The sequence below is a fragment of the Vibrio sp. 10N.261.46.E11 genome (genome assembly GCF_041472735.1).
Taxonomy (GTDB): domain Bacteria; phylum Pseudomonadota; class Gammaproteobacteria; order Enterobacterales; family Vibrionaceae; genus Vibrio.
Window position 1 is genome coordinate 30,199 of sequence record NZ_JBFRQW010000040.1, and the last position, 57,671, is coordinate 87,869.

54 protein-coding genes and 4 pseudogenes (1 of these 58 running past the window's edge) are annotated in these 57,671 nt (G+C 42.9%); 50 read left to right on the forward strand and 8 right to left on the reverse strand.

Annotated features, from left to right (window positions below):
* Positions 1-309: 309 nt before the first annotated feature.
* The 5 genes from AB4407_RS13155 to AB4407_RS13175 all read left to right on the forward strand — a co-directional run bounded on the left by AB4407_RS13155 (position 310) and on the right by AB4407_RS13175 (position 7,036).
* On the forward strand, positions 310-600 hold the full coding sequence (locus AB4407_RS13155) for a helix-turn-helix domain-containing protein (protein ID WP_372120865.1): 291 nt from the start codon (positions 310-312) through the stop codon (positions 598-600).
* The gene (locus tag AB4407_RS13160) at positions 590-1,915 is read left to right on the forward strand and encodes a type II toxin-antitoxin system HipA family toxin (protein WP_372120866.1); all 1,326 of its coding nucleotides are present in this window, start codon (positions 590-592) and stop codon (positions 1,913-1,915) included. The genes AB4407_RS13155 and AB4407_RS13160 overlap by 11 nt, the downstream gene beginning before the upstream one ends.
* Positions 1,916-1,971: 56 nt before the next feature.
* Entirely contained in the window at positions 1,972-2,970 is a 999-nt protein-coding gene (locus AB4407_RS13165; protein ID WP_372120867.1) for a YecA family protein, read from the forward strand.
* A 329-nt stretch (positions 2,971-3,299) separates the two neighbouring features.
* Positions 3,300-5,030 carry a DEAD/DEAH box helicase gene (locus tag AB4407_RS13170; RefSeq protein ID WP_372120868.1) on the forward strand — a complete coding sequence of 577 codons (1,731 nt, stop codon included), beginning with the start codon at positions 3,300-3,302 and terminating at the stop codon, positions 5,028-5,030.
* The gene (locus AB4407_RS13175) at positions 5,030-7,036 is read left to right on the forward strand and encodes a UvrD-helicase domain-containing protein (RefSeq protein WP_372120869.1); all 2,007 of its coding nucleotides are present in this window, start codon (positions 5,030-5,032) and stop codon (positions 7,034-7,036) included. The genes AB4407_RS13170 and AB4407_RS13175 overlap by 1 nt, the downstream gene beginning before the upstream one ends.
* 170 nt (positions 7,037-7,206) lie before the next feature.
* On the opposite strand, the gene AB4407_RS13180 is transcribed toward AB4407_RS13175, so the two are convergent.
* Positions 7,207-8,466 (reverse strand): adenylosuccinate synthase, encoded by a 1,260-nt coding sequence (locus AB4407_RS13180; protein ID WP_017099849.1) that lies wholly within the window; start codon positions 8,464-8,466, stop codon positions 7,207-7,209.
* A 212-nt stretch (positions 8,467-8,678) separates the two neighbouring features.
* Here AB4407_RS13180 and AB4407_RS13185 point away from each other — a divergent pair, with 212 nt between their 5' ends.
* The 7 genes from AB4407_RS13185 (at position 8,679) to AB4407_RS13215 (ending at position 18,242) form a co-directional block, all read left to right on the forward strand.
* Positions 8,679-9,590: a LysR family transcriptional regulator gene (locus tag AB4407_RS13185; RefSeq protein ID WP_372120924.1), complete on the forward strand. Its 912-nt coding sequence runs from the start codon at positions 8,679-8,681 to the stop codon at positions 9,588-9,590.
* A gap of 276 nt (positions 9,591-9,866) precedes the next feature.
* A complete protein-coding gene (gene dmeF, locus AB4407_RS13190) occupies positions 9,867-10,865 on the forward strand; it encodes a CDF family Co(II)/Ni(II) efflux transporter DmeF (RefSeq protein WP_372120870.1) in 999 nt (332 codons plus the stop codon).
* Entirely contained in the window at positions 10,843-11,259 is a 417-nt protein-coding gene (locus tag AB4407_RS13195; RefSeq protein WP_009846872.1) for a MarR family winged helix-turn-helix transcriptional regulator, read from the forward strand. The genes dmeF and AB4407_RS13195 overlap by 23 nt, the downstream gene beginning before the upstream one ends.
* Before the next feature lie 612 nt (positions 11,260-11,871).
* Positions 11,872-13,596 carry a methyl-accepting chemotaxis protein gene (locus AB4407_RS13200; RefSeq protein ID WP_372120925.1) on the forward strand — a complete coding sequence of 575 codons (1,725 nt, stop codon included), beginning with the start codon at positions 11,872-11,874 and terminating at the stop codon, positions 13,594-13,596.
* Between the two features lie 257 nt (positions 13,597-13,853).
* Complete coding sequence (locus tag AB4407_RS13205) at positions 13,854-14,852, forward strand: DHH family phosphoesterase (protein ID WP_372120872.1); 999 nt, start codon at positions 13,854-13,856, stop codon at positions 14,850-14,852.
* A gap of 221 nt (positions 14,853-15,073) precedes the next feature.
* The gene (locus tag AB4407_RS13210; RefSeq protein WP_372120873.1) at positions 15,074-15,994 is read left to right on the forward strand and encodes a LysR family transcriptional regulator; all 921 of its coding nucleotides are present in this window, start codon (positions 15,074-15,076) and stop codon (positions 15,992-15,994) included.
* A gap of 253 nt (positions 15,995-16,247) precedes the next feature.
* The gene (locus AB4407_RS13215) at positions 16,248-18,242 is read left to right on the forward strand and encodes a TonB-dependent receptor domain-containing protein (RefSeq protein ID WP_372120874.1); all 1,995 of its coding nucleotides are present in this window, start codon (positions 16,248-16,250) and stop codon (positions 18,240-18,242) included.
* A gap of 140 nt (positions 18,243-18,382) precedes the next feature.
* On the opposite strand, the gene AB4407_RS13220 is transcribed toward AB4407_RS13215, so the two are convergent.
* Positions 18,383-19,126, reverse strand: a complete 744-nt coding sequence (locus AB4407_RS13220) for a class I SAM-dependent methyltransferase (protein ID WP_012604065.1) — start codon at positions 19,124-19,126, stop codon at positions 18,383-18,385.
* A gap of 289 nt (positions 19,127-19,415) precedes the next feature.
* On the opposite strand from AB4407_RS13220, the gene AB4407_RS13225 reads away from it, so the two are divergent.
* The 5 genes from AB4407_RS13225 (at position 19,416) to AB4407_RS13245 (ending at position 26,550) form a co-directional block, all read left to right on the forward strand.
* The gene (locus tag AB4407_RS13225) at positions 19,416-19,874 is read left to right on the forward strand and encodes a GNAT family N-acetyltransferase (protein WP_372120875.1); all 459 of its coding nucleotides are present in this window, start codon (positions 19,416-19,418) and stop codon (positions 19,872-19,874) included.
* A 254-nt stretch (positions 19,875-20,128) separates the two neighbouring features.
* Entirely contained in the window at positions 20,129-21,382 is a 1,254-nt protein-coding gene (gene sbcD / locus AB4407_RS13230; protein ID WP_372120876.1) for an exonuclease subunit SbcD, read from the forward strand.
* Between the two features lie 5 nt (positions 21,383-21,387).
* Positions 21,388-25,104, forward strand: a complete 3,717-nt coding sequence (locus tag AB4407_RS13235) for an AAA family ATPase (RefSeq protein ID WP_372120877.1) — start codon at positions 21,388-21,390, stop codon at positions 25,102-25,104.
* Between the two features lie 328 nt (positions 25,105-25,432).
* The gene (locus AB4407_RS13240) at positions 25,433-25,576 is read left to right on the forward strand and encodes a DUF2256 domain-containing protein (protein ID WP_372120878.1); all 144 of its coding nucleotides are present in this window, start codon (positions 25,433-25,435) and stop codon (positions 25,574-25,576) included.
* 89 nt (positions 25,577-25,665) lie between these two features.
* Complete coding sequence (locus tag AB4407_RS13245) at positions 25,666-26,550, forward strand: PA4780 family RIO1-like protein kinase (protein ID WP_372120926.1); 885 nt, start codon at positions 25,666-25,668, stop codon at positions 26,548-26,550.
* 143 nt (positions 26,551-26,693) lie between these two features.
* Here the strand turns inward: AB4407_RS13245 and AB4407_RS13250 are convergent, their stop codons facing one another.
* From AB4407_RS13250 to AB4407_RS13260, 3 genes are all read right to left on the reverse strand, one after another.
* A complete protein-coding gene (locus tag AB4407_RS13250) occupies positions 26,694-27,434 on the reverse strand; it encodes an SDR family oxidoreductase (protein WP_372120879.1) in 741 nt (246 codons plus the stop codon).
* Positions 27,434-28,993, reverse strand: a complete 1,560-nt coding sequence (locus AB4407_RS13255; protein WP_372120880.1) for a cryptochrome/photolyase family protein — start codon at positions 28,991-28,993, stop codon at positions 27,434-27,436. Before AB4407_RS13255 ends, AB4407_RS13250 begins: the two co-directional genes overlap by 1 nt.
* A 306-nt stretch (positions 28,994-29,299) precedes the next feature.
* Positions 29,300-29,722: a universal stress protein gene (locus tag AB4407_RS13260; RefSeq protein ID WP_372120881.1), complete on the reverse strand. Its 423-nt coding sequence runs from the start codon at positions 29,720-29,722 to the stop codon at positions 29,300-29,302.
* 260 nt (positions 29,723-29,982) lie between these two features.
* Here AB4407_RS13260 and AB4407_RS13265 point away from each other — a divergent pair, with 260 nt between their 5' ends.
* The 9 genes and pseudogenes from AB4407_RS13265 (at position 29,983) to AB4407_RS13305 (ending at position 34,762) form a co-directional block, all read left to right on the forward strand.
* Positions 29,983-31,113: a PcfJ domain-containing protein gene (locus AB4407_RS13265; RefSeq protein ID WP_372120882.1), complete on the forward strand. Its 1,131-nt coding sequence runs from the start codon at positions 29,983-29,985 to the stop codon at positions 31,111-31,113.
* 23 nt (positions 31,114-31,136) lie between these two features.
* Positions 31,137-31,298, forward strand: a complete 162-nt coding sequence (locus AB4407_RS13270; protein WP_372120883.1) for a hypothetical protein — start codon at positions 31,137-31,139, stop codon at positions 31,296-31,298.
* A 156-nt stretch (positions 31,299-31,454) separates the two neighbouring features.
* On the forward strand, positions 31,455-31,709 hold the full coding sequence (locus tag AB4407_RS13275) for a DUF3297 family protein (RefSeq protein WP_029223190.1): 255 nt from the start codon (positions 31,455-31,457) through the stop codon (positions 31,707-31,709).
* A gap of 260 nt (positions 31,710-31,969) precedes the next feature.
* Entirely contained in the window at positions 31,970-32,434 is a 465-nt protein-coding gene (locus tag AB4407_RS13280) for an ASCH domain-containing protein (protein ID WP_372120884.1), read from the forward strand.
* A 75-nt stretch (positions 32,435-32,509) separates the two neighbouring features.
* Positions 32,510-32,644 (forward strand): annotated as a pseudogene (locus AB4407_RS13285) (D-2-hydroxyacid dehydrogenase family protein); the annotation flags it as partial.
* A 39-nt stretch (positions 32,645-32,683) separates the two neighbouring features.
* Entirely contained in the window at positions 32,684-33,184 is a 501-nt protein-coding gene (locus AB4407_RS13290; protein ID WP_210445100.1) for a GNAT family N-acetyltransferase, read from the forward strand.
* A gap of 43 nt (positions 33,185-33,227) precedes the next feature.
* Entirely contained in the window at positions 33,228-33,734 is a 507-nt protein-coding gene (locus tag AB4407_RS13295) for an HAD family hydrolase (protein ID WP_372120885.1), read from the forward strand.
* The gene (locus AB4407_RS13300; RefSeq protein WP_372120886.1) at positions 33,727-34,323 is read left to right on the forward strand and encodes a trans-aconitate 2-methyltransferase; all 597 of its coding nucleotides are present in this window, start codon (positions 33,727-33,729) and stop codon (positions 34,321-34,323) included. Before AB4407_RS13295 ends, AB4407_RS13300 begins: the two co-directional genes overlap by 8 nt.
* A 37-nt stretch (positions 34,324-34,360) precedes the next feature.
* Positions 34,361-34,762: an NUDIX domain-containing protein gene (locus AB4407_RS13305; protein ID WP_372120887.1), complete on the forward strand. Its 402-nt coding sequence runs from the start codon at positions 34,361-34,363 to the stop codon at positions 34,760-34,762.
* A gap of 53 nt (positions 34,763-34,815) precedes the next feature.
* Here the strand turns inward: AB4407_RS13305 and AB4407_RS13310 are convergent, their stop codons facing one another.
* Positions 34,816-35,217 carry a YkgJ family cysteine cluster protein gene (locus AB4407_RS13310; protein ID WP_372120888.1) on the reverse strand — a complete coding sequence of 134 codons (402 nt, stop codon included), beginning with the start codon at positions 35,215-35,217 and terminating at the stop codon, positions 34,816-34,818.
* Positions 35,218-35,426: 209 nt separating this feature from the next.
* Between AB4407_RS13310 and AB4407_RS13315 the strand changes: the two genes are divergently transcribed.
* The 4 genes and pseudogenes from AB4407_RS13315 to AB4407_RS13330 all read left to right on the forward strand — a co-directional run.
* A complete protein-coding gene (locus AB4407_RS13315; RefSeq protein WP_048664948.1) occupies positions 35,427-35,588 on the forward strand; it encodes a hypothetical protein in 162 nt (53 codons plus the stop codon).
* Complete coding sequence (locus tag AB4407_RS13320; RefSeq protein WP_372120889.1) at positions 35,588-36,286, forward strand: pseudouridine synthase; 699 nt, start codon at positions 35,588-35,590, stop codon at positions 36,284-36,286. Before AB4407_RS13315 ends, AB4407_RS13320 begins: the two co-directional genes overlap by 1 nt.
* A gap of 78 nt (positions 36,287-36,364) precedes the next feature.
* Positions 36,365-36,490, forward strand: a pseudogene (locus AB4407_RS13325) (glyoxalase); the annotation flags it as partial.
* A pseudogene (locus AB4407_RS13330) lies at positions 36,469-36,828 on the forward strand (GNAT family N-acetyltransferase); the annotation flags it as partial. The pseudogenes AB4407_RS13325 and AB4407_RS13330, both read left to right, overlap by 22 nt.
* Positions 36,829-37,030: 202 nt before the next feature.
* On the opposite strand, the gene AB4407_RS13335 reads toward AB4407_RS13330, so the two are convergent.
* On the reverse strand, positions 37,031-37,729 hold the full coding sequence (locus AB4407_RS13335; RefSeq protein WP_372120890.1) for an autoinducer binding domain-containing protein: 699 nt from the start codon (positions 37,727-37,729) through the stop codon (positions 37,031-37,033).
* Positions 37,730-37,996: 267 nt separating this feature from the next.
* On the opposite strand from AB4407_RS13335, the gene ribB reads away from it, so the two are divergent.
* From ribB to AB4407_RS13405, 14 genes and pseudogenes are all read left to right on the forward strand, one after another.
* On the forward strand, positions 37,997-38,656 hold the full coding sequence (ribB, locus tag AB4407_RS13340; RefSeq protein WP_372120891.1) for a 3,4-dihydroxy-2-butanone-4-phosphate synthase: 660 nt from the start codon (positions 37,997-37,999) through the stop codon (positions 38,654-38,656).
* A gap of 17 nt (positions 38,657-38,673) precedes the next feature.
* Entirely contained in the window at positions 38,674-41,394 is a 2,721-nt protein-coding gene (locus AB4407_RS13345) for a 1-acyl-sn-glycerol-3-phosphate acyltransferase (protein ID WP_372120892.1), read from the forward strand.
* Positions 41,395-42,906: a class I adenylate-forming enzyme family protein gene (locus AB4407_RS13350; RefSeq protein WP_372120893.1), complete on the forward strand. Its 1,512-nt coding sequence runs from the start codon at positions 41,395-41,397 to the stop codon at positions 42,904-42,906.
* Positions 42,907-42,922: 16 nt separating this feature from the next.
* Positions 42,923-45,295, forward strand: a complete 2,373-nt coding sequence (locus AB4407_RS13355) for an RND family transporter (protein ID WP_372120894.1) — start codon at positions 42,923-42,925, stop codon at positions 45,293-45,295.
* A 15-nt stretch (positions 45,296-45,310) separates the two neighbouring features.
* Entirely contained in the window at positions 45,311-46,120 is an 810-nt protein-coding gene (locus AB4407_RS13360; protein ID WP_372120895.1) for an outer membrane lipoprotein-sorting protein, read from the forward strand.
* 2 nt (positions 46,121-46,122) lie between these two features.
* A complete protein-coding gene (locus AB4407_RS13365) occupies positions 46,123-47,298 on the forward strand; it encodes a hypothetical protein (protein WP_372120896.1) in 1,176 nt (391 codons plus the stop codon).
* A gap of 56 nt (positions 47,299-47,354) precedes the next feature.
* Positions 47,355-48,887 carry an HAD family hydrolase gene (locus tag AB4407_RS13370; RefSeq protein WP_372120897.1) on the forward strand — a complete coding sequence of 511 codons (1,533 nt, stop codon included), beginning with the start codon at positions 47,355-47,357 and terminating at the stop codon, positions 48,885-48,887.
* A gap of 59 nt (positions 48,888-48,946) precedes the next feature.
* Complete coding sequence (locus AB4407_RS13375; protein ID WP_372120898.1) at positions 48,947-50,380, forward strand: aminotransferase class I/II-fold pyridoxal phosphate-dependent enzyme; 1,434 nt, start codon at positions 48,947-48,949, stop codon at positions 50,378-50,380.
* A 308-nt stretch (positions 50,381-50,688) separates the two neighbouring features.
* A pseudogene (locus AB4407_RS13380) lies at positions 50,689-51,176 on the forward strand (N-acetyltransferase family protein).
* A gap of 141 nt (positions 51,177-51,317) precedes the next feature.
* Positions 51,318-52,139, forward strand: coding sequence for an NAD(P)-dependent oxidoreductase (locus tag AB4407_RS13385; RefSeq protein WP_132761873.1), 822 nt, complete (start codon positions 51,318-51,320; stop codon positions 52,137-52,139).
* 437 nt (positions 52,140-52,576) lie between these two features.
* A complete protein-coding gene (locus AB4407_RS13390) occupies positions 52,577-53,011 on the forward strand; it encodes a GNAT family N-acetyltransferase (RefSeq protein ID WP_372120899.1) in 435 nt (144 codons plus the stop codon).
* An 89-nt stretch (positions 53,012-53,100) separates the two neighbouring features.
* Positions 53,101-53,457: a hypothetical protein gene (locus tag AB4407_RS13395; RefSeq protein ID WP_132761876.1), complete on the forward strand. Its 357-nt coding sequence runs from the start codon at positions 53,101-53,103 to the stop codon at positions 53,455-53,457.
* A gap of 36 nt (positions 53,458-53,493) precedes the next feature.
* The gene (locus tag AB4407_RS13400; RefSeq protein ID WP_372120900.1) at positions 53,494-53,964 is read left to right on the forward strand and encodes a GNAT family N-acetyltransferase; all 471 of its coding nucleotides are present in this window, start codon (positions 53,494-53,496) and stop codon (positions 53,962-53,964) included.
* 50 nt (positions 53,965-54,014) lie between these two features.
* A complete protein-coding gene (locus AB4407_RS13405) occupies positions 54,015-54,188 on the forward strand; it encodes a hypothetical protein (RefSeq protein WP_017074953.1) in 174 nt (57 codons plus the stop codon).
* Positions 54,189-54,285: 97 nt separating this feature from the next.
* Here the strand turns inward: AB4407_RS13405 and AB4407_RS13410 are convergent, their stop codons facing one another.
* Positions 54,286-54,618 (reverse strand): PBPRA1643 family SWIM/SEC-C metal-binding motif protein, encoded by a 333-nt coding sequence (locus AB4407_RS13410; protein ID WP_372120901.1) that lies wholly within the window; start codon positions 54,616-54,618, stop codon positions 54,286-54,288.
* Positions 54,619-54,802: 184 nt separating this feature from the next.
* Between AB4407_RS13410 and AB4407_RS13415 the strand changes: the two genes are divergently transcribed.
* The 6 genes from AB4407_RS13415 to AB4407_RS13440 all read left to right on the forward strand — a co-directional run.
* Positions 54,803-55,186, forward strand: coding sequence for a nuclear transport factor 2 family protein (locus tag AB4407_RS13415; RefSeq protein WP_372120902.1), 384 nt, complete (start codon positions 54,803-54,805; stop codon positions 55,184-55,186).
* 70 nt (positions 55,187-55,256) lie between these two features.
* Positions 55,257-55,988 (forward strand): glucose 1-dehydrogenase, encoded by a 732-nt coding sequence (locus tag AB4407_RS13420; protein ID WP_372120903.1) that lies wholly within the window; start codon positions 55,257-55,259, stop codon positions 55,986-55,988.
* A gap of 93 nt (positions 55,989-56,081) precedes the next feature.
* A complete protein-coding gene (gene catB / locus AB4407_RS13425; RefSeq protein ID WP_372120904.1) occupies positions 56,082-56,714 on the forward strand; it encodes a type B chloramphenicol O-acetyltransferase in 633 nt (210 codons plus the stop codon).
* Between the two features lie 170 nt (positions 56,715-56,884).
* A complete protein-coding gene (locus AB4407_RS13430) occupies positions 56,885-57,136 on the forward strand; it encodes a Rho-binding antiterminator (protein ID WP_004733849.1) in 252 nt (83 codons plus the stop codon).
* Positions 57,137-57,144: 8 nt separating this feature from the next.
* Entirely contained in the window at positions 57,145-57,378 is a 234-nt protein-coding gene (locus tag AB4407_RS13435; protein ID WP_004733848.1) for a hypothetical protein, read from the forward strand.
* Between the two features lie 48 nt (positions 57,379-57,426).
* Positions 57,427-57,671: the 5' portion of a GyrI-like domain-containing protein gene (locus tag AB4407_RS13440; protein WP_372120905.1), read on the forward strand. Its footprint extends 205 nt past the window's final position; the window shows 245 of its 450 coding nt (coding positions 1-245); it begins with the start codon at positions 57,427-57,429; the stop codon falls past the right edge of the window.

Consider the following 57,671-nt stretch of genomic DNA (forward strand, 5'->3'; position numbering starts at 1 on the left):
TAGTAAATAACTGGTCACCCTAGCTGGTTAAAACGCTCGATAACTGTGTTAGAATTTTTGATTGTAGAATAACTTCTTATCGAGAAGAGCGGCCTTGTTCTCAAGCCTTTTTCCTGCGCTATTTTTGATCACTTACTTACTGTGATTGGTATTACCTTAACTCAACCTCTTGTCTGACGTAACGCATCAGCTTTTAGTTTTCTTCTCCAGTTACGTGATAGCTATTCATATCAATATGGACCTTATAGTATCCACAAGTTACAAAATAACGCTATAATAGACATTATTGTATCCATTGGGGGTTGCGCCATGAACTTTTCACTTTTAGATGATACTGATGTAAGCCAAGCTTTTGCTACTCATCTGCGTGGCTTGCGTAAACAAGAGAAGCTATCGCGAGAGGTACTGGCCCAGCGTAGTTGTGTACCTGCTTCGACCATAAAAAAGTTTGAACTCACCGGGCAAATTTCATTTCGTCAATTGCTGCTTTTGTGGCAGTCGCTGGATTCACTCGATAGGCTTTATCAACTGACACAAACAACGACTGACCGCAGTACATTACCGACCAGTATAGAAGAGGTGCTTAAAGATGGGCTTTAAATCCATTCAAAAGTTGAATGTGGAGCGCACTCTCACAACGGGCGAAACTGTATCGGTGGGTGTATTAGCGCAAAACCGGCAAGGTGTTTTCTTTCAGTACGATGAAAACTATATAAGCAGGTTTGGCAATTTATCCCCTTTTACGCTTCAAGGTGATGCGCGATTGCAGCAAGCACCGAAACAGCCTCACCAAGGCATTCACGGCGTTTTTGGCGATAGTCTTCCTGATGGGTGGGGTTTGTTGTTGCAAGATCGTGTGTTCCGTCAACAAGGTATAATACCCGCACAAGTAACAGCAATGGATAGATTGGCGTTTGTTGGCCTGCAAGGAATGGGGGCATTGTCTTTTACCCCTGTATCTGAGTTCTCATTCGATCAGCGATCAGATATTGATTTGGAAACACTTGGGCTTGAAGCCCAAACCTTGTTCGACCAGTCCGTGCTTGATTATAAAGAGACGGATGAGTTAGACGGTAGCACTCAACAAGTGTTAGCAACCTTGGTAGCCGTAGGTAGCTCCGGCGGTGCCCGCCCTAAAGCGCAAATTTATATGCCTGCTGGCGACCCGACGCAATGCCGCACCTATGCACAGCCTGGCGATGAAGCATGGTTAGTTAAGTTTACGTCGAAGAACCTAGCATTGGGCCACGAAGAAGGTTTATGTGAAGCGGTCTATTTAGAAATGGCTGAGTTCGCAAAATGTCAGCCACCGATGTGGCAGTTAATTGAAGCACCTACAAGTAGCGGTGCTAAAGCCTGGCTTGCGTTAAAGCGTTTTGATTATTTACCCGCGCAGGAGAAGGCAGGGCGCTTACATATGCACAGTGCTTGCGGCTTGTTGGATGCAGATTTTCGAAGCCCGAGCTTAGATTACAGTGATCTGATTAAGGCCAGTCGTCAGCTCTGTAAGTCACCCGCTGCTGGGCAACTTCAATTTCGTCGCGCAATGTTTAACTTATTTGCCGCGAACCAAGACGATCACAGTAAAAACTGGGCCTTTTTACAAGCCGATGATGGTAGTTGGCAACTCGCACCATTTTACGATGTCACCTTTAGTCCTCAACCTTTTAACGAGCATGCGACTGCCTTTGCCGGATACGGAAAAGTGCCACCACTCAAAGTGATGCAAAAGCTGGCTGCTAGCGCAGGCTTTGCAAATTGGAAGGAAGCACAGCAATGCATTCAAGAGGTAGTTGATGCCATTAGTCAGTTTAGGCCGCTGGCTGAGCAACGCAGGGTTAGTAAAACCACTATTTTAGCGATAGAAAAAACACTCGCAGAACGTAAGCAAGAAAATGAGGCATTGCTGGTTTGAGGTGACGTTTTTTCAGATGACGTAGCATTAAGATAAATAAGACGAGTAGATAAAACATGAAACCAGGTCGAAATGAATCTTGCCCTTGTGGCAGCAGTAAAAAGTATAAACGTTGCTGCATGAATAGCATATCTAAGCAACACGCATCAATGTTGGATGATATCGAGCAAGTTGCTGCAATGAACCCTAACTTGTCTATAGAAGAACTTAATATTGTTGCAGAGCAAAAAGTGAAGGCAGCTAATGAACGGCCTCATCCTGATTTCTGCGGCCTTTCGCCAACACAAATGAGCAATTGGTTATATGCGCCTTTTAAAGAATTGGATGGGGTAACAGTTCACACGCCAGACGACCTTAAGGCTAGCCCGGTGATGCGTTATTTACAATTGATAGTAGATGAAGCGATGCAAAACGATGGCTCATTTAAAGCCACTAGCAAAGGTAATTTGCCGACCAAAATCGTTAAACCGGCCAGTGAATTACTGCCAGAGTTTGCAGTATCTCAGTTTGAACGGAATATCAGCATCAGTGAATATGCAGGCAACAACGAAGATAAATTTAATGCTCTACATTACAGCCGAGTGCTGGCAGAGATAGCGGGTATCATCTATCGTCGAAGCGGCCGCTATCATGTTAAAAAAACAGCTCAAAAGCAGTACCTAGCACACGGCATCCAAGCGTTCTTTATCCCTATACTCGAAGCTGCAACCTCTCAGTTCAATTGGGGATACCTAGATGGATGGGAGCACGATGTTGATTTAAGAACCTTCTGGTTATTTATGCTGTGGCGCTTGCAAAGTCATGGCAATACAAAGCAGTTAATCGAAGAAGTAATTACCGCATTCCCTGATTTACTGTTGAGGTGCCCAGAGGATGAGTATCGGTCTTCGAGTCAGTTACTAGGCACAATGATTGACTCGCGATTTCTTAAACGATTCCTAGAGTTTTGGGGCTTTGTGGCGGTTGTGCCAATGAGGCATATTGATGATTTTCGGACGCCAGATAAAGTAGAATTACAGCCATTGATGAAGCAAGTTTTTGAATTTAATGTTTAGCGTTAGTTAAAAGAGCAGGGTTGCATTTCCATCAACTTAAAGATTGAATCGATAAAGCCTTGTTGAGCCTGAAAATGAAGGGAAAAAGATACCCGTTATCAAACTCTTAGCTATTCTTGATCTCAAAAGCGCCTAATAATGGTTATAAAATCCACCAATCCCCACTGAAATACCGTAAACCTAAGGGCGATCTACGTCCGGTAAGAGATGTAATTAACAGTTTCGTGAATGTGTAGTTGACGTGATGACCGTTCAAAAAATAAGGTTGGATTATTCGTATTGATGAATATTCTCATTTTTGAGTACAAATTCACGTTGGTAAGCTAGGTATGGAACTCACTTCGGTATTAAAAGAACTACAAGCTTTTGTGTATGCAGAACATGAAGCTAGCATGGAAAAACTTCTAGAAACTTGGAAGAAACCTTTAGAAGAAAAACTATTAAAAGGCGAAACTCAACGAATAGAATCAGTAAGATATTCCGGGTCTAATCATCTGGAAGTCGTATTAGGTGATAACGAATCACGCTTTAGAGAAGGCGACATGATTTGTTTGCATCTTGGTGACCCAAGTAACCATAAAGTGTTTGGTCAAGTAGCTATTGAAGCTGAAAACGATGGAGAGTGGTTGCTCAAAGTCAAAGTCGATCAAAGCTTACTTCCACAACTAAGTGAAGGCTGTTATGCCGACCCTGCAGGCATGGATTTAAAACCGTTTTATGACAAAGCTTTGGCTGATGTAGCAACATCGAAAGTCGGCAGAGACGTATTGCTCCCCATGCTTTCCGGACATTTGAATACGGAAACGATTTATGACGAAGACTTTGATGACGCTGCGGATTATGCCGAATCTCGAGGATTAAATGAAAAACAGAGTGAAGCTGTTGGTATTGGTGTCGCATCTAAATACTTAGCGTGTATTCAAGGTCCTCCCGGAACGGGTAAAACAAAAGTTATTAGTATTATCGCCAAGCTTCTTGTAGAGGCAGGGCAGAGAGTTTTCATGACTTCTCATACCCACATGGCGATCAATAATGCGCTCAACAAAATTGTAGAGGAAGGGGTTCCTGTTGCAAAAATTTGCGCGAGTGGCGGTAAGAAATCACTGAGTGACAAGGTTCAGCATTTTGAATACGCATCAAAATGGCAAGATATACCGGACACTGGGTATGTGATTGGTGCGACACCTTTTGCTACCTGTAGTGAGCGACTTGAAAGCTTTACATTCGACACCATTATTTTTGACGAAGCCAGCCAAATTACCGTTCCATTGGCGTTAATGGCAATGAGAAAAGGGTGTCGATTTGTATTCGTTGGGGATCATAAGCAGCTTCCTCCTGTGATACTTTCTCAATCCGTTCTTGAGGACAGTTCGGCTTTCTCTAAGATGATTCTTGGCAATGAAAAGGTTTCGGTATTGTTAAGCCAAACTTATCGCATGTCTCCAGCCTTAACCCAATGGCCTAGTAACTGTTATTACAAGGGCGAATTAGAATCGAAAAGACCACCAACGCTGTCATCATTTTCTCTGCCTAAAAAACCTCACAAGTATTCCGACGTCCTCTCTAGCGATCGACCTTCTGTATTTATCAAAACTTCAGGGGTCAATGCCCGAAGTGTCAATAGAAAAGAAGCGGCGTTAGTGGCCGATTTGATAACCGCGGCTGTTGAAGCGGGTTTATCTGCTGAAGAGATCGGTGTTGTTACACCGTTCCGGGGTCATGCCAAAGCTTTAAAGTCTAGCCTTCAGGATAAGTTGGGGATATTTGGTTCAAAATTAGTCGTAACGGATACTGTGGAAAGGATGCAAGGCCAAGAGAGGGAAATGATTATAGTTTCATTCTGCTCCTCAGATCCGCAATACATTAGCGCTATCGCTGAATTCTTTTTCCAAGCGGAACGTCTCAATGTCGCCATTACTAGACCCCAGACTAAGTTGGTGATTGTAGGTCCCGAAATCCCAGAAGGCATGCTGCAACAGGTGGATGATCCTAAGGTGCGACAAAACATTGAAGATTATAAATCTCTGGTTCGTCACTGTTATAAAGTGGAAGTAGATTAATGGCACATATAGATACGATTACAGGCTTAGACCGCAAGCATCGACGTCATTTCAAAAAGGTATTCAATAAACTCAATGACGAATTTTTTATTCGTGAGTCATTATTAGAGTCTTTACAAGTTGCTCCTTGTATTATTGAGGGGCCTTGCAATAGTTGGGTGTTTGTTGGAGTTCATTCAGAGAAACCAGATAGTATTAGTCTTTCTAAATTGTTGAAGTTTAATGACTCGATGTTGACGTTAGGTTTAAAGCCTATTCAGTATCTAGCTGTCGTCGATAATATGATTGTGGAAGAAGAAAGTACTTTCCAAATTGACGGTTCTCTCCAAGTTAATAGTTATCTCCAAGTGAATAGTTCTTTCTCTGATTATGTACAAATAATTGAGAACAAAACGTTTATTGAGCGTGGTGAAAAACTAATTCACGCCGCACTAACCGAGTTCACAATCGACTCACATTCACGAATCAAGCGCACGTTTTTTCCAGAGTCGGTTATTCCCGCGCAGTGTAGCACTCGTCGAGGAAAAGCCTCCGTAGACAATACCGCAAAGCTGCTCCCATTTTTTTTAGATTACGATCAAGAATTGGCTACTAGGCTAGATATGGTTGAGTCTGTCGATTCTGAAGAAGAAGGTCAGGAAGACATTTCAGTAAGGTTGATAAATGGGGTAGCTGGGAGTGGGAAAACTCTGATTTTAATTAATCGTGCCGTTTTGTATTGTAAAAAATACCCGGGAAAAAAGGTCCTTCTTGCGATACACAATAAGCCAGTGACGGAAGATATTAAATACAGGTTCGAAACTTGGCTTAAAGGCAAACCAGATAACCTTGAAATTGCTACCTTTCATTCATTTGCGCTAAAGCAGTACAGTAAAAGCCATCAGCGTGTTAAGCCAGTATTTGGCGATGCGAATATGAAAGAAGAAAAGAAGACCGTTTTAAGTGATAAAAATGAAGCTTACACGCAACTATCGTTAACAGATGAGCAGATTTGGTCCGAACTAGAGTACATCAATGACTATTTAATTAAAGACAAAGAAGAGTACTTGGAATTCGATCGACAGGGTCGTGGGTTTGCACTACAAAAAAGTCAGCGAGAACATATTTGGCAGCTATATGTTGATTTTTCTGCTCGATTGTCGTCGGTTAAGAAGTACCTACCGAGTTTGTATATTAAGGAAGTTGCGTTATCAGACAAACCTCTTGAACAGTATGATCACATACTGCTTGATGAGGCTCAATTCTTCGCGCCATCTTGGTTACAGTTAATTAAACGCTCATTGAGCCCGGGGGGGCAGTTATTTATTTGTGCTGATCCTAACCAAGGTTTCTTAAAAAGCCGTTTAAGCTGGAAGAGCGTAGGTTTGAATGTTCGAGGGCGCACTAAGCGTTTGAATCATTCTTACAGAACGACTTATGAAATAATGGTCGCTGCTAACGCCCTGCTCGATGATCTCGAAGGAAGCCCTGAAGATTACGTGAAGCCTGACTATGAAAAAATGGCAAGAGGACACAAACCTCAGATTATATATTCTCGAAATGCTCAAGATGAGAAAAAGAGGTTCCTGAACGAACTCGCAGTCCTGGTGCAGTCGGGAACAGTCGCTCTTCATCAGATCATGGTTTTATGCAGCCCAGAGTATAATCCATGGGCGCTAAAGCAAGACATTGAAAAACGAATTGGTTCTAACAAGGTCATTAACTACAACAACTCCAAAGAGTTAGCGGATAACGTAGGCAGCAAAATTAGGCTACTTAATATCAATAGTTGTACGGGCATGGAGTCTGGTACGGTGTTTGTTCTTGGCTGTGGTCAAATAATTAACCAGCCTAAGAATCTAGAGCTGAGCGACTCGGAAAGAGAAGAAGTATTGCAAGAATCAATGCGTAAACTTTATGTAGCAATGACTAGAGCTGGGCAAAAGTTAGTCGTTTTCAGTACTGAAGAGTTTCCAGTTAGCGTTGAAAAACATATTGAAGTTACGGGTGAGGTTACCCAAGTTTAGTTGCAATTTATTTATCATAAGTAACTCTTAATCAATGCAAAAAGTCGCATTTACGCTACAATACCACGCAATAAATCTTGGCTCTGCTGTTCAGAGCCAAGTCCTACATTATTCGAGTAATTAACAACATGGCAAAAGCACCCGCTTTAGCTGAAATACTCGATAGAGCTCTAACCTCGAATGATCATTTGTTCGCGCTCTGGACCTACTGATACCATCACGATTGGCACGCCCATCAACTCTTCGATACGCGTAACGTAATCTTGTGCCGCTTGAGGAAGGCTCTCAAACGTGCGACAACCCGTGATGTCTTCATCCCAACCAGCCATATCTTCATATACAGGTTTTAGTTCTGCCGTTTGTGGCCAAATCGGGTTTTCAGTGTGCTCACCAGAGTAAGCGGTACAGATCTTAAGTTCAGACAAACCAGACAGACAGTCAATCTTAGTCAGTGCGATTTCAGTCGCGGCTTGCAGGTCAACGCCGTTGCGAGTTGCTACCGCATCAAAGTAGCCCATATCACGTGGGCGACCCGTTGTTGCGCCATATTCGTTAGAGCTTTCGCGGAAGCTGTCTTGCTCTTCCATTGCAGTCACTAGCGTACCAGTACCTACAGATGAGCTGAACGATTTAGCCACAGCAATAACTCGCTCGGGGCGAAGGGCAGGTAAGCCACTACCGATACCCGCGTAAGCTGCGGTTACATTAGAAGACGTCGTCCAAGGGTATTCACCGTAGACAAGGTCACGGCCTGCACCTAACTGAGCTTCAAACAGTAGGTTCGCGTCTTGTGATTGCAGTGCTTTAAGCGGCTCAGTTACGTTGCAAATGAATGGGCGCCAAGCTTTAGTCACTTCAAGTAGCCATTCTGTCATTTCAGAAGCAGTTTGAGTGAAATCACATTGAGGGTATAGAGCCTTCAGTTGAGGCATCTTCCAATCAAGCAGGAATTGAATGCGTTGCTCTAAGATCTCAGGTTGATTCAGCCAACCGACAAGAATGCCTTTCTTCATCACACGATCGCCGTACGCTGGTGCAATACCTTGACGTGTTGAGCCATAAGCGCCATCGCCTAAACGCTCTTCTTCAAGTGTGTCTTCAAGCGCGTGTAAAGGCAGACAAAGTGTTGCACGGTCTGAAATTGCCATTTTAACTTTGATACCAGCCGCTTGTACTTCAGCAATTTCTTCGGTTAACGCAGCAGGGCTTATCACCATGCCAGGGCCAAGAACTGCCGTACAATCAGGATTAAAAATACCACTCGGTAGTTGGTGCAGTTTGAATGTACCGAAGTCGTTTACTACGGTATGACCGGCATTGTTTCCGCCTTGAAAGCGAATGCTAGCAGAAGCTTGGTCTGCTAAAAAATCAACGATACGGCCTTTGCCTTCGTCGCCCCAGTTTGCGCCTACAACAACAATAGATGGCATAATTTTTCTCCTGACTGATTGAGAAATCATGTTAGGCCTACAAGGTGGATAAGAGAAATTAATTATCTTTATTATCTTGATAAGGATTTCATATGCCATTAAAGTCTTAACCCATAAGCGAGATTCCCTATCACGTTCGTTCCTCACTTTAGGGAATGACGGGTGGGGTAGTCCCTGACTGTAAGGAACATGTGAGTAACACGAGAGAGAAAATGATGCTTGATATAAATTTGTTGAAGACGTTTGTGACGCTAGCGGAATATAAGCATTTCGGAAAAGCAGCCAACGCACTGCATATGACACAACCCAATGTGAGTTTGCACCTAAAACAACTGGAACAACAAACACGCATCAAGTTGATAGAGCGAAGTCCGTTTCAACTGACTCAAGCAGGTGAAAGGTTACTAGAGACAAGTCAAAGAACGTTACTCGAACTGCAGATTTGTCAGGCCGATCTCAACGCCATTAACGATCTCAAAATAGGCACGTTAACTATTGCCGTGAGCGACATCATTTCTCGATTCTTGCTAATTCGTCCTTTCCAGAAGTTCAAAGCGCAGTATCCCGGTATTGACCTTACGCTCTTGAATACCACCTCATCTCAGGCATCGAGTTTAGTTAAGAATGCTCAGGCGGATCTTGGCTTTGTGATTGCGAAAGAACAGCAAAACGAGTCGCTCTATTTTACCAAGCTGCAAGAGCTTTCATGGTGTGCACTCGGCGATGGCCTCGACATGCAAGACTCTGATAGCAAGACCGAAAATGAGGCTAAAGACGACTATGTAGATACAGAACTCACCTTGATTCTACTTGGCCACGATACGAGAACTCGCGACTTCATTGATGAAGGTTTGCCAAGCCTAAACTTACCGAGTCACAGGGTAATGGAAGTCGGAAGTGTTGACGCTCAAATCGACTGGGCAGAAGCGGGGTTTGGAGTGGCTATCATTCCTGAGTTTGCAATATCAACTAAGCAACATTTGAAATCAAAAGTGACACCATTAACCAATTTCTCTAGCACCAGCCTTGGCTATATCGTGAGGCAGAACCAAGTCTTGTCTAAAGCGACCAAGCACTTATTAGGCTGGGTGAATGATGAGATTACTCTGTTACAAAGCAAATAAACGCCATCATTGAATTTGCTTCAATTAGCCCATCTCGCGTGGGCTTTTTTGTGCCTGCAAAGCCCATTTTTTACTGAATCAATAAGTTCTGAAACGACCTAGAGCGCACAATCAACTATTCGTTCCGCAAATCAGAGTCTTGATATCCATCGTTGACAAAGTTTGATAATCAAACTAAATTTCAATCAATTACTTTGATTGTCAAATTACTCGTCAATCAAAGGGCTTTTATTAACAACGATCATCTAACCGCAAACATCAGCTAAGGACGCCATTTTGAGTTTTCCAACACGTCACCAACACAACTTTTCTTCACATAACAGCCAAGGTGAGAAGCGTACTTTCTACGTTCTCTTGTTAACTATCATCACCATGGTTGTCGAGATCGTTGCGGGTACTATTTATGGTTCAATGGCATTGCTTGCCGATGGTTGGCACATGGGAACGCATGCTGCAGCGTTTGGTATCACCTTATTAGCATACCGATATGCTAAGAAACATGCCGAGAGTGAACGTTTCTCGTTTGGTACTGGCAAAGTCAGCGTGTTAGGGGGCTACACCAGCGCGATTGCATTGGGTATTGTGTCATTATTGATGCTGGTGGAATCAGTGCATCGTTTGTTTAACCCACAAGTGATTCAGTTCAATGAAGCGATCATCGTTGCCTGTATTGGTTTAACTGTGAATGTGGTGAGTATGTTTTTACTCGGCGATCACCATCATGATCACGGACACGAGCATGGCCACGATCATAGTAACAATCATAGTAAGAATCACGGTCATTCACATAGCCATGATCACGACAGCGACCATAATCATAAGCATGGTGAGCACCATCATGACCATAACCTACGCGCAGCCTACATGCATGTGTTGGCGGATACGTTGACTTCACTGTTGGCCATTGTTGCGCTGCTGTTTGGTAAGTTTTACGGTTGGAACTGGTTAGATGCAGCAATGGGAATGGTTGGCGCATTTGTGATTGCTAAGTGGACGATGAACCTTATGAAACAAACCAGTCCAATCCTGCTTGATGAGAATATCCACCAAGATTATCGCGACTCAGTGACCGAAACCTTAACGCCTTATGCGTCGGTCACCGATTTCCATATGTGGAAGGTGAGTGGGCATCACTATTCAGCAGCAATTACTCTTGAATCAAACAGTGATAAAACCGTGTCTGAATATAAACAAATGCTCTCCAAGTTTGATAAGATTAATCATCTTACTCTTGAAGTGCATTCAAACGACCATGCGAAATATAGAACAGCTTAACCAAATACTGACTGAGTTCTACGATAAAATGTCTTCGTGGGAGCAGTCTGTTGTCAAAGAGACAGGTTATTCCCTGGCTCAAGTACACACCATTGAAGTACTTGGTATGCATGGCGCGTTAAGAATGAAAGAACTGGCTGAAAAGCTGGGCATCACCACGGGTACATTGACCGTTCAAATAGAAAAGCTGGTTAAAGCCGAATTGATTGAACGCCATGAACACCCAACGGACCGTCGTGCAATCGTGGTTGCTCTAACTGATGAGGGGCAGAAGATTCACGTTCACCACAATCAGCTTCACTTGAACCTAGTTAATGAATTAACGCAAGACATCGAAGAAGATGAGAAAGCGGTATTACTGAAGTGCCTATCTAAGATGGTAAAAGCGTTTTAGTCAGCCTTAAGTTCGGACCCTAACTTATTAGCTGCAAAGCGATTGATTAAGAAATCTAAAAATGGACCTGACTCGAATTGAGTAGGTCCATTTTTTCGCCGTTTTCGCTTGACTATACAATCACCAATCGATGGACTCACCGTTTAAAAAATAAGTCAAAATCTCCAATATTGCTCTTCGTTCTTGCTCCGCTGGTGAGCAAAAAAAATGTCATTTGCAGCCGTCAGATCAATAATTGCTCAAAGTGTTTTCATTCAAAGCCTTAATAGCAAGGCGTTCAGCCACTCACACTCCGTCAAATATCTGTCTCTCACTTTTATAATTCTATTAATGTAGATGTAACAAAAGTGTGTTATTGATTGATTTATCGTTAATGGGGTGGGTCTTCTTTGTTTGAATGTATTGATGATGTCACTACTTGCGGGCAGGGCCGCTGCAAAAGTTCAACCCCATTACTGATAAAAAATCATAACAATAACTCGATCGCGCTAGCCGTATATCCATGCTTTGATGCGATCAATTAGATACTTATAGTTAATTTAGTAAAGACGAGCCATGTATATGAATATAAAGAAAAAGCTCTATTCGTTGGGGGTGTTCTCCATCTTCGGCATGATTTCATTGTTGTTTACCACATCTCAATTTGCGGACACCACCGCTAAAATGAGCGAAGCCAAACAAATTACCAAAGAACTTGAAGTGCGATTGCTCAACCTTCGTCGTAACGAGAAAGATTTCTTACTTCGCAGTGATCTGAAATACCTCGACAAGTTCGACGTAAATTACAAAAAATTCTTAGCGTCTGAATCTGAGCTCAATGCTGTGCTGAATGATTTGGGTTTGGCCAACAGTACGCATTTACGTGAAGATATCGAAACGTACCACACCAGCTTTGTTAACCTTGTTAAAGCCAGCCAAGTGTATGGACTAGCGCGAGACAAAGGCTTGTTAGGGGAATTTCATGCTGTACTCGATAACATAAGTGATTCAGCAAGCGCCGAGCAAAAAATTGAGTTGTATCTCTTCAATGATTTGATCGAAAAGGGTGAGTTCGACCCAAGTGTTCTGTCTATTACTTCTAATGCGGGAGGCTCAGCTGCTTTGATAGAAGCAGCTCGTCAAGTCGTAGATCAGAAACGAGTGATAGGGTTAAAGCACAACGAAGGACTACTAGGGCAAGCGCGTGCAGGTTCACACATTATCGAAACTCAATTCAAAGAATTCTCGGCCGTGTTAGATCAACAGGCGCAGCAAGAGATGGATAAACTGTCGCTGATCAACAACACCCTTTGCGTCACACTGTTAGTGGCGATCATTCTATTCAGCTGGTTAATCGTACGTTCAATCATCGGTAAGATTGAATCTCTACTTGCTGTAATCCGTAATATTGTCGATTCGAACGACGTGTCTATTCGTGCTACGGATAATGGCAAAGACGAACTCGGTACGCTAGGTGAATACTTCAATCAACTGCTAGACCAACTTGAAGGGTTGATTGCGACGTCTCAATCTAAGTCACATCAGTTGACACAAAGTACGTCGAGCATGCATGACGAGCTAGAATCGGTCATCAAACAGTTCGAAGTTCAAGCAAACCACACCTCAACGATGACAACTTCAGTGCAAGAGATGGTACTGACTATTGGGGAAATATCAGAAAGTACATCGGTTGCCGCTGAAGGCGTTCATCAAGCGAAAGTGAATGCCGATAAAGGTCGTGAAGTAGTGGGCGATACCATTAATAACATTACCCAGTTGTCTGAACGCCTGTCAAGTAGCCAAGATTCGATTAGTTCTTTGAATCACCATGTCGATCAAATTGGTAGTGCCGTTAACATTATCCAAGGTATTGCGGAACAGACTAATTTATTGGCACTGAACGCAGCCATTGAAGCCGCTCGTGCTGGTGAGCAAGGTCGTGGCTTCGCAGTTGTTGCGGATGAAGTCCGAGCGTTAGCAAGCAGAACGCACCAATCAACAACAGAAATCACCAGTGTAGTAACTGCAATCCAGAGCCAAATGAATGCTTCTATGACAGAGATTGGCGAGTGTAACCAACAAGGCCAGCTGACACTTAAAGATTCAGAAGAACTGGATGCAAGCTTGCAACTGATCTTGGGTGATATGGAAAGCATTCAAGGCAACTCAGAGCGTATTGCTTCAGCGATTGAAGAGCAGGGTGCCGTAATGACACAAGTGAGTGACTCAATTACTGAGTTGAATACCATCTCGAATGATAACAACGCTTCGGCGCAGCATTGCTTGGTCGAAGTCGATAAAGTAGCCGAGCAAGCGAACGATATGGACCAAGCAGTCGCGCTGTTTAAGACGTCATAAGATCAAAGAGCGGCTATAAACCAAAGCCGTGAGTTCTTAGAAACCAAAGGCGTGAATTATTCGCGCCTTTTTTGTGCCTGAAGGATAGGCAAGTGCCTGAATCGATAGAAATAAGAATAAGGCATTACAAAATAGACTTAAGTATCTGTGGAATAAAACTAAAATGATGACAGACTAACGATGAACGACCCCATTGATGTGAGCCATGTCTTTGGCGCGTTTCGAATAAACGTTAAATCTTACGGAAGAGGAATAGCATGCACTACGACGTATTCAATGGAGACGCAGACGGCATCATCGCGTTGTTACAACTGCGCTTAAGTGAACCAAGAGAGAGCGTGCTCGTCACTGGTGTAAAGCGTGATATTAAGTTGGTATCTCAAGTTGCCAGTCAAATCATAGAGCCGGGCAAACCAAATGATGTCTCTTCCGTTACCGTTCTTGATGTGTCGATGGAGAAGAACCTGCCAGCATTGCACTCACTGTTAGATGCCAACATCGATGTGTTTTACTGCGATCACCATCGAACAGGGCGCGTGCCAACCTCTGAGCATTTAAACACTCTGATAGACACCGCGCCAGATAGCTGCACGAGTTTACTGATTAACCAGAAGCTAAATGGTGCACACGTAGCTTGGGCAATCGCGGCGGCCTTTGGTGACAATTTAAAAACAGTGGCTGCGCAGTTAGCAGATGACAATGGATTCGAACAATCACAAATTGAGTTTTTAGAAGAGTTAGGTACCTTGGTTAATTACAACGGCTACGGTACATCACTGAGCGATCTACACTTCACGCCAGTTGAGCTCTACCAAACCCTGTATCAATATCAGAATCCGTTTGATCTCTTGGATGACACAGACTCGGTATTTTATCGACTACGAGCGGCTTACCAGAATGACCGTCAGCAACTATCAAACCTTGCCCCTGTTTATGAAAGTAAAGTCGCACGTGTGTTTGAACTGCCTGGTGAGACTTGGGCAAGGCGCATCAGCGGCGTATTTGGCAATGAGATCGTGAATCAAGATCCAAACCGAGCACAAGCAGTATTAACGAAAAACCAAAATGGCGAATCTTATACTGTTAGCCTAAGAGCACCACTATCCAATAGAACAGGCGCAGATGAAATTTGCTCTAGCTTTGTAACTGGCGGAGGAAGAAAAGCCGCGGCTGGCATTAATCAACTTAGCGAACTTAATAGAGGGAATTTCATTTCACTGTTGGACGCTTATTATTCGCCGAGTGTTGAGCGCTAACTAAAATAGTAGCGAGAGTGGATAGGGGAAGAGAGGCCATTTGGCTTCTTTTTTTTGTGTCTAAAGTGACCCAAGTAAGACTTTCAAAAATCTTAGTTAGCGTTAAATATGGAATTTCATACTGTATAAAACCAAAAGTAAGAGTGATTATCAATTGTATTAATTTTGGGGAAATAGCACTATACGTACATTGAATTGTCTTTATTGTGAGTATTTACCTAATGAATCTTGCTCAAGTCGACCTAAACCTACTCGTTATTCTTAAACACCTTCTTGAAGAGAAGCACGTATCAAACACAGCCTTGGCGTTGGACATGAGCCAACCGACGGTGAGTCGATCTCTACAAAAACTTCGCACTGTATTTAACGACGATTTGTTGGTAAGAGCTGCTTATGGCTATGAGTTAACCCCGAAAGCCGAAGTCATTAAGCAAGATCTCAACTCCGTTCTCGCACGTTTAGAAAAGTTGGTCCATGGAGACGTGTTCGAGCCGCAGACGAGCAATAGTAACATTCGGTTCTTTGGCTTGGTTCCTCAGGTTTCACACCTTTTGCCAAAAGTCGTGGCGCAAATCCGCAAGCAAGCACCGAATATGCTTGTCGATATCGACTCGATTCCTAAACGACACTTTGAACCTCTGTTATCAGGTGATGCGCACTTTGTGTTGTCGACGCATGAACCATTAAGTTCTGAACAAAACTTGTATCGAATGTTCGTAATCAGTCGCGATTATCGGTTATTGATGAGCAAAGACCACCCTCTGGCGGATAAAGAGATCACCGTTGATGATTTATTGAGTAGCCAACTCGGCCAGATCTCACTGCAAGGGGATAAGAAGCTCTCGATTGAAAGTCGTTTCAAAGATTTGGGCTTGATCGATAAGCAGCGTCAGCTATCGATACCGATTCAACTGTCTAACTTTAACGTCGCTCCAGATATGGCTGAAGCGACCGATATCATCTTTCACCTGCCGACACCTTTCGCTCAACAAGCAGCAAAACAAAGAAACCTTGTTTGTAAACGCGTACCCAAAGCGATCAGGAGCCCATCAGAAGACGTATATCTCTACTGGCATAAACGTTTCCACAATGACCCTATGTGTCGTTGGATTCGTGAACTATTTAAAGAGACATACTCCTAGATTATCTGGCACATGAATGTTGCTGGCTTAATGCTAATGAATTGAATATATGTTGTCTACGTTATTTGATAAATGAATAATCATAATGAATTTTCAGCATGAAACTTTCGTTGATTGGAGTGATAACTGGCTGTTTAATGCAAACTATTATCATTACTAATTACATATAAGAATAAATATCATGCCTGAGAAATCTCTTTTGATTCGCAAGCCTCTTTTAGTTCGCAAATCCCTTATAGTTCGCAAACCTCTTATGATTCGTAAACCCCTTTCGGTCGCAGTAGCTGTTATTTGCACCTCACTATCGGCTAACGTGTTAGCGCAAAAAGAAGCGCAAGCGACAGATGAGCAAATGGTTGTTACGGCAACTCGTACTGAAATGGCTCTAAAACAAGCGCCAGCTTCAATGTCGGTTATCACCGCTCAAGACATCGAAGACAGCCCTGGAATCACTTTGGCTGACATCGTTGCAGAATCAACGAGTGTGGAATCTGATTTTGATAGCACACGTGCTGGCCGTCAGATGATCTCTATTCGTGGTATGGATTCAGACTATACGCTTATCATGGTGAATGGCCGTCGCTTAAGCTCTGCAAGTGCCATCATTCGTGGTAACGATTTCGATCTCTCGACTATTCCAGCTGAGTCAATCGAACGTGTTGAAATCATCCGCGGCCCAATGTCTGCACTTTACGGTTCAGATGGTATGGGTGGCACAATCAACATCATCACCAAAGCTCCAGAAAATGATTGGAGCTCAACGATTAACATGGACACTTCATCTCCATTAGACGGAGATGGTGGGGAAGAATATTCTGTTGGTTTTACCACGTCCGGTGCATTGATTGATGATGAGTTATTTGCGCGTTTTTCTTTAAATCAAACCACGCGTGACGCATGGCAGCCATATACAGGTAATGGTCGAGAGAATATTACCGCTCTAGAGGAACGCGACACTTTAAGTTTGCTTGCCAACCTGACATGGAATATGACAGACAATCAGACGATTGATTTGGACCTTGGCTATAGTGACGATAAACGTGATGGTTTAGCAGAACACGCTACAGGTTCGAACCTAGTGGATAGTAATGTTGTACGTAACAGTCAAGCGATTACACACAGCGGTTTTTGGAACTGGGGTGACACACAAGTTCGTTACTCTCGTGAAAACGTGACAGACAACGATGCCGCTGATCTAGGTAACAATTACAGTAGCGATGTAGAAGAGCTAACTCAAATAGTAGAAGCGTCAGCAACGACTTATCTCGGTGATAGTCACACCGTAACTTTTGGTATGGACTACCAGTTGAGCGAATTAACCAACAAAGAAAACTTGATCAACGGTACATCAGAAGCGTATCAAGGTGCTTTGTTTGTTCAAGACCAGTGGTTGATGACTGAACAACTCACCGCAACCATTGGTGGACGTTTAGATAAGCACGAATTGTACGGTGAAGAATTCAGCCCGCGTGTGTACTTGGTTCACCAAACGACTAATGACCTCATCATCAAAGGCGGCGTGGGTAAGGCGTTTAAAGCGCCTTCGTTAACTCAAAACCAAGCTGACTACACTGTTAATAGCTGTAAGGGAGCGTGCGATTTATATGGCAACGAAAACCTGAAGCCTGAAACGAGCTTGAACTATGAAATTGCAGCAATATACAACCAACCACGTTGGAATGTTGAAGGTGCCTTGTTCCGCAACGAAATCAATGACCTTATTGATCGCGATGAAACGTACTGCGAGAACGGCGGAGTGTTTGAATCGGGTAAAGGGTGCGCGGACAGTTCTAGCTCTACTGGCTATGTAAAGGGGAAGCGTACTTATACCAATGTATCTGAGGCGGTGGTTCAAGGTGCTGAACTTACGGGTCAGTACCAGATTACCGATGAGTGGGGCGTGTCAGGTAACTACACGTTCTTAGACACAGAAGATAAGTCAACGGGTGAAGAGTTGCTAGAGCGTTACAAGCATTCAGGTTTAGTTAAACTGAACTGGAGCCCGACTTTCGATCTGAATACCTTTATTAGTGCGCGTTACCGTGGTGAGCGTAATATCGAAAGCGACTTAACGCAAGACGCATACACAACACTGAACATCGGTACGGTGTATAACGTTAATGATTCGGTTAGAGTACGTGCTGGCATTACTAACTTGACTGATGAAGCTGTATCACAAGAGCTAGAGAGTATGGGTTATGTTGAAGAGCCACGTACTTACTACGTAGGTATGACAGCGGACTTCTAATCAATCTGTGTTTGATTTGGTAGGAAGATACATATAAAAACGAAGAACCCACATTGGCTCGATACTCTATAAAGAGAACGGCGAGTGTGGGTTGTTTTTTGTGTGCTTGTATCGGTTTAATTCGTTTGGAATTGGCTTACCTAGATTTTTACACAAGTGACCAAAGCATTACCTGATTTGGTATCCCAAGGCAGCAGCTTGTCATAATCGTGCTCAAAAATATGAACCTCAAAGTAAGGCTTCAATATCTCGATCAATTCCTTAAACGAGAATGCCACCATAGGGTGTTCGTCATTCCATACTTGAGTTTCACCCGCAGTCGTTTTTTCGATACTTAGCTTTAACATTTGCTTACTACCTTCGCCAGAGTAGTACCAACCTGAGCGAAAGGTAAAGTCATCATGTTCTTTGTTGGCGGTATGTCGAACAAACAAGTCATTGCTGATCTTCTCTTTATCAACCACGTTGAAGCAGAAGACACCTTCGGGTTTCAAAGCTCGGTGCACGCTTGCAATGCACTCTTTTAGTCTCTCAATACCGTCGTTGTAATGGATGGAATACAAGAAACAAGTGATAAGATCGAGCGGTTCTGAGACCTCAAAGTTACTCATGTTTTGTACTGAAAAGTTAGCTTCAGGGCAACGAACTTGCGCAATGTCGAGCATTGGTTTATTCAGATCAAGGCCATTACTTTGATAGCCGTAATCAATAAAATGGCGAACGTGTGGTCCAGTGCCACATCCAAGGTCGAGGTGTGTTTTTCCTTTATTTCCAAAAATCTGATGTAACCTACGAACGCAGTCACTCTGCGCTTGGTAGTCAATATCGACACACATTAAATCATAGTAACCGGATAGGTCGGTATAGAGTGCGTTGGCGGACATGTTTGCCTGCAGCATTTGCTGAAAAAATTGGGGTGGCGCATAGTAAACTAGAACTTAAAAATAACAAGAAAATCTTGAAGATTAATATAGACTCTCATAAATAGGTGGTTAGTGTGAACTTACGAGCTTGTCAGTGAACCCAATATATCCTTCATTGGTTACTGTAAGCTCAGTGTAATAAAGGATGCGAACCTAAGGAAGCTAGGTATGATGTTCACGGTTTCTTGAGAGTAGAGCCAGTAACTGTATCTACAATGGATTAAAAATTATTAAGGATAATTAAAGAGTTATGGAAATAAAAATTGATGATTTGTCGGGTGGAGAAGTTATTGAGCTACTCGAAGAGCATTTAGCTGATATGTATGCGATATCGCCACCAGAAAGCGTTCATGCATTGGATCTGGACGGTCTCAAGTCGCCAGAGATTACCTTTTTCAGTGCTTGGAAAGACAGCCAACTGCTTGGGTGTGTTGCCATTAAAGAGCTTGATACACAACACGCTGAACTGAAGTCAATGAGAACCTCGCAGTTTGCAAGAAAATCTGGTGTCGCAAGCAAGCTATTACAACACGTTTTGGATACGGCAACCGCTCGCCAATATCGACGTATTAGCCTAGAAACAGGATCGGAAGACTACTTTAAGCCAGCGCGTAATTTGTACCAAAAATTTGGCTTTGGTTACTGTGAACCTTTTGCTGGCTATGTGTTAGATCCGCACAGTCAGTTTATGAGTATCGAGCTGCCTTGAAAGACTAATCTTTGAAGGCGCAATGAATCGATTGAGTTAAATTCGAATTATAGCCGCTCTAACGTTGAGCGGTTTTTTTATGTCAAAAATAACGATTGGTTACGCTATGGGCGGAGTTGGTCCAAAGCCTGAAGTTAGTTGGTTTTCACAAGCTTATAAAAGGGATATATCGCTAACCCATTTTGTAGTTGGTAGTTGGTAGTTGTTAGCTATTTTGGTAAATTGACGTTATTACAGACTTCCAGTGAGCAGCAATGAAGATTCTTCACACGTCCGATTGGCACCTTGGCCAAAACTTCTACAATAAAAGCCGTAAGAATGAACATGAACGGTTTTTACAATGGTTACTTGAGCAAGTCACAGAGCACGACATCGACGCGATCATTGTTGCTGGCGATATTTTTGATACCAGCACACCGCCGAGTTACGCTCGTGAGATGTATAACAAGTTTGTGGTCGACTCAAGCAAGATCGGCTGCCAATTGGTGTTGTTAGGTGGAAATCACGATTCGGTGTCTGTGCTTAAAGAGACACAACAGCTGCTCAAATACATGGGCGCAGACGTGATTCCTAATACTAATGAAGATCATGCGACTCAGGTTGTCGAACTAAAAGGTAAGAACGGCGATGTAGAAGCGCTGGTTTGTGCCATTCCCTTTATTCGCCCTCGTGATGTATTGACTAGCCAGGCGGGTGTCACAGGCGTTGAGCGTCAGAAGCAACTCGGAGATGCAATCAAACAGCACTACCAAAGTGTTTATGATGCAGCAGTCGCAAAACGTACGACGTTTGAAAACAGCGAGCACATGCCGATTATCGCTACTGGTCATTTAACAGCGATGGGTGTTCAACAATCGGATTCTGTGCGCGACATCTATGTAGGTAACCTTGATGGTTTCGCCGCTGATGGTTTCCCAGATGCCGATTATATTGCACTTGGTCATATCCATCGCCCACAAGTTGTGGCAAAGCGAGAATACATTCGTTACTGCGGTTCACCTATTCCACTGAGTTTTGACGAGCTGAAATCTCAAAAGCAGGTATGTGTGGTTGAGTTTGTTGAGGGCGTGCGAACCATTTCTCAATTGCCAGTTCCAACGTTTCAACCCCTAGCTGAAATCAAAGGTGACTTGAGCGAGATCGAATCTCAACTGAATCAATACATAGGTTTAGATAGCGAACAAAGCGTGTGGTTATCAATAGAAGTACAAGCGCAAGATTACTTGTCAGATCTTCAAGAACGTATGCGTGCACTGACTGATGGTTTGAATGTGGAAGTACTGCAACTGCGCCGAGCAAGAGAACGTCGCAACCAAGCTTTAGATCAAGAGTCGGCAGAAACGCTGTCAGAATTGAGCCCGATGGACGTATTTACGAAGCGTATTGCCTTAGAAGAGTTTGAAACCGATTCTGAAAAAGCGCGCTTAGAGCGAATGACGGTGAAGTTTAAACAAGTGATGGTTGAAGTATCTGAGAGCGCTCAAGCGCCAAATAAAGTAGAAGAGTAACCAGTATGAAGATTTTAAGCCTAGAATTTGAAAACCTGAACTCTTTAAAAGGACGTTGGAAGCTCGATTTTACCCAATCACCGTTTGCAGAAAATGGTCTGTTCGCGATTACTGGCCCAACAGGGGCGGGTAAAACCACCATTCTTGATGCGATTTGTTTGGCGCTGTTCCACCGCACCCCACGCTTGAAGAGCATTGCCAAAGGCAACAATGAATTAATGACGCGTGGCACGGGTGAGTGTTTTGCTGAGCTGGAGTTTGAAGTGCAGGGCAAAACCTACCGCTCGAACTTCCATCAAAAGCGTGCCCGCGGTAAACACGATGGCGCGTTGCAAACACCTACTTGTGAATTTGCCGATGCGGACACCGACAAAGTATTAGAGACCATGCTGACCAAGAAGACAAAATTGGTAGAGCAGGTCACAGGTTTGGACTTTTCACGGTTTACTAAATCGATCATGTTGTCTCAAGGCGAATTTGCGGCATTCCTTAATGCCAATGCAAACGACCGTGCAGAGTTATTGGAAGAGCTGACGGGAACTGAAGTTTATAGCCTGATTTCAGAGCGTATCTACGATCACTTTAAATCGAGTGAAGAAGCACTGAGTCAACTGAAAGCGAAAGCTGAAGGTGTCAGTTTACTGTCTGAAGTGCAAATCCAAGAGCTAACAGCAGAGCGTGAAACGTTAGAAACCGAACAGAAGCGATTAGCTGAGCAGTTAAAAGAGTGGCAAGCGCATCTAAGCTGGTGGAAAGACGTGACCAAAGCAGAGCAAACTATTGCGACCAGTGAGCACGATCTTAAAATAGCGCAAGATGAGCTAGAACGTAACCAACCATCATTAGAACGTTTGGCAAACAGTGCACCAGCTGAAAAGCTGCGCTCAATGCACAAAGATTTAAAGCGTTGCGAACAAGAAGTAAACACCACTCAAGCTTACTTAGATAACAGCACTAAGTTACTTGCCGTTCGTGATGCAGAGAAGCAAGACGCGCAAGCTAAACTGACTCAAAGCCGTGCCATTGTCGAACAGGTAAAAAACGAGCAACAAGAGCAAGATAAGATCATTGAGCAGGTTCGTCCTCTAGATAACCAAATCGCAGTGCTTAAAGACAAGCAAACTGCTGCACTTAATTCAGCGAATGTACTCAAAGAAAAACACTCGCAGCAGCGCAATCATCAGCTTGTATTAACGCAACAGATCGATGAGTTGAAACAGCAAGAAAAGCTCAGCTCTGATTACTTATCAGCCCACCAAGCCGACCAACAGTTAGAAAAATACCTAGGTCAATGGCAAGCCAAGGTAGAACAAGTTCGTACCTTAGAACGTCAGCATTCAGAACAATTGAATTCAGCGAAGCAAGCTTTGTCAGCGGTTGATGCACAGCAATCAATTATCAAGTCAGCTCAAGAAGCTAAAGTCTCGCAAGACAAAGCATTAGCCGAATTGGTTGTGACAGAAAACAAGACCAAGCAGCAATGGGAAGCCTTACAAGGTAATACCAGTGAACAGGTGTTACATACTCAAAAAGAGTTGTTGGAGATCTGGAATCGCAACACGCACTCGTTGCTGGAAATTAATCGTAGTTTTTTAAACGCCCAGCAGCAGCTTGGGGCTAAAACTCAAGCACATCAAATTAATACTCAGCAAGTCGATAAGCTTTCAAAAGAACGTGAAGTGTTGGTCGAGCGATACAAAGAGAAAGAAACATCGCTTGAGCGTCTAACGCGATTGATTGACCAAGAAGGCGAATTGGCAAAATACCGTGCAGCTCTGGAATCTGGATCTGAGTGCCCACTGTGTGGTTCAACAAACCATTCGATTGAGCAGTCGCAAGACATTGCAAATCTGGTTGCTCAAAAAGATCGGGAAAACCTAGAGTTATCGACCATCAAGAAAGAAGGTCAAGAGCATCGTCAACAGTTGGATTCTCTTGCTCCTATGGTTGCGGCCCTAAACGATGACATTCAACGTGCGCAAGCGGATATTCAACAAGCTCAAATGAATTGGCAAGGTGTAATCGGCAAGCTTCAACAGAGCTTATCGGATTTCGTCGGTACGGCTCCAGAGCTAGCACTGCTAACGGGAAACGATTTAGGCAATGAAGCTACAGTCGCGACCTTTGCTCAGCAGTGTGAACTTCAACTAAGTCAGTTATCGCAGCAACTCAAAGCGTTGGCTGATGCAAAAGCACACTATGCAGAAGCTGAAAAACAACGCTTATCAGTGAGCGTTATGGCTGACAAAGCGCAATCTAATCTTGAGTTGGCCGAGCAACGCTTCGCTGATTTGAATAAGCAAAACCAAAGCACCAATGAACAAGTGGCTCAGATAGCTCAAGCGAAAGAACTGCAATGGAACGCTCTGAAAGAGAGCATTGTTCAAACGACTATTGAAGCGCCTGAACTTGAACATATTGATGATTGGTTTACTGCGAAATCGCAAGCATCAAGCACATGGCAGCAAACCAAACAGCAACAGGCAGACGTAGAGAAGCAACTGATCACTCAAAATGCCGAATTGAAAACCTTAGACGAGAAGCTAAGTAATGTTGAGAAAGAGATCGCGACACTGACGAAAGAGAGTGAGTCTTTAGTGTTAGAGCTGACTCGTTTAACGGCTGGAAGAACTGAGTTGTTTGGTGACAAAGACATTCAAGCCACCAGCAATGCGATGAAGCAAAAAGTCACTGAAGCGGTTATTGCATTTGATGCCGCGCAGTTGGTGCTTAACCGTTGTGAGCTTGAACATCGAACTGAGCAAACCAAACACATTAGCTTCTCTGAAGAGTTGACCAGCAAGCAATCAAGTCATACACAAGCGTCGAATACTTGGTTACAAGCACTGAAAATGAGCCCATTTGAAGGTGAGGCTGATTTTGAAGCAGCGTTGTTAGACGAAGAGGTTAGAACTCAACTTCAAAGCCTGAAGAAGTCTTTAGACGAAGCCATTGTCAGTGCGCAAGCTAGGTTGAATACAGCTAGATCGACGCAAGTGGAGCTACAAAACCACGCAAATGCTAAAGCATGGCAAGATCAAGACCAACAGCAAGTTGAAGAAGCGACTACTGAGTGTCAAAACGCACAACAAAGCCATGCGACAAAGATCGGCGCGATTTCTGCCAATCTTGAAACGGATAGCCAGAACCGCAGTAATCAGCAGGATCTGTTTAAGCAAATAGACGAGCAGCAGGTCGAGTTTGATGATATCTCACGTCTGAATTCACTTATTGGTTCTAAGAACGGCGATAAATTCCGTAAGTTTGCTCAAGGTCTAACATTGGAAAACTTGGTGTACTTGGCCAACAAGCAGCTACAGCGTTTGTATGGTCGTTACGAGCTAAAACGTAAAGCCGACGATGGTTTAGAACTGCAAGTGCTCGACACATGGCAGGGCGATGTGATGCGTGACACCAAAACCTTATCCGGTGGCGAAAGCTTCTTGGTGAGTTTGGCGTTGGCACTCGCGCTATCTGATCTTGTGAGCTACAAAACCAGTATTGATTCACTGTTCTTAGATGAAGGTTTCGGCACGCTGGATAGCGACACATTGGACATTGCTCTAAACGCGCTCGATAACCTGAATGCGTCAGGCAAGATGATTGGCGTAATCAGCCACGTTGAAGCACTAAAAGAGCGTGTGCCTGTGCAACTTAAAGTGACAAAACACTCTGGCCTTGGCGTGAGCGAGATGGAGAAGCAGTACAAAGTCGTTGCTTAATTGGATTAAGCGGACTTAGTCCAATTTGAGCTGAGTAATATCAGGCAAAGCTGAACCTGTTTGGATAAAGCAGATCCCCGACTCAGTCGTTCCTCCTTCTCGAGGATGACGTCGTCGGGGGCTGTTATCAATCACACCGTCGCCACTCCCTAAAGTCAGGAGAGATTAGAATAACTGCCGTCATTCCCTAAAGCGAGGGACGAGCGTAATAGGGAATCTAGTTTTGTTAGTGCTACCGCCGCCGTCATTCCCTAAAGTGAGGAACGAACGTAATAGGGAATCTCTCTTGAACGAATAGGTTAATGAATTCATCGACAAGGAAGCGGTTATGCACAAGAAAATACATCTACCCACCAAGACATGTCCCGTTTGCCTTAAACCGTTCTCATGGCGTAAAAAATGGCAACGTTGCTGGGACGACGTGATCTATTGCTCTGAACGCTGTCGTCGCCATAAGACAAAACCCACATAATCTCCCTTCATTTAAGAATCTATTGAGAATAACCACTCATTTAACGAGTTAATATTTTATCTGTCAGGTAACTCATGTATAAAGATGACATGAAGATACCTAAAAGAATACAGCCCTTAGTTGACGATGGTTTAGTCGACGAGGTGACAAGCCAATTGATGAGTGGCAAAGAAGCGTCAGTGTACATAGTACGCTGCGGTGATACGATCCGTTGTGCCAAAGTGTACAAGGAAATAAGCCAACGTAGCTTTAAAAAAGCAACGGCATATCGAGAAGGGCGAAAAGTCCGCAATAGCCGCCGCGCTAGAGCGATGGAAAAAGGCTCTGGTTTCGGTCGAGAGCAACAAGAAAAAGTATGGCAAAGCGCTGAAGTGGATGCCTTGTATAAGCTGGCAGAAGCCGGCGTTCGCGTGCCTGTCCCTTATGGCTGTTTTGATGGCGTGCTGCTTATGGAGCTAGTCACTGACGATGATGGTTATGTTGCGCCACGTTTGAACGATGTAGTGATGTCAGCAGAACAAGCGATTGAAGATCATGACGTGATGATGACTTACGTGGTTAAAATGCTGTGTGTGGGTTTAATTCATGGCGACTTGTCTGAATTCAACGTATTGGTTGATGAATACGGTCCTGTGATTATCGATTTGCCGCAAGCGGTCGATGCATCTGCGAACAACAATGCCGAGTGGATGCTGACTCGTGATGTTAATAATATCCGTGACTATTATGCGCAATTTGCCCCTGAATTGGCGAAAACCGAGTATGCCAAGGAAATGTGGGCGCTTTACGAGAAAGGCGACTTAAAGCCAGACAGCAAGCTAACGGGCGAGTACACGGAAACTGACGATTTGGCAGACATTGAAGCCATTATGCAAGAGATAGATGCTGCGCGAATTGAAGAACAACACCGACGCGAGCGTGTTAAAGAAGAAAAAGAAGGTGTCGACGACAGTAAGTTCAATTGGGCTGAGTGATCGTGATGATCAGTTTTAACATTCGTAAATGTCAGTCACAACGCCTTAAATAATTGATGCATTCTTTCAAAAAATAACCCAACAGAGCCAACGCTTTGTTGGGTTATTTTTTAGCACTCATGAAAGACCGCCACTGGTATTAACTACCAAGTCAATTGCTCACCATCATACGCGTAGAAGTGACCGCTTTTATCTGGCGTAGCGGTTCGAATGATGTCCACCAACTGATGAGCTACATAACTAGACTCAAACAACTTACCTTGCGGTACGTTGGTCTGAAATGGCTTAGATAGAGCGGTGTCTGTTGTGCCTGGGTGGAGCGCTAACACTGTGCCTTTCTTCAACGTACGTTGCCATTCAATCGACATGGTTTTGATGAACATGTTGAGTGCGGCTTTAGAAGAGCGATAGCTATACCAACCACCTAATCTGTTGTCTGAAATGCTGCCGACTTTAGCTGATACCACTGCAAATTTTGGATTGTCACTGGCTTTAAGAATTGGCGTGAAGTGCTTGGCCAGTAATAAGCTTGGTAGGGTGTTTATCGAGATATTTTTCAAAAAGAACTCTGGCTCGATAGACGATAGATTCTTTTCTGGTCCTAAGTTTGGTGTATGCAGCATACCCACGCAATTTATTAACCAATCCAATCGCTCGAATTGAGTGCTTAGTCGTTCAATATCAGCTTCGTTGGTGGCATCGACTTGGTGCCAATTTAAACGGTTATCTTCCAATTCTGGTCGTTGTGAATGATAAGTCGCGTCGACATGTACATCGAGAAAATCAAAGCGAGACAGCTCAGACAATAGGTGCTTAACCACAGCGAATCCAATACCGCCGCTGCCACCAATGACCAATATGTGTAATCTGAGTTGTTCCACCATTATAAGTTCTCCAAGTGAGTCAGTCGTTGTTCTGCGGTGTCGAGTATCGCTTGTTGGTCTTGCTCATCCATATTGTCCCAAGAGCGATAAAGCATCCCCATTCGAGGGTTGCGATTTAAGGCCTCGCGATGTTTGTTCATGAAGCGCCAATACAAGCTGTTGAATGGGCAAGAACTCTCGCCACTGCGCTCTTTAATTTGGTAATGACAACCTTTGCAGTAATCACTCATGCGGTTAATGTAAGAACCGCTGGCAGAGTATGGTTTGGTTCCGACGATCCCGCCATCAGCAAAAAGTGCCATACCTCGCGTATTCGGCATTTCGACCCATTCAATCGCATCGACGTATATACCAAGATACCAACTATCAACTTGATCCGGAGCAATGCCCGTAATTAAACAGAAGTTGCCAGTGATCATGAGCCTTTGAATGTGGTGTGCGTAAGCAAACTCTAGGGATTGATCAATCGCGTGCTTCATGCAGTTCATCTTGGTTTGTCCGTCCCAAAAGTAATGAGGCAACTGACGGTCTGCTGCGTAGTGGTTTTTGTTGGCGTAAGCAGGCATGTTCGCCCAATAAACGCCGCGTATGTATTCTCTCCAACCTAGAATTTGGCGAACAAACCCCTCAACTTGTGCGATATCGATAGTGGGTGCGTTTGCCTTAGAAGAAGCCTGATAAGCCGACAGTGCTGAATCAATCACTTCTTGGGGGCTTAGCAGTTTACTGTTCAACGAAAAGGAGAGGCGACTGTGATACAAACTCCACTTTGAATCGTGCTCGGTCGTCATCGCGTCTTGGAACTGGCCGAATAGTGGCAAACAGACTTGGCAGAAGTGAGCAAGCAGAGACAAGCTTTGTGCGCGATTGACCGGCCATAATAACTGGTTACCCACTTGCCCTATGGTTTCTACTTGATGGCGCTCAATTCTTTCTAAGATAGAGGAGATATCGTTCGCAAACATTAAAGGTTGTGGCAGGTTGTCAATGTCTTGCTTCTTAAGCTTCTTACGGTTGTTTGCATCGTAGTTCCATTTACCACCGACCGGCTTTCCGTCTTTTAATAAAATGTCGAAGCGCTTTCTCATTCGGCGATAGAAGTGTTCCATCATGATGTGTTTGCCTTTCGGAAACTGCTGTTCAATTTCGTCAAACGGGAATAAGAAGTGCTCGGAATCGCAACATCCTTTTGTTACTCCAGTTAACTTCAGCTTCGCCAGTTGTTGGAGAAGGCGATATTCATCTGGCCGTTGGTATTCAAACTTTTTAGCAGCAAACTCGTGTACATAGTGTTGCAATAGCGCATCGAGGTTTTCAAATTGAGTTGTGTCATCGAGAGTAAGGTGGAGTACCTGATGACCTTGTTGTTGGAGCTCGTCGGCAAAGTAGCCCATCGCAGAGAAAAAAGCGGCCACCTTTTGGATGTGCGATGCAACGTAGTCAGTCTCTTGCTTGAGTTCGGCAATGATATAAATGACGTCGTCATCAACCTGTTGAAACCAAGAGTGCTGGATATTGAGTTGGTCGCCTAAGACAAGACGCACGGTTTTGAAATTCATAACACATCCTGATTGTTAGTTAAGACAGGTTCTTTGCTGCTCGCATTCCACTTGTTGATAAACGTATGGTCTGGATCGTACATATTCGTTTGAATAGCCAAGTCTAAATAGTGCGATTTGTTAATTATTAGACGCTTACGAGTTGATAAGCTGACAAGATCACAAATGATTGTTTTAAAAAGGTAATGACTGAACTAAGCGTAAAGAAGGGTGTTGAATTGAGGGGGGGAAGAGGGGTTCAAGCCAACCAATAATACCGATAGAGGTTGGCGATGCAGGAAGCTTTTAAATCTCTAACTTCAGTATTTAATCCATTGGAACGATTAGAATATCGACTGGAGATGTGTCGATGATCTGTTTCGAATGGGAAATGATTTTATGCCAAAAATCATGGTGATGGCCACATAGCAATAGGTCGACGCCATTTGCTTCGATGGTGCTTTTGAGCTTATCGTTTAAATCACCTGTCCCCACGAAAATATGCTTAATTGGGTGATTGGCGTAGGCCTCAAACTCTTTCAAATGCTTAACTGAATCTTCATTGATGGGTAGATCGCCTTCATTTCCCTGAATATCAACGAGTTCAGGGTAAATCTCTCCATGCGTGCCGTCGATATAAACAAACGAAATGCCAGCCTCTAGCTTGTTTGCAAAGAAGGTCGCTCGATCAATCAGAATCTTAGTGTCGTCAGACATTTCAACTGCGACCAGAATATGTCGGTATTCCATAATTTAAGCCTCTTGTTGTCAGTTATATAACAGCATAGTTTTTGTTGGCACAAATGATATCGAAGAGATCTCATATTGCATAAAATCATCATTCAATGATCTTCTAAGCACTATCGTATTTATATCGCTTTGATTGATAAGAAATTTACAAAAGGTTGTTATAGTAGTGTGCGTTCGATGCTCAGAAGAGTCGCTATCAATATACTCAGAAGCGCTTCACTCAGAACGACAGACCAACACGCCATAACGAAGAAGCATCAATGACAGCATTACTTACCATTCCGACTCGAACACTTGGCTTTGATTACGATATTGAGATCAGTGATTGGTCGCAAAAACTCGTGGGCTTTCATGTGTTTGATGATGGTCGCCACCCGCTCGATGGTGGCATTGGGTTGAGTCTCAATCTTGTGGAGCAGTTTGATGTAAATGGTCGTTGGTTGGATTCGTTACCTGCTCGTTATCGTGAAATCACCGACGACTTTCCAGAGTATCAATATCAGATGCTATGGCTTGCAGCGAATACCTATGAAGCCGCTCAACTGCTTGAAGTAAGGCCGGTTATTCTGGCGTTGATCTGCATGAAAAACAGCGTCGATAATCAGAAAGCATTGGAACTGAGTCGCCTAGGCCAAAAGAAGATTTTAGCTAAACTTGGCTTAGACAGCAGTAAAGCGAGCCTTAAATTCATCGACAAGTTAGAGTTGCGTTACAACGTCGGGGACGAGCTCGACCACATTGTTCGCATTCTCGAACCGCTGCAAAGGCGTGTACTGAAATTTAAGCATTATTCAAAAGTAGGCTACACAGCGCTGCGTTTGGATCAGGTCCACCCGTTTCTAACCGGCAGTCGATTAGGGATTGCAATGGTGGAAGAGGGGAGACTGAATGCACCATCCAAGATGGCGATGTTCCAAGATGCGATATTGCTAGGGCAAGATTTGGAGATGGATGATCCTCTGCGTTCTATCACTAGTCAAAACTCATTCGCGATGTTTGAACAACTGCATGATAGATGGACAGAGCAGCGTCAACTACGTCGTTTGGAGGGCAATCGCCCGATGGACAAAGACATCCCTTATCCAGTTCCCTTGCTAGGTAATGACAACATTCACCCGCTTACTGATTATTACGACCTTGAACACGAAGGCATAGAGGAGAAGCATTGTATTGGTGTGTATCACAACCGAATCATGACCGATCGCTATGTGGTGTTTCGAATGCTCAAACCTCAGCGCTTAACCATTGGCCTACGTCGTGTTCCAAGCAAAGCCTTTCCGTTTGAAATTGACCAAATCTGCGGAAAACGAAATGCACCGCCGTCGGAATCCGCTCGCCAAGTTATTCACGACTGGTTAGAAGCGAGTAAGCAACAGTATCCTAAGCAATAGCCATGAAGTAGAAGGAATACAGGGTGTTTCAACAAGGCGATTTATGTCCTCATTGTGTTCAGATTATTGTGACGCCAACCGATTTGCAAGCGGAGTGCTTGGGGTGTGACGAAGAGATTAAAGAAGACCGTGCTGGTGATTACGATCAAGAAGAGTCGATTATCTACAACGCAAAACGCTGTTAAATTTCCGTTGAAAAGATCCCTATATCGCCTTTAAATCAAACAACTCGCTGTTGATTAAAACGATCAAGACGATTTATTGCAGCAGTTGTTGAGCGAGAAGCCTATATTGACTAGAATGACGCACTTTTTTTATTTACGTACATACAGGTAATGAACATGAGCGATACTAATTCAAGACCAGCTTTACCAGATCATCTTGCAGGTAACCCACGCAGCCCACACCACGTGGCTGAGTGTTTCGAATACCCAATCGGCATTCGTCTAAATGGTAAAGAGCGTACTGATGTTGAAGAATACTGCATCAGCGAAGGTTGGGTTAAGATCCCTTCTCCAAAAGCGCTAGATCGTTTTGGCCAGCCAATGCTTATTACTCTTAAAGGCACAGTAGAAGCTTTCTACATCGAAGATTAATCACTTCGTGTGGCTAGCTAATACTTCGTGTAATTAGCCAATGTGTGTCTAATTAGTCAATACAAAGCCACCAAGCGTTTTTACCTAAAAGGGTCTAGAGAAATCTAGGCCCTTTTTGTTTGTATACTCATCCATATCCCCATTTTGGCATACTACAGGTTTACAGCAATAACGCGACTTGATAGGTTACTCCCAATGCAGTCAGATGCTTAATCTATAAGTATTTATCGGCTCAATCTCATATTGAATTTGGAAAGATCATGGAAGAAAGAAGCCAAGCTTATCTCGATAACTACCTAAACTCACTGCCGACAGAGATCGCAAAGAAGCACACCTCATTCAGTGCAGACTATTTCTGTGGAGACGAATACAACGCTAATTTGTGCGCACAACTCATATTGAAAGGCGAAAAGCAGGCGTCTTGCAGCCTCGAATATTGGTACAGCCATGAAAGTGAAGTGATGCCTGTTGTTGGGCACTTGCAAGTCGTTACCGATTGGGACGGCAAGCCTATCTGTATTGTTGAGATTACCTCTGTTTCCTCGTGTCCATACAATGAAGTGACCGCTGAATTTGCTGCCGCTGAAGGCGAGGGCGACAAAACTCTCGCATGGTGGAGGGAAGCGCATTGGAATTTCTTCTCACGTGAATGTGAAGAGCTCAAGATCTCACCAAGTGAAGACATGTTACTTATGTTGGAGCGTTTCAAAGTGGTTTATCAATAGTGAAGTCCCAGTGAGTATCATGTTGAATCTCAAGGCGTGGCACTTTAGCTATCTTTGACTAAATCAAGATAGCTAGACTCCGAACCGCTACTGTCCTTGGCAAACATCACTGCGACTCCACATTTGGGCTATGTTGAACAAAATAGCTACGAACTCTACTTTGATATCGCCTTCGACAACATTCTGTCCTATCAAAAGGATGGCATATAGCGATAGAATCTACCCAAAGCAATAAAAAGGCAGAGAAGTATGAGCTTAACAATCAGAGAAGTCGCGGTAGAAGATGCACAAGGCATTATTGATGTATTGAATCCAATCATTATCGAAGCGCGTTATACGATCTTGGATCAGACTTTTACTGTTGATGAAGAAAAGGGATTCATTGAGTCGTTCCCAAAACGTGGTGTGTTTAGCGTTGCAGTCAACGAAACGACCAACCAGCTACTTGGTTTTCAGAATATCGAACCATTTGCTACTTACACTAAGGCCTTTGACCACGTTGGTATTATTGGCACTTATGTTGATGCAAATAGCCGTGGGCAAGGCGTTGCAAAACAGTTGTTTGATTACACATTTAAAGCAGCCAAAGCGAAAGGTTACGAAAAGCTATTCGCCTATGTAAGAGCAGACAACGAGCGCGCGTTAGCGGTATACCTTAAGCAAGGTTTTGAAATCGTCGGAACGGCTAAGAAACACGGTAAGATTGGCGACCAGTACTTTGACGAGATCCTTATCGAGAAGTTTTTATAGGCTCGCTTAAACACTAGAGAACTCATCGTATGCAGGAGGCAATATGACAAAGCTAATCGAATTAACAGAAATAGTCTTATTCGACTGGGGCAATACGCTGATGGTCGATTTCCCAGACGCACAAGGGAAGATGTGTGACTGGGAAACCGTACAAGAAGTGTGTGGTGCTCGCGCATTGCTGGCTGAACTATCGAAAACTCACCAAGTTTATGTTGCTACCAATGCCGGTGACTCCAGTAAAGACGACATCATTCGAGCCTTTAAGCGTGTTGGCCTTTCTCAATATATCTTGGGTTACTTTTGTAAGGCGAGCATTGGCTTTTCTAAGTTCGATTCGGGGTTTTATCCTGCCATCATTTCCAAACTCGGTGTAGCACCACAAGATATCACCATGGTAGGTGACACCTTAGACAAAGATATTTACCCAGCACTTGAAGCGGGTTTGAAAGCGGTATGGTTGAACACAGAAGGCACTGCTCTTAAGTCAGGGCATCCGAATATCGTACAAGTTCAAAGCCTAAGCGAATTATTGGAGAAGTATCATGGATGATCACTCAGAGATCTGGCGTCAGTATTACCAAAAGGCACTAAGCAAACCTCATTTAAAGAGAACTGAGTGCGCAATTAAACTGAATGAGTCAGGCTTAAATGTTGCGATTGATTGTGGTTGTGGAACAGGTAGTGACATCGCCTTTTTAGAACAGCAAGCGTATCAAGTGTATGGCTTCGACGTTAGTCCTGATTCGATTGCACTATGTCGGGATCGTTTTGGCCGCAAACCTTTGGTCGAGATATCAGAAAGTGGATTTGAACACTATGATTACCCGAAATCTGGCGTAGTGATTGCCAATTCGAGTCTGTTTTTTGCTGATCCAACCCGTTTTGACGAAGTTTGGCACAACATTGAAAACTGTCTTGAAGTGGGAGGCGTGTTTGCGGGGGATTTCATGGGCGTCGATGACAGTTGGGCACATGGCTATCGAACCCCAACAACGCCGTTAACAAAAGCCAAAGTACTTAGCTTATTCAACGACTTTGAGATAGTACGATTCCATGAGCGAGACGAACAAGCTCTCACATCATTGGGTAGGATGAAGCATTGGCACACTTACTCGGTCGTTGCGATTAAGTGTCGTTAAAATGTCAGTAACTAAAACAAAAATAAGGTCTAAGAACATGAATAAGGTAATTGATAAGCTGGCTTGGATATTCATCAAAGACGGCAAGCTGTTGATGGTGAGATCCAAAGGCAAAGAACAGTTCTACCTACCTGGTGGTAAGCGTGAAGCTGGCGAAAGTGATGAGCAAGCACTGCTTCGCGAAATCAAAGAAGAGATCTCAGTCGATTTAGTGCCTGATTCCATCAAATATGTTGAGACGTTTACAGGCCAAGCTGATGGCAAAGCGGAAGGTGTATCAGTGCAATTGACTTGCTATCTTGCTGATTATACTGGCGAACTGTCTCCAGATGCTGAAATCGAAGAATTTAAGTTTGTTGATGGCAATGACAGAGCGGTATGTTCATTGGCAGCACTGGTTGCGCTTGATTGGTTAGAAGCGAATCAGTATTTGGCTTAAGGTTTTGGCTGATATTAGCGAATGCTGAAAATTGATCTTCAAAAGATCATCGCTTACGAATAGCTTGAAGGGCGGCTGTCTTTCATCAACAGGTCGAGTTTCCTTTGAGCTTTCTTCGTGTCTTGTAAATCCACCACCTCAATCATTTCACACTCATCTCGTACCATCTCATTAATCAGGCTTGGGTAGTGTCGGCAATCTTCAGGTCGGTCTAAGTAAATGCTGCACGTATATTTCGCTTGGGCAGTCTTATCTTTCGTTGGAACAACTTCTAGGTAAGGACATCGACTTAAGCGTTCGCCAGATTTAGGATCAAACCAGATCTCACTACCGCGAACATATTCAAATATGTCTGGATTGAACAGCTCCCAAAAATCTATCTCTTCTTGAGTCGCGGCAAGGTCACCATCTCCATATTTGATACAGCATTTTCCGCATTGATTACAATTTTTCATTAGTGACTTCATAAGTTGGTGAGCTTTTGTCATTTTACCACTGATAGCCGTGGCACGTTGATTTTGTTGTTCATGGTTCAGTCGTTACGGGCCGGGAGCTTGGAATTACGGCGCTTAAAATCAATTTATCTATGTACCACCACTCCAATCAAAGCTGTAAACAGTGATACAATTTGCGTCTCTCACGTAATTCAAGCAAAGGCATCAAAATGAGAACCGTATACACCACCGAAGGCAACATCAACGCAAAGAAACAGAAAGACGCTTACCCAAAGTTGGCGCTATGTGACAAGTGTGTTGGTGGCTATGTGGTTATCGAGCAAGGTGAACGAACTTACAAGCCTTGTGCTAAATGTGGTGCCGACGATTAATGCGCCTTGATAAATACCTATGTAAAAGCACTGACCTAACCAAGCCTGAAGCGATTGAACGCATCCATAATGGCGAAGTGAACGTAAACAGTGAAACAGTCACCGATGAATCGACTCAGGTTCATGAAAGCAACACTATCTTGTTGAATGGCACGCCGCTTAAATTGCGTGAATTTCGATACCTTTTAATGCACAAGCCAGCGGGTACTATTTGTTCGAATGTCGATGAGGTTTATCCTTCGCTGTTCAACTACATCGAGGTAGACAAAGCATCAGAACTGCACATCGCAGGCCGCTTAGATGCCGACACCACAGGCTTAGTATTGATTACCGATGATGGGCGCTGGTCATTCAATATCACGCTGCCAACCAAGTCATGCAAAAAGGTGTACCGCGTGACATTGTCACGAGATGTCAAAGACGATGTCGCTGACAAGTTCAAAGCGGGCATTCAATTGCAGGGCGAGCAAAAACCGACGCGCCCCGCAGAACTAGGAGTGATAAGCCCGAAAGAGGTGCTATTGACCATTACAGAAGGTAAGTTTCATCAAGTGAAACGAATGTTTGCTGCAGTAGGGAATCGAGTTGTTGGCCTACACCGTGAACAGATTGGTGACGTTCGTTTGGATGTTGAAGCAGGCCAGTGGCGTTATCTAACTAAAGCCGAAGTCGACTCATTTCAACAAGGCTCTGAATAAGAGATCTGAATAAGCGCCGTAACCACTTAAAGCGTTAAGGGTGTCAGCACCGGAGTATCAGTACTATAAGGATGTAGGATGGAAAACCTAAAAGTCTCAGAAATTAAGTCTTTCGTACCCGCGAAAGACTTCGATTTATCCAAGCGTTTTTACCAGTCAATCGGCTTCGAGCTGATGTCTGATATTGGGCTTCTGGAATTCCTAGAGTGACTTTAGAGAAAGCGATCTCGAATTCATTGTGCTTTGGTGTGTTTGAGGAAAATGGGAATCAAGTTGGTTTCGCAAGACTCATCACAGATAAAGCTACATTTGCCTATTTGGCCGATGTCTTTGTTATTGATTGCTATAGAGGTAAAGGGTTGAGCAAATGGTTGGTTAAGACAATTATTGAACATCCTGAAGTTCAGGGTTTAAGGCGTTTAATGCTGGCTACCAGCGATGCGCATGGCTTGTATTCGCAATATGGCTTTAGAACTCTTGAGAACCCAGAAGTATTGATGCAAATTTGGCAGCCAAATGTGTACCACGATCCAGTGGAATAACCCGCAATTCAAACAGACTGCCAGTTTCAACTCGGTTTGTGACTGGTTAAATGAGTTACTTATTGTTGATAATTACTTAGGTTACCATTTAGATCAGTTGGGAAGAGTTTGAGGTAGAAAACGGTTCGTTAGCTGTAGAAGTCGAGAATAGATTGTAAATCAATGGTAGTTCTCCCTAGTCTGCCTTACCGGTCTTTGTTGCCTAGATTATCTTTAACCTAATGCCTTTAGCTACGGCTTGGGTGATCGTTACACAATCAAATTTGTGCCTAATCGTTTTTATATAACTTCTAACGGTATGCTCGGAAATTGAGAGTATCATTGCTATTTCAGAATTACTTTTACCAATCGAAGAATAGTGGAGGCATTCTTTCTCTCTTGATGTTAATTGTGGGTTCTTTGTCGATGAGCTATAAAATTCTTTAGTGATTTTATCATGTAGTGCTGGCAATACAGTTTCAAAGGTTGGCTTGACCACTTCGATATAACTGACCCAATCGTTGTGTTCCATATTAGAGTTTAGGCTCAGAATCGAACCAATACCTACGGCATCTTTATGTACGAAGCTATACCCAGAATGTCCAATTCCAAACTTTTCTGCTTTCTCAAATAATAAAATCGACTCAGGCGTTAATGGCACGTCACTCCAAAGCACGGTTTCTTTAGTCTTTGTTATGTGGTTAAAGACAGGGTCTATTTTGAGGTAATTGTTTAACAGGTATTCTGCAATCCATTCCTTTGGGTATGTCGACCGAACAAAGAGGTTATCCAGTATTTGATGCGGGTTAGTGATCAACTGAATAGTTGTGTAGTTGTGTTCAAATAGCTTCTCTACTACCTGAATGGCCTCTTGAGTGTTCTCAGATTGTTCGATTTGGTTGATGATGCTCGCAATTGACATTAATTTTATTTAAACCCTGAAACTGCTAAAGAATATTCAACTGATCGTACATTATTTCTGCGTGTATTAGTTACCTCTTGTAGAGAAAGTTGAAATGTGTCGCGTTATTTTCTAGATGTGGATCTTATAAATTCAATGAATACAACCCCCTAAATTTAGGGGGCTAACCTTGGCACGTCGCAAGCGGGGATACCGCAAATTGTCTATTTATACGATTATTTCCTCAGACCAGAAAGAAACATAAATACTAATCTTAAGGAAATAATAATGACTAACGTACTATCTCTAGACCGCCAGCAAATCATCCGTCAAGCAATCGAAGAATTCCGCAATGGTCAATTTCTTCTTGTGTCTGATGACGAAGGGCGTGAGAACGAAGGTGATCTAATTGTTGCTGCTGAACACGCAACTCCCGAAGCTATCAATTTTATGATTACCCACGGTCGCGGCTTAGTATGCCTTGCCATTTCAGAAGAAATAGCAAAGAAGAAGCAGCTTTCACCTATGGTTCAGGATAATAAAGACCACATGGTGACTGCATTTACAGCAAGTGTAGATGCGACATTAGAGTATGGAGTTACCACTGGTATTTCCACATGGGACCGCGCAAAAACGATCGAAGTTATCATTGGTGATGAATACAGTCCGCAAGCACTTCAAGCCCCCGGTCATATGTTTCCGCTTGTCGCAAAAAATGGATATCTTGCGACTCGCCAAGGCCACACTGAAGCTGGTGTTGAGCTATGTCGACTCGCTGGGCTTGAAAACGAAGCCGCAGTGATTGTAGAGGTTATCTGTGAAGATGGTGAAATGGCTCGACGCCCTGATCTTATCGAAATGTCTAAAGAATTCGGAATTTCTTATATCACTATTGAAGAACTATGCCTCTACATTGAACAGGTTGAAAACACTCGAGCAGCAGCATAACAACGGAGGAGTGTTCCATGTTAGCTATTTTAGGTAAAAGAACTAAACATTTTGTTCGCATGGCTTTTCAACAAAGTTTTTTTCGCGGGCTGATGCTTTATATAGATAGTAAATTGGAAGCACACTTAAATGGTTTTGTCGGTTCTGTAAATATTCCGAAAGATGGACCCGTTATCATTGTTCCAAACCATCAAAGTTATTTCGATGGTTTTGTGATAACAAACCTCTTTTGGAAACTAGTAGACCGACAGGTGAAGATTCCCACCAATGTAAAGGCATTAAAGAATCCGCTAGTCAGGGAGGTTCAAGTTGCTGGCGGCGCGGTCCCAATCGATCCCAAGAACCCGGATAAGACATATGCCACGATCACCGAACTGTTAAATAGTGGTAGAGCAGTAGTCATGTACCCCGAAGGCACCCGATCTGACGGACAGTCACTGCATGCATTCAAATACGGAGCGTTCAACTTAGCGGTAGAGCACAGTATCCCAATCCTACCAGTAGCAGTCAGTAACTTTTCAAGCGTACTGCCTCGTGGAAGCTTAAAGTTTTCAAAAGGCGCGAAAGGCCAAATAACTTTTGGCGAGCTTATTCGGCCGAATGATGAACGATTCAAAGGTTATGAGCCAAAAGACGTAGCTCATCTGATTAAAAGTGAAGTGTATGGCTGGATCTATAGCAAGGCTATTAACCAAGAGGGCAGTCATTTGGTTAATAGGGAAATTGAAAGTGTTTCATCTAGAGTGAACGATGAGCTTGAGCTTCTTTTAGATCAGAATGTTGAATTAATCTCAAAAAATGATGTGAAAAGAGTATCAAAGATTGGGGAAACTGCGCGGACTCTACCTCAATCGAGTTTTGACATGAAGCTTCAGGAAGTCCGATTAGAAGGCTTTCGATTAAGCACAATGCCCAAAGTGGTAGCTTTGTTGAGGTTGAGAAAATACACAATGATGCTTAACCATTTATTAAGAGAGGACAAATATCATCCTTATCTTAATTATTGTAAGGGGCTTTTGAACCAAAAATTGCCGGCATTCTATAGGAAGGAAACTTTGCGTGATGAACTTAAATACTTTAAACGCGCGTACCTTTACTCAAATCAATACGGGTATCCAGTAGAGCGGTTCGTACACGGTTTAGCAAGCTCATTATATACGAACGGTTCAGCTGATAAAGCCCTTACTCTATTGAAGCATTCTTTTGAAAACCCGGAACAAACGGACGTGATTCGTCAACTAAGGCGAAGGGACAGAGGGCTAGGACTAATGAAAAAAATTGAACGTGAGTTAAAACAGGACTCAAAGAACTCAACAAGACCACTACAAGGGTTCGAATCATTTATGGCTCAATCAAGAATCTCTGATGTTGTCATAGGACAGCTTGAAGGCATCGAAAGTTTTGAGCAAATCCGCGAAGCTGCAGTAGCCCTTCACAATCGTCACCCGAACCTTCGAGCTAAAGTAATGTGGCCAGACGGTCACAATGCCCGACCAGTATTTGAGTTCTTGCCTGTCAATCCCGAAAAGGTTCACGTTGTTGAGCGATACTCACATGCAGTCAATGAACCTAACTCAACACCGTTTTGGAAGTTAGTTGCAGAAGATGAAGTTAATCATACATTTGATTTATCTGGTGGTTATATGTACCGAGTTACATGGCTACCAGAATCGGGTCACATCATAATCAATGTACAGCACTCGCTGGTTGATGGAGGCTCCTTGATGAACCTGTTGAGTGAATTTGTGGCTCATTGCGGGGGACAGAACCTTGGGAAGCCGCTACTTCCAACGCCTTCAGCGCTAGAGGTTTCACCTAATATTGGCTTGCTTGAAAATATACTTGGAACGCTACATAGGGAATCATTCTTACGTGCTCGTAGTAAATTTAATACTTGGGCAGAAATTAAGCCTCAGGGGCGTTTACAGCCAAGAGAAAAATTGAAAACTAACTGTTTTTTCGCAAAAAGCTCTAAGGATATTTGTCAAAACGTAATCTCAGAATGCAAAAGCCAGGGTGTGACGGTTGGAGGGGCGTACGCAGCGGCTGTCCAGTGTGCAGTTTTGCATTTTTCCGGTGCTAAGTTAGGTGTTAAAGACAGATTCACGCTCCCTATGGACTTCAGTCTTCGTCGATATTTTGAGGGTGACGAAATTAGTTCCGATGCAATTGGCTATCTATCGGGAACTGGTGCATCTGACGTGATGGTGAATCCAAAAGATACATTTTGGGACCTGGCAAAATCATTTAGTGAAAGTGCTAAGTCAGAGGTCGATATGAAATCGCCATTAATTTTCCATAAAGTTTTCGACAAATTTTGGAACTCTGAGAAAACATATAAAAAGTACAACTTAGATTGTGCTGAGAGTGGTGGAGCTGGCGCGACCGTAACAATGAGTAATGTTGGTCGATACCAACACGATACGCAAATTGGAAAGGTAAAACTTACGAGTATCTATGGGATGAGCGCCTCGCAGAAGGCTGGAGCAATGCTTTATTGTTGGCTTCGTTCAGTAAACGATAAGTTTTATTATAGCTTTACGTCTATCAACCCGGCTCTAAGCCGAGAATACTCGGCAGAATTCTTCGGTTATGTCGTATTCCTTATGAGCTATTCAACCTCTGAATCGGCAAAGGATAAACCGATAAAGAAATACATTCCTCTGAGCGCTCAAATTTACAAAGACAATAATTTTGTTGCTGAAATTACTGATCACAGAATCGATATGGCGGCCTAAATGAATAACCATATTTTAATGGATCAATTTGAAAATTTTTCCGAACTAATCGCAATTCAACATAAAGACCGTTCTCTTAGTTATCAAGATCTGTTTAACGAAGCTTGTCGCATAGCGAACGGAGTCGACAATCTTAAAGTTAAAGGGGGTGTTGGAATCATGCTTCCAAATATTCCTGAGTTCGTTTCAATAGTTTACGGTTTGCTCCTAGGCGGTTATGTAGCGTCACCAATCAGCGTTCTCTTAACGCCAAAAGAAATCAAACATATTGTTGAAGACAGTAATCTAAGCTTGATTTTCGTCCATTATTCACACGTAACAACTGTAAAAATGGCTATTAAGGATTGCCAAATAAAACCGGAGATTGTGGTTGTGGGCAACACAAGCGACGAGCACAACACATTCGACTCGATTCTTGGTGACATTGAGTACAGAAATTACGCTGATGACTACAACCAGCACAGCCTTACCATGTATACGTCTGGAACAACGGGCTCGTCAAAAGGTGTAATGATGTCCAGCAAAGCATTATTTGCACAGTCACAGATGCTAAAGACCGCATTTAACGTAAAGCCCAATGATCGAATTTTATGTGTTTTACCTTTGTTTCACGCGTACGGCTTTAACGCGTTGATTGGCACGGCGTTAATGTCTGGCGCAACGATAGTACTTCACGACAACTTCAAGGTCCAAGAGTGCGTAAATAGCCTCGAAATGGACAAAATCACACTTTTTGCAGGTGTCCCAACCATGTATGCAAAAATATTAGATTTCTGTAGAGGCAATATAGACGATATCAAGTTCTCTCACCTTGAAACTTGTCTAACAGGAGGCGCGCCGCTGGATGTGCAACTTCAAAATGAGTTCGAAACTGCGTTCTCAACCCAAATACATGAAGGCTATGGACTTACGGAGACTATCGTAAGCGTGTGCAGTAATAGAAAAGGAAATCGAAAAATTGGTTCGGTAGGTCGTCCTTATCAAGGGGTCACTGCGAAAGCTGTAGATTTACAAGGAAAAACGTTACATGCCGGAGACGTTGGAGAACTCGTATTTAGATGTCCAAATATCATGCTTGGGTATATGAATCTTCCCAAGGAGTCCCAAATCGTATTGAAAGATGGTTGGCTTTACTCGGGCGATCTCGGGTACATCGACGAAGATGGTTTTTGCTTTATCGCAGGTAGGCAGAAAGACCTAATCATTAAGAGCGGATATAACATTTTTCCAAGGGATGTAGAGGACGTAATTAGAGCGGTAGATATTGTCAAAGATGTGGCTGTATTTGGTGTACCCGATAGGATTCGAGGTGAAACAGTTGTTGCGTCGGTAATACTTAAACCAAGCAATAGCAATAGTGAAGCTAGACCTCATATAGAGCGCGCACTCAAAGCCAGTCTAGCGAAGTACAAGCACCCAAACGACTTAGTCTTTCTAAAAGAGTTTCCTATAGGGCACACAGGGAAAGTGACTAAAAGCATCCTACGTAATAGCTATTTGAACCAGACATAGATGTAAAGGATATAACATGAAAAATTCTTATAAGGACAAAGAAAACCACGAATTTCCAGTTTACTCAATGAAATTTGTCAACGTTCTTGCTGCAAAACCCGTATTAGTAATGATCTTAAGTTTACTTATAGTTGCGTTCACGTTTGTAGGCCTTGGTCGTTTAAGTGCTGACTTCACTCATGCCGGTTACTTCCATAAAAATGACACATGGCTGGTGGAGTTTGACAACTTTGAACAAACTTTTGGTAATGATGACTCAGTCATTATCGCAGTAAAAAATGATGATGGGCTATTTAACAAAGACTCGATCGAATTATTACAACATTTAACCAATGAAATGTGGCAGTTACCCGACGTAATTAGAGTGGATTCAATTACAAACTATCAACGTGTATATGCTGAAGGTGATGACATCAATGTTGAGCCCCTTGTGTCAACTCTAAAATCATACACAGAGAACGATATTGCAGAACTGAAGAGAATCGCTAAAAAGGATGAGATTCTAACTGGCTATCTCTTATCTGAAGACACATCGATGAGTCTGCTTGTCGGTACTCTGAGGCCAAGTAATGGTAAAGAGTTAGATATTAAACCCGTTGTCACCGCTGCGCGCGATTTACTGGCAAACACTATTCTGGAAGGGCACGAATTTCATTTAGTTGGCGCACCTTTAATTGTTCAGTCATTCGCCGATGCGTCAGAAGCGGACAACGCTAAGATTATTCCAGCGCTACTGTTCGCATGTATTGTCATTATGTACTACGTGCTTCGCAACGCATGGTGTGTGTTCTACGCGATGGTAATTGTCGTGTTTTCATCTATAGGCAGTCTTGGCCTGGCGGGTTGGTTAGGAATCCAGATGACTTCAATTACAACTGTACTTCCGCAGATAACTATTGGTCTAGCTGTCGCGGGGTGTATCCACATCTTAGTGACATATCGTATAGCACAACAGAGTTATTCAGACAAAAATACAGCAGCAAAGTACGCGTTGACTAAGAATGTTAAGCCGACTCTACTTACCGCATTAACCACTGCGATTGGATTTTTGAGTTTCAAATTTTCTGACATAAAAACCATTGCTGACCTCGGAATTGCGGCTTCAGTTAGCGTGTTATATGCGTGGACGCTGACCTACCTAATGCTTAGTTCTCTATTGTTTATCTTGCCATTTGGTTACAACAAAAAGCAGCCACTTCAAGTTTCAAAAAGTACAGTGAGTAAGTTTGTAAACAAAGTATCAAACAATAGAAAAGGTGTGTTGATTGCATATCTAGCGTTTGTCATTGCAAGTGTTGCGGCTACGACGATGATTAGGGTCGATGCAGATCCCATTGGATACTTCGCAAAGGAGCACGAACTACGTAAAGGTGTGAATGAAATTGACCGAACTATCGGTTCGGCAAGAAACATTGAAATTATGATCAATGCGGGCTGCGAAAACTGTGCACAAAAACCAGAGTTCCTGAATAAAGTCGATGAATTTGAACGCTTTATTGAGAGCCGTAAAGAAGTCGCTCAAGTTGTATCAATTGTCGACATTCTTAAATCGACAAATAGAGCATTGAATTATGGTGATGACAGCAGTTACCGTTTGGGTGAAACGCAGCAAAGTATTGCTCAACAACTTCTATTTTACACCATGGGCTTGCCAAAAGGGCTATCTGTCGATAATCGAGTTTCTAGCCACAACGATGCAATTCGACTCACTGTTTTTTGGAGAGTAGACAGTTCTGCAAAAGCGCTTGAAGAGATTGCGATTATCAATGCCGAAGCTAAACGTCTCAATCTAGATGCAACTGTTACTGGTAAGTATTCATTGTACCAAAGACAAGAAAGTTATGTTGTTAGCTCATTTCTATCGTCAGTTGGCATTGCGTTTTTACTCATAACAGCCGTACTTTGTGTCGCTTTTAAATCTTGGAAACTGAGTCTTATAGCGCTTTTACCAAACCTAACGCCGCTGTTAGTGGGAGGGCTAGGTCTTTGGATAATGGGGGAGAACCTAAATGTAGGAACCGTTCTGGTTGTCAGTATCACCTTGGGTATTGCGGTGGACGACACGTTACACATTATTACTGAATATCAAAGACAAAAGTTAAAAGGACAGTCACCTACTGCCGCATTCACACAAGTATTTAGTGAAACTGGTATCGGGCTATATGGAACAACTCTAGTACTTGTATTTGCTTTCGGTGCGTCACTTCTTTCTACCTTTGCTCCATTCCAAGTCTTCGGGATCTTGGCTGCAACCGTGCTTGTAACAGCATTAGTGATCGACCTGACGGTTCTTCCGGCAATAATGCTTCGAAAACCGAAGGGACAAGTAATACAAAAAGACGATCAAGTACAGGAAGACAAGAAATTCGAAACAGTTAAACAACAATGAAAATGGTGGGTGATCATGAAACTTAAACAATCAAAAACTGTATTACTGATGGCTATTACGACGTGTTTGTCAACTTTTTCAAATATTGCTATATCAGATGATACAAGTGAATATTCTTTGAATGCAGAAGAGGTAATGAACCTGAGTCGTGAATACCAGCGCGGTTTAACAAACTCAATGTCTACCGTTACCATGACTATTAAGACACGAGATAGTCAGATTGTCCGCATAATGGAACAGTACATTCTGGAATCAGACAATGCCGGAAATAAAACCATAAATGTGTTTTCACAGCCAACGGACGTTAAAGGTGTATCGGTATTAACACATACAGCAATGGACGGGAACGACCAACAATGGCTTTTTCTACCAAGTATAAATAGGACAAAGCGAATTTCATCATCGAATAGAGATAGCTCGTTCGTAGGAAGTGATTTTGCATTCGAAGATTTATCTTCACTTGAATTAAGTAAATATAAATTTGAAAAAGCTAGCACTGTTGAAGTGTCCGGTCAGAAACTAATTAAAGTGGCTTACAAACCCAAGTACAATGGTTCTGGATACTCTCGTATTGAAACATATTTAGATGGTTCAAATTATCAGCCGAAATTCAACAAGTACTTTAATAGTCGTGGTGAACATTCAAAAACCTTGCACTTAAGCGATTATGTTTCATATTCAGAAGGAGGAGCTTGGCGGCCACATGTTTTAAAAATGGAAGACCATATAAAAAACAGTGAAACTGAGATAGTGTTTGAAGAGTTCACGACAGACTCTACTAATAAAAGTAGCTTCAGACCAAACTCATTTAATCGAGTGCAATAATTATGGGGGCAGATATTTCAAAAATAATTTCTTTATTTGCTCTTGTATATGGATTTAATGTTCATGCAATGAACTTACACGGATTTCTAGGCATCGACGTCGTTGATTTTGTAAATACTAAAAAAACTACGGATGAGACTATCAGTGCAGTGGGGGAGCTGAGAAGTAGAGGGGAGTTGTCTGAAAATCTAAATTATGATCTTAGATTGTATGCTCAGAAAGGGATAAACGAATACACGGAAGGTTATTTCGATCCAACTATCGCAAAAATTAATTGGGTAGGGGATTCGTATCAAATTGATGTTGGTTATGACCTTGTCTATTGGGGAGTGACAGAAGGTATCAATGTGATAAATATTGTCAACCAAAGAGACCAGATTAGGGACTACTTCCAAAAGCAAGGGCTAGGTCAGTCGATGATAGCAGCGTCCTATTTTGGCGATATGGTCACTGTTGAGGGGTATATTCTACCGCGATTTGAAGAGCTGAATTATGGCGGGACGCAACGTCCCTGGGGGCTTGGATTACCGGTCGATGCGAGCCAAAGTACTTATGAGTCAAGCAAAGGTAAAAAGCACACAGACTACGCGGCTCGTATGTCTGGGATGTTAGATGACCTAGAGTTTGGATTTGTTTTTTTTAATGGGACATATCGTAAGCCAATCTACAAAGTAGATGGAGACATAGAATACTTAGCACCACACTATGTATTAGGTAATACACTCGGTCTTGATGCTCAGTACATTCTCGACTCCAACATATATAAGTTGGAGTTAGGATATTTCAAGCCCAACTCCTACGGTTCATATGTCAGCACAACTTTTGGTGTTGAAAGAGCATTAGGCTCATCTTGGTTCGGTGAAGGTGAGTCAACCGTTTATGCTGAGTATTACTATGATAGTAGGCAAGATGACAGAACGGTAGCTTTTCAAAATGATATTTTCTTGGCTTATAAGTATACAACTTACAATGCATACGATTTAGAAACAACAATTGGAGGCATTATTGATACTCGATATGGAGGCGTAATTGGAACGTTAGAAGTATCGGGTAAGTTAACAAGTGATATTAAGTTGTCTTTTGAGTGTGTCTATTTTAACTCATCGAACCCAAACGATGCGCTGTTTTATAGCAACGATTTTGACCAATTTTCATTTAATGCTCATTGGTACTATTAAGTCTCAATTTAATAAATAAAATATAAGTCTAACATTTTAAACAAGGAAGTTTTGTAATGGGTGAATTAAAAAGTACCTCCAATTTAGAATTCAAAAAAATGTCAATTTCATCTGGTAAATTTAAATGTGTGATTTTTGATCTATATGGAACTCTGATCGATTTTAATACTAGGCCCTTGCTTAGGGAATTTTCTAAAATTCTTGGTGTGAAAGCTTCTCCAGTTAAGCTTAAGGCAACATTAATCGAATGTTTTGAAAGTGATGATAAAGCGTTGGAAGGTTTTATCGAAGCGTTAATTGGACGTCGGTCAACTGCAGAGGAATACTCTAAATGTCGATTTGCTTTAGAGAGCCATTTATCAACAGCAAAGCTCACTAAGGGCGCTAGATTATTACTAAGTAATCTAAAAGCTCGTAATATTAAAATTGCACTATTATCGAATGTCGCCCAAGTTTTTAAAAAACCATTTTTTGAATTAGGGCTCGCTAAGTACTTTGACGTAATAAATTTTTCTAGTGATATAGGTACTAAAAAGCCAATGGCTAGTGCTTACATCGGCGTGACTTCGGAACTTGGCCTACTTCCCTCTGATTGTCTATTTATTGGCGATGACGTTAAGAGTGACTACGACGCGCCAAAATCTTTAGGGATGAACGCTATTAATATTGGTAATGGACGTCGTGATGTATACGTTAATTGTCTCAGTGAGTTGGTTTGGCTTACCACATCATGCACTCCGCTTTTGAAAATAGGTGCTGAATACACGATAGATGATCAAAACTTCATGGTTACTGACATTGAACTATTGTCAGAAGAAGAATTAGGACGCTACAACATTGTCGCAAGAGTTTATGGGCATGACACTAATAATGTAAAGAAACAGTGGTACGTCAAAAGATACATAGATCCAGCAAGCGCTTACATCGAAGAAACTGCCCATCGAATAATGTGTGCAATAGGAGCGGCAGCACCACGAGCTTACCTATTAGAGGGTGAGGAGCCGCTACTCTTTAGCTCTCCAGCTAAGGGGGAGAGCTGGAAAGATGGTGACTATAATATCGAGGTCGCAGAACAAGTAGGTATACAAGCCGCCGCAGCATACATCCTTTCCAATGCGGATTGGCGTCCAAGAAACACCTACATTCAAAAGTCTACATCTAAAGTCACATCCATCGATTTGGAACATTGCCTATTTGACAGAGTATTAGGCATTAATCTCGAAGGTTTTGATGGGACAAAAAAAGAGAGTATAGACAACTTAGGGCTTTCAACATGGGCTCATACTAGAACAAGAGTTCTTTCATACTCGGCTATTCGAAGAGCTATCAAGTGCTTTACACAAACCGGCAATCGAAATACATCAGAATTCAAACAGTTTCTTAAAGGTTGGGATAAAACCTTTAAGCAAGCGATAAGTAATCGACGATTAATTAGAGATATCTTACAAACAAAGATGAATTCTCAACAATTAGTGATCGGCACAAAATCACACCGAAGAGCATTCGCTAATGTTGATTTACATGACTTTCTCGAGCGCATTGAGTTGGGCCATCGCGTAATGCGACTTAAGGAAACATGGGACAACTAATGATGAGCTACCTAACAAACAACAAATATGAAATTATTGAAACTGATAAGGAAATCGGAATGAACATTGAAAAAACAGAAGAACTTAATATTGATCTATACAAATTCGAAGAATCTTTCCCAAATAAGGCGTTATTACAAGGTGAAGGCGTACTTACGAAAGGACAAATGCGCTACTTCAACCCTCGCTCAGAATATATTTTGGATCGTTATCAAGATCTTGAAGGTTGGTACCGTCGTAGACTTGAGGCTGGTGTTATGAGCCATTTTTTGAAAGTAGTCGGTGACCCAGATGTAGAAGCAACGGTCCGTGACCTTGCTGGCCGAGAGTTTACAGGTATTAACTTATCAACCGTAGATTACATGGGCTTATCAAACCATCCAAAGCTAAAGCAAGCGGCGATTGAAACGCTAACGAATAAGCGACTTCACAGTATTAATACTGGCCCTTTGTTAGGTAACTCGCCAGAGTCGGGTGCTCTCCAGAAAGAGATAGCTCAACATTTAGGCCACGAATATAGCATCTTATTCCCAACAGGCTGGGCTGCATCATTTAGCGGGGTCGCGGGTGTTGCGAGAAAAGATGACATAGTGTTGATCGATGAATACGCGCACCAAAGTTTAAAGCAAGGGGCTTATGCATCATGTGACAACGTACTTAAATTCAAACACCTTTCTAATATGGAAGTAAGGTTGAAACTTGAAGCGATTCGTTCAGACAATCCTACACAAGGTGTATTAGTTGTCACTGAAGGTCTCTACTCAATGGATGGTGATGCACCTGACATAAAAGAACTCCTCGATATATGTAAAAAACACAATGCTGCTCTGCTCGTGGATATTTGTCACGACTTAGGTTGCACAGGCAAGGACGGTAAAGGAACTCTTGGAGACCAAGGAGTACTAGGCGATCCTGACCTGATCGTGGTTGGTGCATTCTCGAAAACACTGTCGACTAATGGTGGATATTTAACTACTTCAAACCTTGGTGTGGTTTTCTCGACATGTTCATTCGCAGGGCCATACACTTACTCTACATCGTTATCACCTACACAAATTGCGATTGCTCGTGAAGGTCTAAAACTAATAGCAAGTAAAGAGGGGGAAGAACGTCGCGCTAAATTGATGTCGAATATAAATGTTGCACGTAAACGAGCAAAGATGCATAACATCGATGTGTATGGGACCCCTTCTCCAATAGTTTCGCTTCATGTTGGCTCAGAGAATATTGCTCGCCTAGCGTGTGCGAAAGCGTTCCGTATGGGAGTAGTTACAACCATCTTAGAATACCCTGTTGTAGCGCGAGGGAAAGCTCGATTCCGTATGTCAATGAGCCCGGAGCATGAACACGAAACATTAATAAAAGCAGTAGACATCATCGCAGAAAGCATTGTCTGGGCAAAGGAATACCATGCAACGTTAGGAGACTCTCAAATGGAGACATGTGACTCTCACAAAAAAGAAGAGTTAACGTCGATTATTGGTCAACAATAGAATAACTTTGCTAGACTGAGTCGCGAACAGTCACCGCAGGATTGTTCGGTTAATGCTCATGCAGGACCTTTATGGCCTAATTGTATTCGCAGTATAATTTTAGGTCAGATTCCGGCGTCTTAGCTTTAATCAATCGGCAGCGTCACATCAACTTCCTTTTATCACCGATGTGACGTTAACTCTATCAAGTCACAGGAATAGACCTTTTTGTAGAGCTGAGTTCGAGGTCAACGTTATCTTTGAGTTAGCTCTATATCATTGAGCGACAAGCGCGCTTCCACCTTTATACAGAATGAGGCTTATCAAACATGGAGAAGAGAGTGATCGTACGGACTGCGAAGAAAGAAGACTCAAGTATCTTGTTAGAGTTCATTGAACAAAAAGCTGACTTTGACCGAAGTATGAGAGGGTTTAGCGGTGAAATCTCGACAACTATAGAGAAAATCGAACGCACACTATTTGGTGACTATCCATTTGCCCATGCTTTAATCTTGGAAGCGAATGATCAGCATCTTGGCTTCGCACTGTATCACTATCGATATTCATCCTTCAGTGGAGAGCCATCAATCTGGCTTGACGACTTATTGGTTATAGGAAATCAAAGATCAAAAGGGTATGGCCGTGAACTTATGCTGGCTTTAAAGTCGCAAGCGGAGTCCTCATCTGCTTCGTATATCTCATGGACGGCAAGTCCGCACAATAAGAAGCGCTTGATTTCTACAAAAGATTGGGGGCAAAGGTTGAGCGAATAGATGGTCAAAGACCTTATTTCCGTTGGGTAATATGCGATTCGTAAATGAACCAAAAGGGAGCTATGAAAATCACGACGCTGGTTGATAACTCTCGACTGGATAACAGGAAAGATTTAGCCGTTGAGTGCGCTGTTCTGGCTGAGAAGTAAAGCTAGGGCATCATGTATGCAAAGTTCAGGGAAAGAATGAAAGTATTAATTGCAGGGGCTAGTGGATACATTGGCCGTCACGTTACATCGCTATTCGCAAAAAGTGGATTTGAAGTTTTTACATACGGTAGAGACAAAATCGTCACTCCTCTTAGAGTGGGGTTGATAGAAGGTAGAGCCGATTTTGAAGGCTATTTTGATGTGGTTGTGAATTGCGCGCGTCCACATTGGTCACAATTTTCCGCACATGAAATTGCCGATGTGGAGCAGGAATTGCTCTCTGAGTTAGACCTACTTGCTGCTAAAGGCGCAACAAAGATACATACATCAGGTGTTTGGCTCTTTGGCAATGCCTCTAGCGAAGATTTGAGGCAGTTTAGACTGAAACCCTTGGACGCCGTTAGATTAGACGTAGAAACGATACATAGCGCGATTAGAAATAGGTGGCACATCGTTTACTGTCCTAGTTTGGTTTATGGCGGTGAGGATTGTCAGTTAAAACGAATTGTAGAGTCTTTCGCTAGCCAAACGATTCAAGTAGGTATGCCGTCTATAGGATTTAACCAATATGTTCATGTCTATGACATTGCGCGGTTCTATTTACTTTTGGCGCAAGGCCGAACCTTAGAAAAGCAGCATTTTATTGCAGAGACTCAAGGTTATAGTCCTGCAGAATTCGCTCAACTCTTATTGTCCGCCAAAGCTGTAACAAAAGTAAGAAAGATCAGTTGGGAAGAGTTTGAGTCAGAAAATGGATCTATGGCCGTTGGTATTGAACAACTGAATCTAAAACTACCAATTAGTCCTTCGTTTGAGGCTACTGAGTTGGTTGGGAATTACATAATACAAAGCATATAAACGTGACTCTTAACGCTTGGTTAGCGTTATTGTTAAATTTGAATGCAGTCTCAGCATTGTTAATGGCGGCTTAGCTGTACGTTGATTTGGTAAGGATTAGTGTTAAGGATTAACAAAATGTTCAAGTGTCCAAATTGTGGGTTGTCGATTTCTATTAAAGAGAAATCGAAGTTGCATCCTTCTAAGCAAATGACGTGTAAACGATGCTCTCAACTATTGAAGCTTTTTACGATTTATTACTATTCACTCTTCTTTGTAGCCTCTTTCTCGTTTTCGACTTCAATGGATCACCTAGGATTTAACACTCTAGGAGCCGTGCTGTTTAGTTCTACATTGGCTTACTTGCTGTTAGTTTGTCAGCCAATAAAGAAAGTATCGAAATAGCCCTCTAGCATTAAAAGAAGATGACTAATCCGCACATAAACAAGGAGATTAAAGTGGTAAACATTCGGGAAATGGACATTTCAGACTACGATTCAGTGATCGCGTTATGGTGCCAGACAGAAGGCATGAGTATTCGCGATGCCGATTCGAAAGCAAGCATTGCGAGCTATTTAGAACGTAATGCCGGTCTGAGTTTTGTGGCTGAGAGTAACAACGAGATCATTGGCGCTGTGTTAGTCGGAACCGATGGACGTCGTGGGTATCTACAACACTTAGCTGTCTCGGCTAACTTCAGAGGGCAAAAGTTAGGTTGTAAGCTTGTCGCTGAGGCGGTCAACGCACTTGTAGGGTTGGGTATCCCTAAGACCCACTTGTTTGTCTATAACGACAACATCAACGCTCAACAGTTTTACGAAAAGTTAGGCTGGTTTCCGAGAGATGAAGTCCGAATGTACTCGTTTAATAGCTCGGATAATAGTAACGTTTAGCCTTAAAGGTTCGCGCTGGCTGAGCTTGAACCTGTAACCGATTCGCGCGTATCTGCCCAATATCAAAAAAATCCTTGGAGTATTTAGAAATGTTGTTTTCTAGTCTGTCAAAACCATTGGTTCATGGCTCCGAGTTATGTTCTGAGCTGCTCAATTTCTTAACCGAGAATAAGAGTGATTTCGAAGAAAAGTTAATCCCAGACCTGTCATACATCGATGATATGGCACACGTGGTGGACGGTATTAAAATCAAAGACGTTCTACACATCAATGCGAATCAATACCGCCTTCAATATTCGTTTGATTGGGAGCTGTTTCTAGGTTGTTCAGATAGGAACGAAACTGGTGTCGAGAATGGAAGCGTTCTATTCACACTTGAGGATGATAACGTTCTTAATATCAACTTCCCAAACTACGGTTCTCGAGACACTAGCGATGAGCTTTAGTCGGTTTTTCGTGCGTGTTATACAGAAGGAAGAACAATGATAACTATTGAAAGGCTTGAAGAATCCAATGTGGCGTTAGTTCAGGCCATCCAACTCGCCGACGAACAGGTCAAGTTCGCTGGCACAGCTGCAGAGTTTTTATTAGACGGCAGTGAAACGACGCACTTGCACGTGATTAAGTCTGATAACGAAGTTGTGGGTTTCTTTAAGCTGGATATCGCTTACGCAGAGCACTACGAATTCTGCCCTGAAGGAAGTATTGGCTTAAGAGCTTTTGTGCTTGATAGAAACCAGCAAGGTAAAGGTTTAGGAACTGGCACGGTCAAAGCTTTGTTTCCATATTTAAAAGCGAATTACTCAGCGTATCAGTCGATTTACTTAACTGTGAATTGCAAAAATCCCGCAGCATTCAACTGTTATAAGAAAGGCGGCTTTGAAGCTACCAATGAACAGTATCTAGGTGGCGCAGCAGGCCCGCAATTTATCATGCGCGGTCAAATCGTTTAGTTATATAAAACAAGTTTCACTGTAAGGAACTTACGCTGCATAGGTACACGATGTTCAGTAGCCAAGTGCAAAAGGCACCACAAGCTGAAGATAAAGAACCGAGCTTACTCCAACGAATTTTATCGGAGCTTCTATCTTTTGGTGTTACAGGTTCGGGCGCGACAGGTGATTACAAATGTACCCAATGTGGAACATATCTGAATACACCAGACAACCTCGACTGAGTTTGGCTTAGGCGAATAAAAACGGGAAGATCATCAATGGTCTTCCCGTTAGGTATTACTTAACTCATTGTGCTATTGGCAGTTTGAGTGAGAAGCCTTATGCACAACACTTCTTGTATTTCTTACCGCTACCGCAAGAACATGGATCGTTACGGTTAGGTGTTTTTTCGAACGTCATTGTTTTTGGCTTGTTTAGCAACGTGTCGAACTCAAGCGTGTTTTCTTCTTTCTCTGCATCCACAGATACAGTCACGAAGATTGAATGTTCAGCAGCGACTGCTTCTACTTCAGTTTTGCGAGCGTCAGTTTGAACCGTTACGTTGACTGGTGACTCTTCAGTACCCACTTTAACATCGCGGTTTACGTTGTAGCCTGCAAGAACGTGATTTTGTCTTGTTTCAATACGGCCTTTGAAAAATAGTTTCGACATTGGGTACTCATTAAAATTTTGGATGACGCTATTCCTATGCTGGATAGCGTTATAGAGCGGGGGATTATACGCATATATTGCAATTGATAAAGAAGTGATGTGAATAAAGGTTGTTTGGTTTCTACTGAAGTATGATTGAGATGACCAGCACCTATTTGATTTTAACAGACGTTAGGAAATAAAGATGACACCAAAACAAGTGGTATTAGGTTTTTGGGATGCAATGCGCACCAATGACTTTGCCAAAGCGGCCGAATGGCTAGCGGAAGATTTTCAAGGTTATTGGCCTCAGTCATCTGAACTCACATTAGGGCGCGATAACTTTACGGCAATCAACTCTGAATACCCAGCTAATGGTGTTTGGGAGTTCACACTCAATTCGATTGTCTGTGAAGGAGATTCCGTAGTAACGGACGTTTCGGTTACTGACAGTGTATTGAAAGACCGAGTGATTACCTTTCACACGGTTGTTGATGGTTTAATTCAAAAACAAACTGAGTTTTGGCCAGACCCATTCGAAGCGCCGGCGTGGCGATCGCAGTGGGTTCAGGTTGTATCGAGCAATTAGTTTGTATCGATACGATCAGTTTGCATTGAAAAATCAGGTTATAACAAACAAGTGGCATTAGGAGGTTTCATTGAACAAGGTAGTGATTGTAACAGGCGGAAGCCGAGGCATTGGCGCGGCGACATCTAAATTGTTGGCCAGTCAAGGCTATGCTGTATGTGTTAACTTCATACATAATGAGTCGCGAGCTGAAGAACTAGTGAACGAGATTCGTGAGCAAGGCGGAACCGCCATAAGCGTGCGTGCGGATGTGTCTGTTGAATCGGACGTGAAATCCTTATTCGAGATTGCTCGTAACAAGCTAGGTCCAGTGACTCACTTGGTCAATAATGCCGGGATTTTGTTTACTCAGTCACCTTTGGTTGACATCGAATTGGATCGCTTTGAAAAGGTGATGAAATCGAACGTATCAAGCTGCTTCCTTTGCAGTAAAGCCTTTATCAAACAAGCGGATGGCGCGGGTTCGATTGTGAATGTATCGTCTGCCGCTTCTCGCACAGGCGCACCGTTTGAGTATGTGGATTACGCAGCATCGAAAGGAGCGATGGATTCACTCACCAAAGGCTTATCGCTTGAATTGGCTTCACGTAATATCCGGGTGAATGGCGTAAGGCCAGGTTGTATTTATACTGAGATGCACGCAGATGGCGGAGAGCCAGATAGAGTCGATAGATTAGCGTCGCAATTGCCACTACAACGAGGTGGCACACCAGAAGAGGTGGCTAACTCTATCGCATGGTTATTATCAGACGAAGCTTCGTATGTAACCGGCTCGTTTATTGATATTGCGGGCGGTCGATAGGGCACGTTGGCATTTACACTAAGATAAACCTGTCAAAACCATAAACACGCAATAAAAGTACCTAACTAAAAGAACGAAACTAAGAGTACAAACATGAAAAACTATTTTGAAAATCCGTTCGTCGGAAAGTCACTCAAAGAACAAGTGACCAACCCAAACATCATTGTGGGCGAACACAGCTACTATTCGGGTTATTACCATAATCACTGCTTTGATGATTGTGCGCGTTATCTACTGCCTGATAGAACAGACATCGACAAGTTAATCATCGGCAGCTACTGTTCGATTGGTTCTGGTGCGGTCTTCATGATGGCAGGCAACCAAGGACACCAAAATCAATGGGTGAGCACTTTCCCGTTTTTCTATCAAGATGACGAAAAGTTTGAAGGGGCGGCAGACGGCTTTGAACGGGCTGGTGATACCGTGATTGGCAATGATGTGTGGATAGGCACTGAAGCTATGATAATGAGCGGCGTGAAAGTAGGTGACGGTGCGATTATCGCGAGTAGAGCAGTGGTGACCAAAGATGTCGCACCATATTCGATTGTCGGTTCGAACCCTGCACGCCATATCCGTTATCGCTTTAGTGAAGCTCAGATTGTTCAGCTATTAGAAATGAAATGGTGGGAATGGAATGAAGAGCAAATCAAAGGCGCCATGACCTTAATGTGCTCTTCAGACATTGGTGGTTTGTATCATTATTGGAAAGGATTCTCGAAGCCTTAAATTGTCTATCACAGAAGAAATGTGAATGGTGAAAACGAGCTTAAATTTGACAAATCACTCAATAATCTGATGATCGCAATGTGATTGTGATACGAGTAACTTATTGATTATATGAATGTTGCATAGTATGGCGTGTCGCATTAGCGTGGTGGATGAATTGGAGGGGTATTATGATTAGTTGCAACGATTACGATTATATTGAGATTGTGTGTATGCACCGATACCCAATCAAATTAACGCTGAAGTCTGGCGAGCAGATTGAATGTGTCGGATTAGATACTCAACGCAATGATAGCCGTGAAGAGTGCATTAAGGTCAGTATTCAAGGTGTAGAACAACTTGTCGTACTCACTGATCTTTCCACACTAGAAGTCTGTGTCGACAATCCTCATTTTCAGCAGATTTCATTCAAAACGTCATAGGCTTTCAAATGAATAACACCATAGAACAATGCTATTGCACCGCGTGCCGAGAAGACACACAACATGTTGTTGTGTTGGTCAGAAAGACGAGTGCGTTTGCAGACAAACCTAACCAAAAGCGAAGCGAGTTTTGGGCAGGCATGATAAAAGGTTGGTTCCTTGGCCCGTTTATCGCGTCAATGGATGAGTTTTCTCGTCACCTTGTCTGTGAAAAGTGTGGTCACAAAGAGATACAAGATTAGTTAAGATTTTACATAGTTAAAGCGTTGATTGGCTTAGGAATAAAACGAATGAAAGTAGAAACGATTGAAGCCGTAAAGGCGTATGGGTTTTCAGTAAGAACCACTAATACCGATGAGATGGACCCAGCCAAAGCCAAGATAGGGAAATTGTGGCAGGGCTTTTTTGACCAAGCGTCTCCAAAATTAACGCCGGATTCAAAAGTGTACGGTGTCTACACCAACTACGAGTCAGACTTTACGGGTGAATTTGATGTTATCGCTTGTACTAACGCACTCACCGATAACAATTTAGA

Bases quoted from the DNA above. Each gene is read 5' to 3' on its own strand.
- AB4407_RS13155 (WP_372120865.1), top strand. From the start codon at position 310: ATGAACTTTTCACTTTTAGATGATACTGATGTAAGCCAAGCTTTTGCT.
- AB4407_RS13160 (WP_372120866.1), top strand. From the start codon at position 590: ATGGGCTTTAAATCCATTCAAAAGTTGAATGTGGAGCGCACTCTCACA.
- AB4407_RS13165 (WP_372120867.1), top strand. From the start codon at position 1,972: ATGAAACCAGGTCGAAATGAATCTTGCCCTTGTGGCAGCAGTAAAAAG.
- AB4407_RS13170 (WP_372120868.1), top strand. From the start codon at position 3,300: ATGGAACTCACTTCGGTATTAAAAGAACTACAAGCTTTTGTGTATGCA.
- AB4407_RS13175 (WP_372120869.1), top strand. From the start codon at position 5,030: ATGGCACATATAGATACGATTACAGGCTTAGACCGCAAGCATCGACGT.
- AB4407_RS13180 (WP_017099849.1), bottom strand. From the start codon at position 8,466: ATGCCATCTATTGTTGTTGTAGGCGCAAACTGGGGCGACGAAGGCAAA.
- AB4407_RS13185 (WP_372120924.1), top strand. From the start codon at position 8,679: ATGATGCTTGATATAAATTTGTTGAAGACGTTTGTGACGCTAGCGGAA.
- AB4407_RS13195 (WP_009846872.1), top strand. From the start codon at position 10,843: ATGCGAAATATAGAACAGCTTAACCAAATACTGACTGAGTTCTACGAT.
- AB4407_RS13200 (WP_372120925.1), top strand. From the start codon at position 11,872: ATGATTTCATTGTTGTTTACCACATCTCAATTTGCGGACACCACCGCT.
- AB4407_RS13205 (WP_372120872.1), top strand. From the start codon at position 13,854: ATGCACTACGACGTATTCAATGGAGACGCAGACGGCATCATCGCGTTG.
- AB4407_RS13210 (WP_372120873.1), top strand. From the start codon at position 15,074: ATGAATCTTGCTCAAGTCGACCTAAACCTACTCGTTATTCTTAAACAC.
- AB4407_RS13215 (WP_372120874.1), top strand. From the start codon at position 16,248: ATGATTCGTAAACCCCTTTCGGTCGCAGTAGCTGTTATTTGCACCTCA.
- AB4407_RS13220 (WP_012604065.1), bottom strand. From the start codon at position 19,126: ATGTCCGCCAACGCACTCTATACCGACCTATCCGGTTACTATGATTTA.
- AB4407_RS13225 (WP_372120875.1), top strand. From the start codon at position 19,416: ATGGAAATAAAAATTGATGATTTGTCGGGTGGAGAAGTTATTGAGCTA.
- sbcD (WP_372120876.1), top strand. From the start codon at position 20,129: ATGAAGATTCTTCACACGTCCGATTGGCACCTTGGCCAAAACTTCTAC.
- AB4407_RS13235 (WP_372120877.1), top strand. From the start codon at position 21,388: ATGAAGATTTTAAGCCTAGAATTTGAAAACCTGAACTCTTTAAAAGGA.
- AB4407_RS13240 (WP_372120878.1), top strand. From the start codon at position 25,433: ATGCACAAGAAAATACATCTACCCACCAAGACATGTCCCGTTTGCCTT.
- AB4407_RS13245 (WP_372120926.1), top strand. From the start codon at position 25,666: ATGAAGATACCTAAAAGAATACAGCCCTTAGTTGACGATGGTTTAGTC.
- AB4407_RS13250 (WP_372120879.1), bottom strand. From the start codon at position 27,434: ATGGTGGAACAACTCAGATTACACATATTGGTCATTGGTGGCAGCGGC.
- AB4407_RS13255 (WP_372120880.1), bottom strand. From the start codon at position 28,993: ATGAATTTCAAAACCGTGCGTCTTGTCTTAGGCGACCAACTCAATATC.
- AB4407_RS13260 (WP_372120881.1), bottom strand. From the start codon at position 29,722: ATGGAATACCGACATATTCTGGTCGCAGTTGAAATGTCTGACGACACT.
- AB4407_RS13265 (WP_372120882.1), top strand. From the start codon at position 29,983: ATGACAGCATTACTTACCATTCCGACTCGAACACTTGGCTTTGATTAC.
- AB4407_RS13275 (WP_029223190.1), top strand. From the start codon at position 31,455: ATGAGCGATACTAATTCAAGACCAGCTTTACCAGATCATCTTGCAGGT.
- AB4407_RS13280 (WP_372120884.1), top strand. From the start codon at position 31,970: ATGGAAGAAAGAAGCCAAGCTTATCTCGATAACTACCTAAACTCACTG.
- AB4407_RS13290 (WP_210445100.1), top strand. From the start codon at position 32,684: ATGAGCTTAACAATCAGAGAAGTCGCGGTAGAAGATGCACAAGGCATT.
- AB4407_RS13295 (WP_372120885.1), top strand. From the start codon at position 33,228: ATGACAAAGCTAATCGAATTAACAGAAATAGTCTTATTCGACTGGGGC.
- AB4407_RS13300 (WP_372120886.1), top strand. From the start codon at position 33,727: ATGGATGATCACTCAGAGATCTGGCGTCAGTATTACCAAAAGGCACTA.
- AB4407_RS13305 (WP_372120887.1), top strand. From the start codon at position 34,361: ATGAATAAGGTAATTGATAAGCTGGCTTGGATATTCATCAAAGACGGC.
- AB4407_RS13310 (WP_372120888.1), bottom strand. From the start codon at position 35,217: ATGAAAAATTGTAATCAATGCGGAAAATGCTGTATCAAATATGGAGAT.
- AB4407_RS13315 (WP_048664948.1), top strand. From the start codon at position 35,427: ATGAGAACCGTATACACCACCGAAGGCAACATCAACGCAAAGAAACAG.
- AB4407_RS13320 (WP_372120889.1), top strand. From the start codon at position 35,588: ATGCGCCTTGATAAATACCTATGTAAAAGCACTGACCTAACCAAGCCT.
- AB4407_RS13335 (WP_372120890.1), bottom strand. From the start codon at position 37,729: ATGTCAATTGCGAGCATCATCAACCAAATCGAACAATCTGAGAACACT.
- ribB (WP_372120891.1), top strand. From the start codon at position 37,997: ATGACTAACGTACTATCTCTAGACCGCCAGCAAATCATCCGTCAAGCA.
- AB4407_RS13345 (WP_372120892.1), top strand. From the start codon at position 38,674: ATGTTAGCTATTTTAGGTAAAAGAACTAAACATTTTGTTCGCATGGCT.
- AB4407_RS13350 (WP_372120893.1), top strand. From the start codon at position 41,395: ATGAATAACCATATTTTAATGGATCAATTTGAAAATTTTTCCGAACTA.
- AB4407_RS13355 (WP_372120894.1), top strand. From the start codon at position 42,923: ATGAAAAATTCTTATAAGGACAAAGAAAACCACGAATTTCCAGTTTAC.
- AB4407_RS13360 (WP_372120895.1), top strand. From the start codon at position 45,311: ATGAAACTTAAACAATCAAAAACTGTATTACTGATGGCTATTACGACG.
- AB4407_RS13365 (WP_372120896.1), top strand. From the start codon at position 46,123: ATGGGGGCAGATATTTCAAAAATAATTTCTTTATTTGCTCTTGTATAT.
- AB4407_RS13370 (WP_372120897.1), top strand. From the start codon at position 47,355: ATGGGTGAATTAAAAAGTACCTCCAATTTAGAATTCAAAAAAATGTCA.
- AB4407_RS13375 (WP_372120898.1), top strand. From the start codon at position 48,947: ATGAACATTGAAAAAACAGAAGAACTTAATATTGATCTATACAAATTC.
- AB4407_RS13385 (WP_132761873.1), top strand. From the start codon at position 51,318: ATGAAAGTATTAATTGCAGGGGCTAGTGGATACATTGGCCGTCACGTT.
- AB4407_RS13395 (WP_132761876.1), top strand. From the start codon at position 53,101: ATGTTGTTTTCTAGTCTGTCAAAACCATTGGTTCATGGCTCCGAGTTA.
- AB4407_RS13400 (WP_372120900.1), top strand. From the start codon at position 53,494: ATGATAACTATTGAAAGGCTTGAAGAATCCAATGTGGCGTTAGTTCAG.
- AB4407_RS13405 (WP_017074953.1), top strand. From the start codon at position 54,015: ATGTTCAGTAGCCAAGTGCAAAAGGCACCACAAGCTGAAGATAAAGAA.
- AB4407_RS13410 (WP_372120901.1), bottom strand. From the start codon at position 54,618: ATGTCGAAACTATTTTTCAAAGGCCGTATTGAAACAAGACAAAATCAC.
- AB4407_RS13415 (WP_372120902.1), top strand. From the start codon at position 54,803: ATGACACCAAAACAAGTGGTATTAGGTTTTTGGGATGCAATGCGCACC.
- catB (WP_372120904.1), top strand. From the start codon at position 56,082: ATGAAAAACTATTTTGAAAATCCGTTCGTCGGAAAGTCACTCAAAGAA.
- AB4407_RS13430 (WP_004733849.1), top strand. From the start codon at position 56,885: ATGATTAGTTGCAACGATTACGATTATATTGAGATTGTGTGTATGCAC.
- AB4407_RS13435 (WP_004733848.1), top strand. From the start codon at position 57,145: ATGAATAACACCATAGAACAATGCTATTGCACCGCGTGCCGAGAAGAC.